The sequence below is a fragment of the Kineococcus lubricus genome, assembly GCF_050871965.1.
Classification (GTDB): Bacteria; Actinomycetota; Actinomycetes; order Actinomycetales; family Kineococcaceae; genus Kineococcus.
This window is the reverse complement of the sequence record NZ_JBJLSK010000004.1, coordinates 115,344-171,643: the sequence shown is the minus strand read 5'-3', so window position 1 is coordinate 171,643 and position 56,300 is coordinate 115,344. Positions and strand designations below refer to the sequence as shown.

Annotated in this window: 55 protein-coding genes (2 of these 55 cut by a window edge); 25 read left to right on the top strand and 30 right to left on the bottom strand. The window is 73.9% G+C overall.

Translation table 11 applies throughout. The annotated features are described in order from the left end of the window. From ACRYRX_RS04575 to ACRYRX_RS04565, 3 genes are all read right to left on the bottom strand, one after another. Positions 1-322 carry the start of a GAF and ANTAR domain-containing protein gene (locus ACRYRX_RS04575; protein WP_432510630.1) on the bottom strand. It extends 368 nt beyond the left edge of the window, so the window shows 322 of its 690 coding nt (coding positions 1-322); the start codon lies at positions 320-322; its stop codon lies off the left edge, out of view. A 227-nt stretch (positions 323-549) separates the two neighbouring features. After that, entirely contained in the window at positions 550-1,572 is a 1,023-nt protein-coding gene (locus ACRYRX_RS04570) for an ABC transporter substrate-binding protein (protein WP_432510629.1), read from the bottom strand. Between the two features lie 43 nt (positions 1,573-1,615). Further along, on the bottom strand, positions 1,616-3,256 hold the full coding sequence (locus ACRYRX_RS04565) for a hypothetical protein (RefSeq protein WP_432510628.1): 1,641 nt from the start codon (positions 3,254-3,256) through the stop codon (positions 1,616-1,618). A 120-nt stretch (positions 3,257-3,376) separates the two neighbouring features. Between ACRYRX_RS04565 and ACRYRX_RS04560 the strand changes: the two genes are divergently transcribed. From ACRYRX_RS04560 to ACRYRX_RS04550, 3 genes are all read left to right on the top strand, one after another. Then, a complete protein-coding gene (locus tag ACRYRX_RS04560; protein ID WP_432510627.1) occupies positions 3,377-4,123 on the top strand; it encodes a FadR/GntR family transcriptional regulator in 747 nt (248 codons plus the stop codon). Between the two features lie 86 nt (positions 4,124-4,209). Further along, positions 4,210-4,509, top strand: a complete 300-nt coding sequence (locus ACRYRX_RS04555; RefSeq protein WP_432510626.1) for a hypothetical protein — start codon at positions 4,210-4,212, stop codon at positions 4,507-4,509. Beyond that, positions 4,506-6,062 (top strand): amidase, encoded by a 1,557-nt coding sequence (locus tag ACRYRX_RS04550; RefSeq protein WP_432510625.1) that lies wholly within the window; start codon positions 4,506-4,508, stop codon positions 6,060-6,062. The genes ACRYRX_RS04555 and ACRYRX_RS04550 overlap by 4 nt, the downstream gene beginning before the upstream one ends. A gap of 115 nt (positions 6,063-6,177) precedes the next feature. On the opposite strand, the gene nrdF is transcribed toward ACRYRX_RS04550, so the two are convergent. The 4 genes from nrdF to nrdH all read right to left on the bottom strand — a co-directional run bounded on the left by nrdF (position 6,178) and on the right by nrdH (position 10,009). Continuing rightward, the gene (gene nrdF, locus ACRYRX_RS04545) at positions 6,178-7,149 is read right to left on the bottom strand and encodes a class 1b ribonucleoside-diphosphate reductase subunit beta (RefSeq protein ID WP_432510624.1); all 972 of its coding nucleotides are present in this window, start codon (positions 7,147-7,149) and stop codon (positions 6,178-6,180) included. 34 nt (positions 7,150-7,183) lie between these two features. Then, on the bottom strand, positions 7,184-9,265 hold the full coding sequence (nrdE, locus tag ACRYRX_RS04540; protein ID WP_432510671.1) for a class 1b ribonucleoside-diphosphate reductase subunit alpha: 2,082 nt from the start codon (positions 9,263-9,265) through the stop codon (positions 7,184-7,186). A 74-nt stretch (positions 9,266-9,339) separates the two neighbouring features. After that, positions 9,340-9,738 carry a class Ib ribonucleoside-diphosphate reductase assembly flavoprotein NrdI gene (gene nrdI / locus ACRYRX_RS04535; protein ID WP_432510623.1) on the bottom strand — a complete coding sequence of 133 codons (399 nt, stop codon included), beginning with the start codon at positions 9,736-9,738 and terminating at the stop codon, positions 9,340-9,342. A gap of 31 nt (positions 9,739-9,769) precedes the next feature. Beyond that, on the bottom strand, positions 9,770-10,009 hold the full coding sequence (gene nrdH / locus ACRYRX_RS04530; RefSeq protein ID WP_179750297.1) for a glutaredoxin-like protein NrdH: 240 nt from the start codon (positions 10,007-10,009) through the stop codon (positions 9,770-9,772). A gap of 701 nt (positions 10,010-10,710) precedes the next feature. Here nrdH and ACRYRX_RS04525 point away from each other — a divergent pair. Then, complete coding sequence (locus tag ACRYRX_RS04525; protein WP_432510622.1) at positions 10,711-14,112, top strand: pyruvate carboxylase; 3,402 nt, start codon at positions 10,711-10,713, stop codon at positions 14,110-14,112. 38 nt (positions 14,113-14,150) lie between these two features. Here ACRYRX_RS04525 and ACRYRX_RS04520 read toward each other — a convergent pair whose 3' ends face one another. Further along, entirely contained in the window at positions 14,151-14,546 is a 396-nt protein-coding gene (locus tag ACRYRX_RS04520; RefSeq protein WP_432510620.1) for a Dabb family protein, read from the bottom strand. Between the two features lie 90 nt (positions 14,547-14,636). Next, complete coding sequence (locus ACRYRX_RS04515) at positions 14,637-15,524, bottom strand: SDR family oxidoreductase (RefSeq protein ID WP_432510619.1); 888 nt, start codon at positions 15,522-15,524, stop codon at positions 14,637-14,639. An 83-nt stretch (positions 15,525-15,607) separates the two neighbouring features. Between ACRYRX_RS04515 and ACRYRX_RS04510 the strand changes: the two genes are divergently transcribed. Next, positions 15,608-16,204 (top strand): TetR/AcrR family transcriptional regulator, encoded by a 597-nt coding sequence (locus tag ACRYRX_RS04510; protein ID WP_432510618.1) that lies wholly within the window; start codon positions 15,608-15,610, stop codon positions 16,202-16,204. 6 nt (positions 16,205-16,210) lie between these two features. Here the strand turns inward: ACRYRX_RS04510 and ACRYRX_RS04505 are convergent, their stop codons facing one another. Together ACRYRX_RS04505 and ACRYRX_RS04500 are read right to left on the bottom strand one after the other, a co-directional pair. Further along, on the bottom strand, positions 16,211-17,212 hold the full coding sequence (locus ACRYRX_RS04505) for a LacI family DNA-binding transcriptional regulator (RefSeq protein ID WP_432510617.1): 1,002 nt from the start codon (positions 17,210-17,212) through the stop codon (positions 16,211-16,213). Between the two features lie 42 nt (positions 17,213-17,254). Beyond that, positions 17,255-17,584, bottom strand: coding sequence for an L-rhamnose mutarotase (locus tag ACRYRX_RS04500; protein ID WP_432510616.1), 330 nt, complete (start codon positions 17,582-17,584; stop codon positions 17,255-17,257). 256 nt (positions 17,585-17,840) lie between these two features. Here ACRYRX_RS04500 and ACRYRX_RS04495 point away from each other — a divergent pair, with 256 nt between their 5' ends. The 3 genes from ACRYRX_RS04495 to ACRYRX_RS04485 all read left to right on the top strand — a co-directional run bounded on the left by ACRYRX_RS04495 (position 17,841) and on the right by ACRYRX_RS04485 (position 20,831). Continuing rightward, positions 17,841-18,770 carry a DHH family phosphoesterase gene (locus ACRYRX_RS04495; protein ID WP_432510615.1) on the top strand — a complete coding sequence of 310 codons (930 nt, stop codon included), beginning with the start codon at positions 17,841-17,843 and terminating at the stop codon, positions 18,768-18,770. A gap of 237 nt (positions 18,771-19,007) precedes the next feature. Continuing rightward, positions 19,008-19,820, top strand: a complete 813-nt coding sequence (locus tag ACRYRX_RS04490; RefSeq protein WP_432510614.1) for an IclR family transcriptional regulator — start codon at positions 19,008-19,010, stop codon at positions 19,818-19,820. Positions 19,821-19,934: 114 nt separating this feature from the next. Next, entirely contained in the window at positions 19,935-20,831 is an 897-nt protein-coding gene (locus ACRYRX_RS04485) for an SDR family oxidoreductase (RefSeq protein ID WP_432510612.1), read from the top strand. A gap of 109 nt (positions 20,832-20,940) precedes the next feature. Here ACRYRX_RS04485 and ACRYRX_RS04480 read toward each other — a convergent pair whose 3' ends face one another. Both ACRYRX_RS04480 and ACRYRX_RS04475 read right to left on the bottom strand, forming a co-directional pair. Then, positions 20,941-22,482, bottom strand: a complete 1,542-nt coding sequence (locus ACRYRX_RS04480; RefSeq protein ID WP_432510611.1) for a phospholipase D family protein — start codon at positions 22,480-22,482, stop codon at positions 20,941-20,943. 251 nt (positions 22,483-22,733) lie between these two features. Continuing rightward, a complete protein-coding gene (locus tag ACRYRX_RS04475) occupies positions 22,734-23,486 on the bottom strand; it encodes an SDR family NAD(P)-dependent oxidoreductase (RefSeq protein ID WP_432510670.1) in 753 nt (250 codons plus the stop codon). A gap of 58 nt (positions 23,487-23,544) precedes the next feature. Between ACRYRX_RS04475 and ACRYRX_RS04470 the strand changes: the two genes are divergently transcribed. Both ACRYRX_RS04470 and ACRYRX_RS04465 read left to right on the top strand, forming a co-directional pair. After that, complete coding sequence (locus ACRYRX_RS04470; protein WP_432510610.1) at positions 23,545-24,252, top strand: SDR family oxidoreductase; 708 nt, start codon at positions 23,545-23,547, stop codon at positions 24,250-24,252. Further along, positions 24,249-24,917: a FadR/GntR family transcriptional regulator gene (locus ACRYRX_RS04465; RefSeq protein WP_432510608.1), complete on the top strand. Its 669-nt coding sequence runs from the start codon at positions 24,249-24,251 to the stop codon at positions 24,915-24,917. Before ACRYRX_RS04470 ends, ACRYRX_RS04465 begins: the two co-directional genes overlap by 4 nt. On the opposite strand, the gene ACRYRX_RS04460 is transcribed toward ACRYRX_RS04465, so the two are convergent. Then, positions 24,878-25,408, bottom strand: coding sequence for a cysteine hydrolase family protein (locus ACRYRX_RS04460; protein WP_432510607.1), 531 nt, complete (start codon positions 25,406-25,408; stop codon positions 24,878-24,880). The genes ACRYRX_RS04465 and ACRYRX_RS04460 overlap by 40 nt on opposite strands. 36 nt (positions 25,409-25,444) lie before the next feature. Between ACRYRX_RS04460 and ACRYRX_RS04455 the strand changes: the two genes are divergently transcribed. Next, on the top strand, positions 25,445-25,834 hold the full coding sequence (locus ACRYRX_RS04455) for a RidA family protein (protein WP_432510605.1): 390 nt from the start codon (positions 25,445-25,447) through the stop codon (positions 25,832-25,834). 14 nt (positions 25,835-25,848) lie between these two features. Here the strand turns inward: ACRYRX_RS04455 and ACRYRX_RS04450 are convergent, their stop codons facing one another. Beyond that, on the bottom strand, positions 25,849-26,115 hold the full coding sequence (locus ACRYRX_RS04450; RefSeq protein WP_432510604.1) for a hypothetical protein: 267 nt from the start codon (positions 26,113-26,115) through the stop codon (positions 25,849-25,851). Between the two features lie 233 nt (positions 26,116-26,348). Between ACRYRX_RS04450 and ACRYRX_RS04445 the strand changes: the two genes are divergently transcribed. From ACRYRX_RS04445 to ACRYRX_RS04430, 4 genes are all read left to right on the top strand, one after another. Continuing rightward, entirely contained in the window at positions 26,349-26,873 is a 525-nt protein-coding gene (locus tag ACRYRX_RS04445; protein ID WP_432510603.1) for a helix-turn-helix domain-containing protein, read from the top strand. A 55-nt stretch (positions 26,874-26,928) separates the two neighbouring features. Continuing rightward, entirely contained in the window at positions 26,929-27,261 is a 333-nt protein-coding gene (locus ACRYRX_RS04440; RefSeq protein WP_432510601.1) for a HepT-like ribonuclease domain-containing protein, read from the top strand. Between the two features lie 169 nt (positions 27,262-27,430). Then, a complete protein-coding gene (locus ACRYRX_RS04435) occupies positions 27,431-27,742 on the top strand; it encodes a hypothetical protein (protein ID WP_432510600.1) in 312 nt (103 codons plus the stop codon). A gap of 878 nt (positions 27,743-28,620) precedes the next feature. Continuing rightward, positions 28,621-28,923: a hypothetical protein gene (locus ACRYRX_RS04430; RefSeq protein ID WP_432510599.1), complete on the top strand. Its 303-nt coding sequence runs from the start codon at positions 28,621-28,623 to the stop codon at positions 28,921-28,923. A 132-nt stretch (positions 28,924-29,055) separates the two neighbouring features. Here the strand turns inward: ACRYRX_RS04430 and ACRYRX_RS04425 are convergent, their stop codons facing one another. Both ACRYRX_RS04425 and ACRYRX_RS04420 read right to left on the bottom strand, forming a co-directional pair. Then, positions 29,056-29,475 (bottom strand): hypothetical protein, encoded by a 420-nt coding sequence (locus ACRYRX_RS04425; protein ID WP_432510598.1) that lies wholly within the window; start codon positions 29,473-29,475, stop codon positions 29,056-29,058. A gap of 478 nt (positions 29,476-29,953) precedes the next feature. Further along, positions 29,954-30,535, bottom strand: a complete 582-nt coding sequence (locus tag ACRYRX_RS04420; protein ID WP_432510597.1) for a TetR/AcrR family transcriptional regulator — start codon at positions 30,533-30,535, stop codon at positions 29,954-29,956. Between the two features lie 120 nt (positions 30,536-30,655). Here ACRYRX_RS04420 and ACRYRX_RS04415 point away from each other — a divergent pair, with 120 nt between their 5' ends. Continuing rightward, positions 30,656-31,381 (top strand): SDR family oxidoreductase, encoded by a 726-nt coding sequence (locus tag ACRYRX_RS04415; protein WP_432510596.1) that lies wholly within the window; start codon positions 30,656-30,658, stop codon positions 31,379-31,381. Positions 31,382-31,530: 149 nt separating this feature from the next. Here the strand turns inward: ACRYRX_RS04415 and ACRYRX_RS04410 are convergent, their stop codons facing one another. Beyond that, positions 31,531-31,701 carry a hypothetical protein gene (locus ACRYRX_RS04410; RefSeq protein ID WP_432510595.1) on the bottom strand — a complete coding sequence of 57 codons (171 nt, stop codon included), beginning with the start codon at positions 31,699-31,701 and terminating at the stop codon, positions 31,531-31,533. Between the two features lie 441 nt (positions 31,702-32,142). Next, positions 32,143-32,748: a TetR/AcrR family transcriptional regulator gene (locus ACRYRX_RS04405; protein WP_432510594.1), complete on the bottom strand. Its 606-nt coding sequence runs from the start codon at positions 32,746-32,748 to the stop codon at positions 32,143-32,145. 45 nt (positions 32,749-32,793) lie between these two features. On the opposite strand from ACRYRX_RS04405, the gene ACRYRX_RS04400 reads away from it, so the two are divergent. After that, positions 32,794-33,996, top strand: a complete 1,203-nt coding sequence (locus ACRYRX_RS04400) for a YbfB/YjiJ family MFS transporter (protein ID WP_432510593.1) — start codon at positions 32,794-32,796, stop codon at positions 33,994-33,996. Positions 33,997-34,013: 17 nt separating this feature from the next. Here ACRYRX_RS04400 and ACRYRX_RS04395 read toward each other — a convergent pair whose 3' ends face one another. Then, positions 34,014-35,255 (bottom strand): PP2C family protein-serine/threonine phosphatase, encoded by a 1,242-nt coding sequence (locus ACRYRX_RS04395; RefSeq protein WP_432510592.1) that lies wholly within the window; start codon positions 35,253-35,255, stop codon positions 34,014-34,016. A 318-nt stretch (positions 35,256-35,573) separates the two neighbouring features. Here ACRYRX_RS04395 and ACRYRX_RS04390 point away from each other — a divergent pair, with 318 nt between their 5' ends. Continuing rightward, entirely contained in the window at positions 35,574-36,965 is a 1,392-nt protein-coding gene (locus tag ACRYRX_RS04390; protein ID WP_432510669.1) for an NAD(P)/FAD-dependent oxidoreductase, read from the top strand. 13 nt (positions 36,966-36,978) lie between these two features. On the opposite strand, the gene ACRYRX_RS04385 is transcribed toward ACRYRX_RS04390, so the two are convergent. From ACRYRX_RS04385 to ACRYRX_RS04365, 5 genes are all read right to left on the bottom strand, one after another. After that, positions 36,979-37,776 carry a universal stress protein gene (locus ACRYRX_RS04385; RefSeq protein WP_432510591.1) on the bottom strand — a complete coding sequence of 266 codons (798 nt, stop codon included), beginning with the start codon at positions 37,774-37,776 and terminating at the stop codon, positions 36,979-36,981. 131 nt (positions 37,777-37,907) lie between these two features. Further along, positions 37,908-39,188, bottom strand: a complete 1,281-nt coding sequence (locus ACRYRX_RS04380) for an NAD(P)/FAD-dependent oxidoreductase (protein ID WP_432510590.1) — start codon at positions 39,186-39,188, stop codon at positions 37,908-37,910. Between the two features lie 65 nt (positions 39,189-39,253). Continuing rightward, complete coding sequence (locus tag ACRYRX_RS04375; RefSeq protein WP_432510589.1) at positions 39,254-39,739, bottom strand: Lrp/AsnC family transcriptional regulator; 486 nt, start codon at positions 39,737-39,739, stop codon at positions 39,254-39,256. Positions 39,740-39,773: 34 nt separating this feature from the next. Then, positions 39,774-41,210, bottom strand: coding sequence for a gamma-aminobutyraldehyde dehydrogenase (locus ACRYRX_RS04370; RefSeq protein ID WP_432510588.1), 1,437 nt, complete (start codon positions 41,208-41,210; stop codon positions 39,774-39,776). Further along, a complete protein-coding gene (locus ACRYRX_RS04365; RefSeq protein ID WP_432510587.1) occupies positions 41,210-43,138 on the bottom strand; it encodes a primary-amine oxidase in 1,929 nt (642 codons plus the stop codon). The genes ACRYRX_RS04370 and ACRYRX_RS04365 overlap by 1 nt, the downstream gene beginning before the upstream one ends. Before the next feature lie 181 nt (positions 43,139-43,319). Between ACRYRX_RS04365 and ACRYRX_RS04360 the strand changes: the two genes are divergently transcribed. Continuing rightward, positions 43,320-44,858 carry an APC family permease gene (locus ACRYRX_RS04360; protein ID WP_432510586.1) on the top strand — a complete coding sequence of 513 codons (1,539 nt, stop codon included), beginning with the start codon at positions 43,320-43,322 and terminating at the stop codon, positions 44,856-44,858. A 43-nt stretch (positions 44,859-44,901) separates the two neighbouring features. Here ACRYRX_RS04360 and nagA read toward each other — a convergent pair whose 3' ends face one another. Both nagA and ACRYRX_RS04350 read right to left on the bottom strand, forming a co-directional pair. Next, complete coding sequence (gene nagA, locus ACRYRX_RS04355) at positions 44,902-45,996, bottom strand: N-acetylglucosamine-6-phosphate deacetylase (protein WP_432510585.1); 1,095 nt, start codon at positions 45,994-45,996, stop codon at positions 44,902-44,904. Beyond that, complete coding sequence (locus ACRYRX_RS04350) at positions 45,993-47,048, bottom strand: SIS domain-containing protein (protein WP_432510584.1); 1,056 nt, start codon at positions 47,046-47,048, stop codon at positions 45,993-45,995. Before ACRYRX_RS04350 ends, nagA begins: the two co-directional genes overlap by 4 nt. Positions 47,049-47,131: 83 nt before the next feature. Between ACRYRX_RS04350 and ACRYRX_RS04345 the strand changes: the two genes are divergently transcribed. After that, complete coding sequence (locus tag ACRYRX_RS04345) at positions 47,132-48,007, top strand: MurR/RpiR family transcriptional regulator (protein WP_432510583.1); 876 nt, start codon at positions 47,132-47,134, stop codon at positions 48,005-48,007. Between the two features lie 12 nt (positions 48,008-48,019). On the opposite strand, the gene map is transcribed toward ACRYRX_RS04345, so the two are convergent. Continuing rightward, a complete protein-coding gene (gene map, locus ACRYRX_RS04340) occupies positions 48,020-48,787 on the bottom strand; it encodes a type I methionyl aminopeptidase (protein WP_432510582.1) in 768 nt (255 codons plus the stop codon). Positions 48,788-48,849: 62 nt separating this feature from the next. Here map and ACRYRX_RS04335 point away from each other — a divergent pair, with 62 nt between their 5' ends. From ACRYRX_RS04335 to argG, 3 genes are all read left to right on the top strand, one after another. Further along, positions 48,850-49,119: a helix-turn-helix domain-containing protein gene (locus tag ACRYRX_RS04335; RefSeq protein WP_432510581.1), complete on the top strand. Its 270-nt coding sequence runs from the start codon at positions 48,850-48,852 to the stop codon at positions 49,117-49,119. Next, positions 49,116-50,459, top strand: coding sequence for an FAD-binding oxidoreductase (locus tag ACRYRX_RS04330; RefSeq protein WP_432510580.1), 1,344 nt, complete (start codon positions 49,116-49,118; stop codon positions 50,457-50,459). The genes ACRYRX_RS04335 and ACRYRX_RS04330 overlap by 4 nt, the downstream gene beginning before the upstream one ends. Before the next feature lie 138 nt (positions 50,460-50,597). Next, positions 50,598-52,010, top strand: a complete 1,413-nt coding sequence (gene argG / locus ACRYRX_RS04325) for an argininosuccinate synthase (protein ID WP_432510579.1) — start codon at positions 50,598-50,600, stop codon at positions 52,008-52,010. Between the two features lie 212 nt (positions 52,011-52,222). Here the strand turns inward: argG and ACRYRX_RS04320 are convergent, their stop codons facing one another. Together ACRYRX_RS04320 and ACRYRX_RS04315 are read right to left on the bottom strand one after the other, a co-directional pair. Then, positions 52,223-53,404 carry a dihydrodipicolinate synthase family protein gene (locus ACRYRX_RS04320; protein WP_432510578.1) on the bottom strand — a complete coding sequence of 394 codons (1,182 nt, stop codon included), beginning with the start codon at positions 53,402-53,404 and terminating at the stop codon, positions 52,223-52,225. Further along, on the bottom strand, positions 53,401-54,549 hold the full coding sequence (locus ACRYRX_RS04315) for a Gfo/Idh/MocA family protein (RefSeq protein ID WP_432510577.1): 1,149 nt from the start codon (positions 54,547-54,549) through the stop codon (positions 53,401-53,403). The genes ACRYRX_RS04320 and ACRYRX_RS04315 overlap by 4 nt, the downstream gene beginning before the upstream one ends. Positions 54,550-54,833: 284 nt before the next feature. On the opposite strand from ACRYRX_RS04315, the gene ACRYRX_RS04310 reads away from it, so the two are divergent. After that, positions 54,834-55,853 (top strand): efflux RND transporter periplasmic adaptor subunit, encoded by a 1,020-nt coding sequence (locus tag ACRYRX_RS04310; RefSeq protein WP_432510576.1) that lies wholly within the window; start codon positions 54,834-54,836, stop codon positions 55,851-55,853. Continuing rightward, on the top strand, positions 55,853-56,300 hold the 5' portion of the coding sequence (locus ACRYRX_RS04305) for an ABC transporter ATP-binding protein (protein ID WP_432510575.1). 290 nt of this gene lie beyond the right edge of the window; the window shows 448 of its 738 coding nt (coding positions 1-448); it begins with the start codon at positions 55,853-55,855; its stop codon lies off the right edge, out of view. The genes ACRYRX_RS04310 and ACRYRX_RS04305 overlap by 1 nt, the downstream gene beginning before the upstream one ends.

The window sequence follows — 56,300 nt, the reverse complement described above, 5'->3', positions numbered from 1 at the left end:
TGCCGTGCGCGGTGGCCTGCTGGGCGAAGGCGGGCCAGCGGCCGGCGAGCTCGGCGGCGGTGGCGACGGAGACGACGGACCCGGTGCGGTAGGCGTCCAGGCAGGGCCCCTGGCCGGAACGGATCTGGAACAGCTCGACGACGCCGACCTCGCCGGGGGTGGCGGCCAGCAGCTGCAGCTCGCGGCGCTCGTCCTCGACGAGCAGCCCGACGGCCGTGGCGGACAGCAGCTCGGCGCAGTGCCCCACGAGCCGGTGCGCCAGGTCCAGCGGCTCACCGTGGCCGGCGAGCACCTGTGCGACGTCGTTGACGGCGGCAGCCACCGCATCAGCGCGCACGTCCACGCAGCCCTCCAACGGACCCGGCTCCTGGCCGGTCTGTCGTCCCCACCACTCCCGTCGGCACGCCCTGGGCTGCACGTGCGGGGACCATTGTGGACGATCACGGCCGTGGGAGACCACCACGACCACCCGTTCGGGCGGCGGCGCGCCGTCCCGGACGCGCCGGGCGCCCCCGGGACGGGTCCCGGGGGCGCCCGGCGGGGCGCGGGTCAGAGGTCGGCGGGCACCGTCGCGGGGTCGCCGTCGGTGGCGGTGACCAGGGAGGGGACGGCCGCGTCGATCGCGAACGGCAGCGACAGCGGGCTGGAGAACCCGAGCGCCCCGGCGAAGTCGCTGCCGAAGGACGGGACGTAGACGGTGCGGTTCTCGGTGACGACCTTCAGCTGGGCGGCCGCGGCGTTCCGGGCGAACTCGGCCTTGCCCAGGCCCAGGACGACGAGCACGTCGGTGTCGAGCTGCACGACCTGCTCCTCGCTGAGGGAGCCGCTGACCGGGTTGGCGTCGAAGCCGAACTGGAGGAAGAAGGCGCCGCGGGGGTCGGTGGCGTCGAGGGCGTAGTACCCCTGGTTGTAGAGGACGACGCTGATGACCTTGCCCTTGAAGCCGGGGTTGGCGTCGACGGCGGCGGTGAACTTCGCCTCGACGTCGTCGGTGAGCGAGCTCGCCTCGTCCTCCTTGCCCAGGGCCCGGCCGATGGCGGCGAGCTCCTCCTGCCAGCTGGCGGCGGCGGTGGTGGAGGCGTCCTGCCCGGCGGGGACGACGTCGGCGATGGTCGGCGCGATCGCGGTGAGCTTGTCGTAGTCGTCCTGCGTCATGTACGAGTACGCGCCGACGATCAGGTCGGGGCCCTGCGCGGCGATCGCCTCGAAGTTCAGCTCGGCCTGGCCGACGGACGGGATGCCGCCGGAGGGCAGCAGGTCCACGGCCCAGGGGCGCTTCGTGGAGTCGTAGTCGCCGATCGGGGTGCGGGTGCCGACGGGGGTGACGCCGAGGGCGAGGACGAAGTCCTGCTCGTTGTAGCCAACGGTGACGACCTTCGCCGGGGCCGCGTCGACGGTGGTGGAGCCGAGCTTGTGCTCGATGGTGACGGGGAACGCCCCGTCGCCGGACCCCGAGGTCGCGGACGTCGAGGACGCGGACCCGCCGGTGGCGGAGTCGTCCCCACCGCAGGCGGCGAGGGTGGTGAGGGCGCCGGAGGCGGCCAGGGCGGCGAGGACGGATCGACGGTGCACGCCCAGAGGTTAGCCTCACCTGCCTCCTCGCTCCGAATCGTCCTCACCCCTGCGAGACCGCGCCCGGGGCGACGGTGAACGTCGCACCGCCGACGACGACGGTCCGGGTGCCCGGGCCGAGGTTGGCGACGAGGACGCGGTCGCCGTCGGGCCCGCGCCCGGCCAGGACGTGGACGCCGGGGGGCAGCGGGCCGTCGGGGTCGAGGCGTTCGCGGCCCGCGAGCGGGGCGAGCAGCCGCACCGCGTCCGCACCGGTGCCCTCCACGTCCCCGAACACCACGGTCGCGACGCCGTCGACGGCGAACGCCGCGGCGCTGGCCACCACCCACGCCGTGAAGGCCGGTGCGCCGGTGCGCGGGTCGGCGGGGGTCCGGTCGCGCCCGGGCCGCCAGGGCGTCGTGGCGACGGCGTTGTAGCGGGCGCGCGCGGTGACGGGCCCGACGTGCACGGGGCGGCCCGCGGCCGACCGCACGGCCTGGACGGCGGTGAGCCGCTGGACGTCGACGGCCTCGACGACCTGGTCGCGGCCGGTGTCGTGCATCTGCGGGGTGCTGGCGAACACGACGCCCGCGGCGTCGGGGGGCAGTTGCGCGAGGGTGCGGTTCAGCTCGGTGAAGTGCGAGCGCGCCCCGGCGACCCGCTCGGCGCCGGAGGTGTCCTCGCACAGCGCGTCCCACAGGCCGGCCGTGGTGACGTGCCGGGTCGCCGAGTGCGCGCCGAGGCGCACGACCGGCACGCCCGCCAGGGCCGGGAGCGCGGCGCGGACCTCGTCGGGGTCGTCGGTGACGAGCCGGACGTCGAGCGGCCGGCCGATGCGGTGGGCGCGGTCCAGGTCGGCTTGCCAGGCGGGGTCGGCCAGGAGCAGCTCGACGAGGAGGGGGCCGTCGAAACCGTCGACGGGGCCGGTGGTCCCCCACTGCGGCAGCGCCGTCCCGGACGCGACGAGCGCGACCGGGCCGGGCTCCGGTGCCGGTTCGGCGGCGGTGGCGGTGGCGCGCACGACGACGCGCTGCCGCACGACGGCCCCGGCGGGCAGCGCCACGGGGAACGGTTCGTCCAGCGGGGTGCTGTACGTCTTGAACGAGGCGTCGGTCCAGTTCCGCTGGTCCTCCATCTCGAACACGTCGCCGGAGAACTCCAGCGCCACGTCGGCCCCCGGCCGCGACCAGGCCAGGGCGGCGATGCCGCGTGCGGGCTGGTGGGGGGCGATGTCGACGGGGAACGCGGTCGTGGTGCTCGTCCCGTCGGGGTGGCGGACGTGCAGTTCCCGGCCGGCGTCGTCGGTGCGATGCAGCACGACGAGCCCGAACCGGTTGCGGGAGAACGCGGTCCGCGTGGTGCCGGTGAAGTCGACGGTGAGGGTGTCCCCGGTGGCGCGCGCGGTGAGGGTCCAGTCGCCGTGGACTGCGTCCTCGCCGCCGTCGTCGTCGAAGGTCCCGGTCAGGAGGAGGTCGGTGCCGCGGACGTCCAGCGTGGAGACGGCGGAGGGGGCGGTGCGCCAGTCGCGGTCGCGGACGACGGCGCGGACGGCGCGCAGGACGTCGACGCCGTCGAACGTGAGGTTCGACAGCGACCCGCCGCGCCGCACCTGCCCCGCCCACCGGCCGAGGGTGAACGGCACGGGGTCCGGTTCCCCGTCGCGCCAGGGATCGTCGCCGGCGGGGGCCGACTGGGGGTTCGTCACGCGTGTCTCCGTCCCGCGGCCGCGGCGTCGCGGCTGCCTCCGCAGATCGTCGGGGCCGCTCCCCCTGTGCGTCAACCGGTTGACCGGTCCGGTTCGCAGGGCATCGGGTACGTTGACCGCGTGCCGGCCTTCCGCAGCGACGACCCCACCCTCGTGCAGATGGAGCTGAAGGCCGTCCCCCGCGGCAGCGCGGTCTCCGAGGTCGTCCGCCAGCTGACGACCCTGCTGTCCTCCGGGCAGTTCGCGCCCGGCTCGCGCCTGCCCCCCGAGCGCCAGCTCGCCGAGACGCTCGGCGTGGGCCGCTCCGCGGTCCGGGAGGCGCTCGCGGCGCTGGACGTGCTCGGGATCGTCACGGTGCGGCCGGGATCGGGGACGTACCTGCGCGACAGCATGTCCGAACTGCTGCCGACGACGCTCAGCTGGGGGCTGATGCTCTCGGCCCGGCACACCTCGCAGCTGTCCGAGGTCCGCAGCGCGCTGGAGGTCCACGCCGCCGCCCTGGCCGCCGAGCGGATCGGGGACGAGGACGTGCGGGCGCTGCGCGAGTCGCTGGCGCAGATGGAGGCCAGCCTCGACGACCTGCCCGCGTTCATCGAGGCCGACGCCCACTTCCACGTCACCCTCGCCCGCACCTCGGGCAACGACGTGCTCGCGGACCTGCTGCAGACCACCCGCAGCCTGCTGCGGTTGTGGGTCGACCGCGGGCTGCGCCGCCGGGAGCAGGCCGAGGTGGCCTGCCGCGAGCACCGGGCCGTCCTCGACGCCGTCGCGGCGCGCGACCCGCAGGCCGCCCAGGCGGCCATGCGGACCCACATGGCCACGGCCGGGGACCGCGTCGAGCACGCCGACGAGACGCCCCCGTCGTAACAATTCGTAACGCGCCGGCCCTTCCGCGTGGTCCCAGGAGTCAGCAGAGTCACAGCTGACCCATCAGCACCACCCTGGGAGAGCACGTGATCGACCCGACCGGTGTGAGCGACGACGCTCTGGACCTCCTCATCACCACCCGCCTGACCCTGGCCGGCGTGGACCTCGACCAGCTGCCCGCGGTGGCCGACCCGGCCACCGGCGTCCCGACCCGCAGCGCCGCGCTGGCGTCCCTGCGCACCTTCCTGCGCACGACCGTCCCGGCGATCAGCGCCTGGGAACCCCCGGCGCCCTCCCCCGAGGCCGCCCAGCAGGCCGCGGCCCCCCTGCTCTACCCCTCGATCGCGACGGCCTGGGCCCCCGGGTCCGAAGGGAGCGCCCGGTGAGCCGCACCCTGAACCGCCGCACCTTCCTCGCCGCCTCCGGCGGGGCGACGTTCGCCGCGACCGCGCCGGCCCGCGCGGCGGTCGCCGCCCCCGACGTCACCGTCCGCTCGGCCGCCGTCGACGACCCGACCGAGGCGACGATCGCGGAGGCGCTGACCCTGCTGCGCGCGGGCCGCCTCACCGCCACCGACCTCGTGCAGGCGCACGTGGACCGGATCGGCGCCTTCGAGTCCGTCTACCAGGCGTTCAACACCGTGACGGCCGACGCGGCGCTGGCGAAGGCCGCCGAGGTCGACGCCCGCGGCGACGTCCACCGCGCGCTGTCCGGGATCCCGTTGTGCATCAAGGACAACTACTGGACGGCCGGGGTCCCGACGACGGCGAACTCGACGATCTTCGCCGACTTCGTCCCCGACACCGACGCCACCGCGGTCGCCCGGCTCACCGCCGCCGGCGGCATCGTCCTGGGCAAGGGCCAGATGGGCCCGCTCGCCACGACCCGCGCGACCACCCCCGCCGGTGTCGTCACCACCGTCAACGCCTGGACCCCGCAGGACCCGTCCGTCGACCCCGGCGGTTCCTCGACCGGCCCGGCGACGGCGGTGGCCGGGCGGCTGGCGACGAGCTCCATCGGCACCCAGACCGGCGGCAGCATCACCGAGCCGTCCCGGCAGCAGAACCTCACCGGCCTCAAACCCACGATGGGCCGCACCTCGATCCACGGGATCATCCCGTTGTCGTTCACCCGCGACCACTCCGGCCCGCTGGCGCGGGACGCGGTGGACGCCGCGATCATGACCTCGGTGCTGGCCGGCCCCGACCCGCTGGACCCGCGCACGCTGGGCCTGCCGGAGGTCCCGGACCTGGTGACCGCCGCGACACCCGTCCACGGCGTCAAGGGGGTGGAGCTGCGGCGGGCCACGGCGATCGGGGTGCCGGCCGACTTCTTCGCCGGCGTCGGCGCCGAGGTCGCCGCCGCCCGGCAGGCCTTCCTCGACCGGATGGCCGCGGTGCCCGGCGTCACGCTCGTGGACGTCCAGTACCCGGCCGACTGGGAACTGCTGACCGGCACGTTCAATGCGATCCGCCTCTCGGAGCGGACCGAGCCGTTCCGGCACTGGCTGCGCGAGGACCTGTCGCTGTTCGGGGTGAGCTCGCTGTCCTGGCTGCAGGGGCTGCTGTTGTCCGGGGACGAGTGGATCACCGGCCAGCGGGCCAAGACGTGGCTGCTGCAGGAACTGTTCGCCGGGCTGTTCACGCGGGTGGACGTGGTCCTGCAGACCTCCCCGGTGCCGTTCGACATCCTCGGGCTGCCCGAGATCGCGTTCCCGATCGGTGAGGCCCCCGCCGCCGAGGGCGGCCCGCTCGCCCCCGTCGGCGTCATCGTCGGCGGCCAGCCCTACGAGGAGGACCGGCTGCTGGAGGTGGCCGCCGCGCACCAGGCGGTGTCCGACTTCCACACCCGGCGGCCCGCGGACCCGTCCGGGGTGCGGACGCTCGGCGCGGGGACGTTGCGGCTGGACGCGGAGACGGTGGCGCAGGCCACGAACTAGCCTCGCCCACCGCCCTCCCCCGCCGAATCCCGGTGATCAAGGAATGACGCCCGGCGATCAAGGACTCACCAGTCCTTGATCGCCGGGCGTCAGTCCTTGATCGCGGGGAGGGAGGTCAGAAGTCCCAGTCCTCGTCCTCGGTGGCCACGGCCTTGCCGATGACGTAGCTCGACCCCGACCCCGAGAAGAAGTCGTGGTTCTCGTCGGCGTTCGGGGACAGCGCCGACAGGATCGAGGGGTCCACCTTCGTCATGTCCGAGGGGAACATGCCCTCGTACCCGAGGTTCATCAGCGCCTTGTTGGCGTTGTAGTGCAGGAACGTCTTGACGTCCTCGGTGAGCCCCACGCCGTCGTACAGGTCGGCGGTGTACTTGCACTCGTTGTCGTACAGCTCGTAGAGCAGGTCGAACGCGTAGTCCTTGATCTCGTCGCGCTTGGCCTGGTCCACCAGTTCCAGACCGCGCTGGAACTTGTACCCGATGTAGTAACCGTGCACGGCCTCGTCGCGGATGATCAGCCGGATCAGGTCCGCGGTGTTCGTCAGCTGAGCCCGCGAGGAGAAGTGCATCGGCAGGAAGAACCCGGAGTAGAACAGGAACGACTCCAGCAGTGTGGAGGCGACCTTCCGCTTCAGCGGGTCGTCACCGTGGTAGTACTCCAGCACGATGGACGCCTTGCGCTGCAACGCCTCGTTCTGCTCCGACCAGCCGAACGCCTCGTCGATCTCGCGGGTCGTGGCGAGGGTGGAGAAGATCGAGGAGTAGCTGCGGGCGTGCACCGACTCCATGAACGCGATGTTCGTGTAGACGGCCTCCTCGTGCGGGGTCAGCGCGTCGGGGATGAGGGAGACCGCCCCCACGGTGCCCTGGATGGTGTCCAGCAGCGTCAGGCCGGTGAACACGCGCATCGTCAGGACGCGCTCCTCCGGGCTGAGGTTCTGCCACGACTGCACGTCGTTGGACAGCGGCACCTTCTCCGGCAGCCAGAAGTTGCTGGTGAGCCGGTTCCAGATCTCCAGGTCCTTCTCGTCCTGCAGCCGGTTCCAGTTGATCGCGTTGACGCGGTCGATGAGCTTCAACTTCTCCACGGTTCCCTCTCCCCTGACAGCTCGCAGCGCACGCTCAGAGCATGCAGCTGACGCAACCCTCGACCTCGGTGCCCTCGAGGGCCATCTGCCGGATCCGGATGTAGTAGATCGTCTTGATGCCCTTGCGCCACGCGTAGATCTGCGCGCGGTTGATGTCGCGCGTGGTGGCGGTGTCCTTGAAGAACAGCGTCAGGGACATGCCCTGGTCCACGTGCTGCGTCGCCGCGGCGTAGACGTCGATGATCTTCTCGGGGCCGATCTCGTAGGCGTCCTCGTAGAACTCCAGGTTGTCGTTCGTCATGAACGGCGCCGGGTAGTAGACGCGGCCGAGCTTGCCTTCCTTGCGGATCTCGATCTTCGACGCGATCGGGTGGATCGAGGAGGTCGAGTTGTTGATGTAGCTGATCGAACCCGTCGGCGGGACGGCCTGCAGGTTCTGGTTGAAGATGCCGTGCTCGACGACGGACGCCTTCAGGTCGGCCCACTCCGCGCGGGTCGGCAGCACGACCCCGGCCCGGGCGAACAGCTCCTCGACGCGGTCGGTCGTGGGCAGGAAGTCGTTCTCGACGTACTTGTCGAAGAACGTCCCGTCGGCGTAGGCGGAGTTCTCGAACCCCTCGAACGTCTCGCCGCGCTCCCGGGCGATGGCGTTGCTGGCGCGCAGGGCGTGGAACAGCACCGCGGCGAAGTAGACGTTGGTGAAGTCGATGCTCTCGGGGCTGCCGTAGTGCACCCGCTCACGGGCCAGGTAGCCGTGCAGGTTCATCTGGCCCAGGCCGATGGCGTGCGACTTCGCGTTCCCGTTCGCCACCGACGGCACGGACTGGATGTCGCTGGCGACCGAGACGGCGGTCAGCGCGCGGATCGCGGTCTCGACGGTCTGGCCGAGGTTCCCGCCGTCCATCGCCAGGGCGATGTTCAGCGAGCCGAGGTTGCAGGAGATGTCCTTGCCGACCTCGGAGTAGGTGAGGTCCTCGGCCAGGGCGCTGGGCGTGTTGACCTGCAGGATCTCCGAGCACAGGTTCGACATGTTGATGCGGCCGGCGATCGGGTTGGCCCGGTTCACCGTGTCCTCGAACACGATGTAGGGGTAACCGGACTCGAACTGCAGCTCGGCGAGGGTCTGGAAGAACTCGCGGGCCGAGATCTGCGTCTTGCGGATCCGGTCGTCGGCCACCATCTCGCGGTAGTGCTCGGAGACTGCGATGTCGCCGAAGGGCTTGCCGTAGACGCGCTCGACGTCGTACGGGGAGAACAGGTGCATCGGCTCGTTGTTCTTGGCGAGCTCGAAGGTGATGTCGGGGATGACGACCCCGAGGCTGAGGGTCTTGATCCGGATCTTCTCGTCGGCGTTCTCGCGCTTGGTGTCGAGGAACCGCAGGATGTCCGGGTGGTGCGCCGAGAGGTACACCGCGCCGGCGCCCTGGCGCGCGCCGAGCTGGTTGGCGTAGGAGAAGGAGTCCTCCAGGAGCTTCATCACGGGGATGACGCCCGAGGACTGGTTCTGGATCTTCTTGATCGGCGCGCCGTACTCGCGGATGTTGCTCAGCAGCAGCGCCACGCCCCCGCCGCGCTTGGACAGCTGCAGGGCGGAGTTGATGCCGCGGCCGATGGACTCCATGTCGTCCTCGATGCGCAGCAGGAAGCAGGAGACGAGCTCCCCGCGCGAGCCCTTGCCGGCGTTGAGGAAGGTCGGGGTCGCGGGCTGGAAGCGGCCGGTGATGATCTCGTCGACGATGGCGGTGGCGAGCGCCTCGTCGCCCACGGCGAGGGTGAGGGCCGTCATGACGGCGCGGTCCTCGAAGTTCTCGAGGTACTCCTTGCCGTCGAAGCTCTTCAGCGCGTAGCTCGTGTAGAACTTGAACGCGCCCAGGAAGGTGGCGAAGCGGAACTTCGCGGCGTGCGCGCGGTCGGTCAGGGTGCGGACGAACTCGCGGGAGTACTGGTCGAGGACGTGGCCCTCGTAGTACCCCTGCTCGACCATGTGCTCCAGGCGGGCCTCGAAGGAGTCGAAGCGGCGGGTGCGCGGGATGACGTGCTGCAGGAAGTACTGCCGCGCGGCCTCGACGTCGGCCCCGAACTGGATCTTGCCGTCCTCGTCCCAGAGGTTCAGCATCGCGTTGAGCGTGTGGTAGCTCGGCGAGCCCGGGGCCGGTACGGCCTGCACGTCGGGGGTGTCGGAGGTGAGGGTCACAGCGAGTCCAATCCATCGCGCACGCGGCGCACGTCGTCGGGGGTCCCGAAGAGTTCGAAGCGGTAGAGGTGGGGCACCCGGCACTTGGCGGCGACGATGTCGCCGGCCACGGCGTAGTGCTCACCGAAGTTGGTGTTGCCCGCCCCGATGACCCCGCGCAGGAGGGCGCGGTTGGCGGGGTCGTTGAGGAAGCGGATGACCTGCTTGGGCACGGCTCCGGCGCCGCCGCCCCCACCGTAGGTGGGGACGACGAGCACGAAGGGCTCGGTGACGACGAGGGGTTCGTCCCGGGCGTGGAGCGGGATGCGCAGGGCGGGGCGGTCCAGCTGGAGCTTGCCGACGAAGCGGTGCGTGTTGCCGGAGACGCTGGAGAAGTAGACGACGCCGGGTGCCACGGGGACTCCTGCTGGTGCTCTCCGGGGTGGGTCAGACGGAGACGGCGGCCTTGGCCAGCGCGTCGATGCGGTCGGGGCGGAAGCCGGACCAGTGGTCCTCGCCGGCGACGACGACGGGGGCCTGGACGTACCCGAGGGAGCGGACCAGCGCGAGCGCGTCGGCGTCGACGGTCACGTCGACGACCTCGTAGGCCAGGCCCTTGCGGTCCAGCGCGCGGTAGGTCGCCTTGCACTGCACGCAGGACGGCGTGCTGTAGACGGTGATGCTCATCGGGTGTTCCTTCTTCCCTCGGGTCCTGTCATCGGGGTCAGCGCGGTCGAGGCGTCGAGGTGAGGCCTGGGCCGGGAGTCCCGTCCTGCTGGAGTGCTTTGAACACTACCCCTAGGGGGCCGTGTGGAAAACCGGCACAACATGGTGTGTGACAAGGATGTGATTCGCCGTGGTCCGGTGGTCCGGTGGACCGGCGCGGGCCGCAAGCCGCTGACCTGCGACGACACGTCGGAACCACCCGTCTGGCGGATACCCATCGTCAGCAGAGGTAAACGCAGCGTGTTCGGCGTGTCGTGCTGCCTCGGCGTGTCCTCCACAGGCGTCCACCGGCCGGTCCCCACGTCGTCCACACACTCCTCCACAACACCTGGGGGTCCGGACCTACTCCCACCCCCACATGTCGCGTCGTCCCGCAACCCGGGGACCGGCCCGCCGTGGCCCCGGAACAACCCGCCGCAACGCTCCGCCGCGTGCACTCCGGGCCGACTTCACCACCGACGGACCCGGCCTGACGTCGAACGGAGCTCCTCACCGCCTTCCCCGGTGAAGATCGGGACTTCTTCACGTCCGAGCCTGTTGCCCGGGCGCCGGGTGTCCGCCAGGGTGGGTCCCGTGGGCAGCGGCGCCCGTCCACACGCGGCCGACGACCTCGACCCCGCGCCCGGGGCGCCGTCCGGCACGACGACGGGAGATCCTCAGCGATGTTCAGCAAGGTTCTGGTGGCCAACCGCGGCGAGATCGCCGTCCGGGCGTTCCGCGCGGCCTACGAGCTCGGGGCCCGCACCGTCGCGGTCTTCGCGCACGAGGACCGCGCCTCGGTCCACCGCCTCAAGGCCGACGAGTCCTACCTCATCGGCGAGCGCGGCCACCCCGTGCGCGCCTACCTCGACGTCGACGAGATCGTCCGCGTCGCCCGGCAGTCCGGCGCCGACGCCGTCTACCCCGGCTACGGGTTCCTCTCCGAGAACCCCGACCTCGCCCGCGCCTGCGCCGCGCACGGCATCACGTTCGTCGGCCCGCCGCCGGCCGTCCTGGAGGTGGCCGGCAACAAGGTCACCGCCCTGGCCGCCGCCCGCGCCGCCGGGATCACCACCAACCCCTCCTCGGCCCCCTCCGCCGACGTCGAGGCCCTGGTCTCGGCCGCCGACCGGATCGGCTTCCCCGTCTTCGTCAAGGCCGTCGCCGGCGGCGGCGGGCGCGGCATGCGCCTGGTCGAGACCGCCGCGGCGCTGCCCGGGGCCCTGTCCGCCGCGATGCGCGAGGCCGACGGCGCCTTCGGCGACCCGACCGTGTTCCTCGAGCGCGCCGTCGTGAAGCCCCGGCACATCGAGGTCCAGGTCCTCGCCGACGCCACCGGCGAGGTCGTCCACCTCTTCGAGCGCGACTGCTCCCTGCAGCGCCGCCACCAGAAGGTCATCGAGCTGGCCCCCGCGCCGGACCTGGCCCCCGGGATCCGCGAGCGCCTGCACGCCGAGGCCGTCGCGTTCGCCCGCGAGATCGGGTACGTCAACGCCGGGACCGTCGAGTTCCTCGTCGCCACCGCCGGGGAGCGGGCCGGGGAGCACGCGTTCATCGAGATGAACCCGCGCATCCAGGTCGAGCACACCGTGACCGAGGAGGTCACCGACGTCGACCTCGTGCAGTCCCAGCTGCGCATCGCGGCCGGGGAGACGCTGGCGGACCTGGGGCTGGCGCAGGACACCCTGCAGGTGCGGGGCGCGGCGATGCAGTGCCGCATCACCACCGAGGACCCGGCGAACGGGTTCCGCCCCGACACCGGCCGCATCTCGGCCTACCGCTCGGCCGGGGGCGCCGGGGTGCGCCTGGACGAGGGCAACGCCGTCGCCGGGGGTGAGGTCAGCGCCCACTTCGACTCGATGCTGGTGAAGCTGACGTGCCGCGGGAGGGACTTCGCGACGGCCGCGGCCCGGGCCCGGCGCGCGCTGGCCGAGTTCCGCATCCGCGGGGTGACGACGAACATCTCCTTCCTGCGGGCGGTGCTGGAGGACCCCGACTTCCTCGCCGGCCGGGTCGACACCGGGTTCATCGCCGAGCGCCCCGACCTGACGGTCGCCAAGACCCCGAACGACCGCGGGACGCGGCTGCTGACGTACCTGGCCGACGTCACCGTCAACCAGCCGCACGGCGCGGCGCCGACGGGCCTGTCCCCGGCCGAGAAGCTCGTGCGGGCCTCCGGCCGGCCGGCCGACGGGTCCAAGCAGCGCCTGGACGCGCTCGGGGCCGAGGGGTTCGCGGCGTGGCTGCGCGCCGAGCAGCGGGTGCACGTCACCGACACCACGTTCCGCGACGCGCACCAGTCGCTGCTGGCGACCCGCGTCCGGTCCAAGGACCTGCTGGCGATCGCGCCCGCGGTCGCGCGGACCCTGCCGGGCCTGCTGTCCCTGGAGTGCTGGGGCGGGGCGACGTACGACGTCGCGCTGCGCTTCCTCGGGGAGGACCCGTGGGACCGGCTGGCCGCGCTGCGCGAGGCGGTGCCGAACGTCGCGCTGCAGATGCTGCTGCGCGGCCGGAACACCGTCGGGTACACGCCGTACCCGGTCCAGGTGACCGACGCGTTCGTCGCCGAGGCCGCCGCGACCGGGGTCGACGTGTTCCGCGTCTTCGACGCCCTCAACGACGTCGAGCAGGTCCGGCCGGCGATCGAGGCGGTCCGGCGCACGCACGCCGTCGCCGAGGCCGCGCTCTGCTACACCGGCGACCTGTCCGACCCCGCCGAGGACCTCTACACCCTCGACTACTACCTGCGGCTGGCCGAGCAGTACGTCGCGGCGGGCGCCCACGTCCTGGCGGTCAAGGACATGGCGGGGTTGCTGCGCCCGGCGGCGGCGGCGAGGCTCGTCACCGCGCTGCGGGCGGAGTTCCCGCTGCCGGTGCACCTGCACACCCACGACACCGCCGGCGGGCAGCTCGCCACCCTCACCGCGGCGATCGCCGCCGGGGTCGACGCCGTCGACGTCGCCAACGCGGCCCTGTCGGGGACGACGAGCCAGCCGTCGATGTCGGCGCTGATCGCCGCGACCGCGCACACCGAGCGGGAGACCCCGCTGGACCTGCGGGCGGCGACGGACCTGGAGCCGTACTTCGAGGCCGTCCGCCGCGTCTACGCGCCCTTCGAGTCCGGGCTGCCCGGTCCCACGGGCCGCGTGTACGACCACGAGATCCCCGGCGGGCAGTTGTCGAACCTGCGCCAGCAGGCCATCGCCCTGGGCCTGGGTGAGCGGTTCGAGCAGATCGAGACGACGTACGCCGCCGCCGACGCCGTCCTGGGCCGGCTGGTGAAGGTCACGCCGAGCTCGAAGGTCGTCGGGGACCTGGCGCTGCAGCTGGTCGCGCAGGGCGTCGACACCCCGGAGGCGTTCGCGAAGTTCGCCGACGACCCCGCCGCGTTCGACGTCCCCGACTCCGTGATCGGTTTCCTCGCCGGTGACCTGGGCACCCCGCCGGGCGGCTGGCCCGAGCCGTTCCGCAGCAGGGCGCTGGCCGGGCGGAACGTGAAACCCGCCACCGCCGAGCTGACCGAGCAGGACGCCGGACTGCTGGCGACCCCGGGCCGGGAGCGGCGGCGGACGCTGAACCGGCTGCTGTTCCCCGGCCCCACGCGCGACTTCGAGACGCACCGCGCCACGTACGGCGACACCTCGGTGCTGGACACCCTGGACGCCCTGTACGGCCTACGGCCCGGGGTCGAGCACGTCGTCCACCTCGAACCCGGGGTGGACCTCATCGCCGGGCTGGAGGCGGTCTCCGACGCCGACGACCACGGGATGCGGACCGTGCTGGCGACGCTGAACGGGCAGCTGCGGCCGATCCAGGTGCGGGACCGGTCGATCACCGTGGACGTGAAGGCCGCCGAGAAGGCCGACCCGGCGAACCCGGCGCACGTCGCCGCCCCGTACGCCGGGACGGTCACGTTGCAGGTCGCCGCGGGTGACGCCGTCGAGGCCGGGCAGGTCGTGGCGACCATCGAGGCCATGAAGATGGAGGCGGCGATCACCGCGCCGCGGGCGGGGGCGGTGGCGCGGCTGGCGCTGGACGGGGTGCAGAACGTCGACGGCGGGGACCTGGTCCTGCAGCTGTCCTGACGGCTGTCCCGCCTGACCCGCCTGACCCGGTGACCGGGTCAGGCGGGGACGGTGACGTCGAAGACGAGGACGTCGGCCAGCAGCGGACCGACGAACTCCTTGAACCGGGCGTGCTCGGGGTCGTGGTGGGCGGGGTCGGGGGCGACGGGGTCCCCGACGTAGTAGTTCCGGTCGCCCTCGGAGGCGAACGTGACGACGATCCCGTGCTCGAACCCGCCGCCGGCGCCCTCGGGGCTGGTCTGCTCCCCCGCCTCCAGGGAGACGACGTACGGTTCGCCGTCGCGCGGGGAGGCGGCGAGGGCGCGGAACCGGGTCAGCACCTCCTGCCGCTGGTCGGGGCCGACCTCGTCGCGGTAGCGGAACAGGACGACGTGCCGGACGAGGCCGGGGCGGTGACCGCGGGCCGTGATCGTGGCGGGGTCGAGGTCGGGCACGTGGGCATGCTGCCAGTGCGGCGCCCGGTCCGCGCGCGCTCCGGCGTCCCCGGGGACCACCCCCGGTGGTCCCCGGAGACGCCGAACCCCTCAGGCCAGGTAGCCGGGGAGGTCCTCGGCCAGGGTCGGCCCGGTCGGGTGCCAGTCGAGCAGCGCCCGGGTCCGGTCGCTGGACGCGGCGGCCGGGAGCCCGAGGAAGAACCCGATCCAGCCGATCTCCTCGGTCGCCCGCGCCGGGTCGACGGACTCGACGGGCAGGCCGAGCCCTTCGCCGATGGCGGTGGCGATGTCCCGGGTGGGGATGCCCTCCTCGGCGACGACGTGCAGCCGGGTCCCGGCGGGGGCGCTCTCCACGGCGAGCCGCACGGCGCGGGCGGCGTCGGTGACGTGCACGGCCGCCCACCGGTTCGTCCCGTCCCCGACGTACCCGGACCGTCCCGCGGCGCGGGCGGCGGCGACGAGGGCGGCGAGGAAACCGTGGTCCCCGGTGCCGTGCACGGTGGGGGCGAAGCGGGCCGCGACGGCCCGCACCCCGCGGTCGGCGTAGTCGAGGGCGAGGCGTTCGGACCCGCCGCGGGGGGAGTCCGGGCCGACGGCGGGGTTGACGACGTCCTCGGTGAGCAGGCGGCCGTCGCCGAGGCCGGCCAGGCCGCTGGCCAGCAGGAACGGGCGGTCGGAACCGGCGAGTTCGTCGGCGATGGTCTGCACCGCAGCCCGCTCGGCCGCGTTGGAGGCGGCGGGGTCGGTGAAGTCGTGCTTGTTGGCGAGGTGGACGGTGCCGTCGGTGGAGCGGGCGCCCTCGCGCAGGGAGGCGAGGTCGTCGAGGTCGCCGCGCAGGACGTGGACCCCGCGGGCGCGCAGGGCGGCGGCCGAGGCGTCCGAGCGCGCGAGGGCGAGGACCTCGTGGCCGGCGGTGAGGAACTCCTGGACCGCGTGGGAACCGATCCAGCCGGATGCGCCGGTGACGAAGACACGCACGGGAACCTCCTGAGATGTGATGTCGTGATGTGACATCACCGTAGACCACGATGTCAGGATCTGTCATCACCTAGGATGGGGCCATGGCGCGATGGGCACCCGGGTCCGGCGAGCGGCTGCAGGCCGCCGCCCTGGAACTGTTCGACGAACAGGGCTACGACCGGACGACCGTCTCCCAGATCGCCCAGCGCGCCGGCGTGACCGACCGCACCTTCTTCCGCCACTTCGCCGACAAGCGCGAAGCCCTCTTCGGCGGCAGCGAGCGCCTCCAGGCGGTGTTCACCGACGCCGTCGCGAACTCCCCCGCCACCGACCCCGCGGGACTGACCGCCGACGCCCTGCGGGCCGCGGCCGGGTTCTTCCCCGAGGACCGCCGGCCCTGGGCGCGCCGCCGGGCGGCCGTCGTCGAGGCCCACCCCGCGCTCGCCGAACGCGAGGAGCTGAAGATGGCCGTGCTGGCGGACGCCGTCGCGGCCGCCCTGCGCGGGCGCGAGGTCCCCGAACCCACCGCGAGCCTGCTGGCCCACTCGACGATCACCGTGTTCCGGGTCGCCTTCGGCACCTGGGTCGCCGAGGAGCCCGGCCGCACCGTGGACGAGATCCAGCGGGCCACCCTCGCCGTCCTGCGCTCAGCCCTCGCCGAGCAGCCCCGGGAGGTCCCGGGCGGCCGGAGGCGCTGAGGGACCTCAGACGCGCGCGCGCCGGCCCGTCGAGCGCCGGACGACGAGTTCGGGCTCGAACACGACCTGCTGCGCGGGGCGGCCCTCGACGTGCGCCAGCAGCAGTTCGACCGCGGTGCGCCCCAGCAGTTCGCGCGGCTGGCGCACCGACGTCAGCGGCACCGACGCCGTCGCGGCGAACCCGATGTCGTCGTAGCCCACCACGGCCAGCTCGTCGGGGACCCGCACCCCCCGCCGGACGCACTCGTTGAGGACGCCCAGGGCCAGCAGGTCGTTCGCGCAGAACACCGCCGTGGGGCGCTCGGCGGGGGCCTGCGACAGGAACCGGGCCGCGGCCTGCGAGCCGGCCCGCACCGACAGGCCCGTCGTGTTGACCACCTGGACGTCCCCGGCCGCGCCCACGGCCTCGCGCACGCCCCGCAGCCGCTCCTCGACCTGCCGCAGCGGCGTCGCGACCCCGACGTAGGCGATGCGGCGGTGCCCGGTCCCCACGAGGTGCTCCCCCGCCAGCCGCCCCCCGAGGACGTCGTCGACGGCCACGGACGACGGCCCGCCGGAGGCCGCGCCCCGGTCCACCAGCACGACCGGGGTCCCGTGGTCGCGCACCTCGGTCAGCGCCGCGCTCGGCGCGTCGTGCACGGGGGTCAGCAGGACGCCGAGGACGCGCTGCTGGTCCAGCCGGCGCAGGTGCCGGGCCTCGCGGTCGGCGGAGTTCGCGCTGTTGCACATGACGACGAGGGCGTCGTGGTCCTCGGCGACGTCCTCGGCCGCGGCGATGACGTCGGTGAAGAACGGGTTGGCGACGTCGAGGACGACCATGGCGATGGTCCGGCTCACCCCGGCCCGCAACTGGCGGGCGGACTCGTTGCGCACGAAGCCGAGCTCGGCGATCGCGTCCTGCACGCGCGTGCGCAGCGCCTCCGAGACCACCTCGGGACGGTTCAGCACGTTGCTCACCGTGCCCAGCGACACCCCGGCCCGCTGGGCCACCTCCTTGACGGTCGCCATGACCCCAATGTCCCAGACCGGTCCGCGCCGCAGGCCGTCCCGTCAGTCCAGGTGGAAGTACTCGACGAGCTGCTCGCGCGGCCGGTCCCCGGCGGCCCCGGCCGGGGCGGGCTGGAAGAAGCGCGACATCGTCGCCTCCCAGCGCGCCGAGACGTCCTCGGCCGCCATCGCGGCCGTCGTGGCGGCGAAGTCGTCGGTCTCGCAGTACCCGACCACGAGGCCGTCCTCGGCGCGCAGGAACAGCGAGTAGTTCCGCCAGCCGGTGCGGGTGAGGGCTTCGAGCATCTCGGGCCAGACGTCCGCGTGGACCCGCAGGTACTCGGGGACCAGCTCCGGCCGCAGGTGCAGCAGGAAGCACGCCCGTTCCGTCATCGACGATCCTCCTCGACCGAGGCGCTCTGAGACGATTCAAAGCGCGGGTCGAGTCTGGCCCGCGGGTCCGGACGCGTCAAGCTCCCCGACGGGGGGGCCGGACGGTGCGGGGGTTCGGATCGTCGGCCCCTCGCTGTCGGTGATCGGCAGCGGAGGGCCAACGATCCGAACCCCCGCCCGCCCGGCGACACCCGTCCGGGCGACAAGACCCCCTCGGTCGATCAAGCTCGGTGCCGTGGCCGCCGATCAGCCGGGTGTGAGTGAGACCTTCCGCCTCGTGACCCGCAGCGACTTCGACGGGCTGGTCTGCGCCGTCCTCCTGCGCCAGCTCGAGCTCGTCGACGAGATCACCTTCGTGCACCCCAAGGACGTGCAGGACGGGGCGGTGGAGATCACCGGCCGGGACATCCTGACCAACCTGCCCTACGACCCGCGTGCGCACCTGGTGTTCGACCACCACCACTCCGAGACGCTGCGCAACGCCGGGGCCGACAACCACGTCATCGACGCCGACGCCCCGTCGGCGGCCCGCGTCGTCTACGACCACTACGGCGGCGCGGCGCGCTTCCCGAAGATCTCCGACGAGCTGATGCGCGCGGTGGACCAGGCCGACTCCGCCCAGTACTCCGTCGAGGAGATCCTGGAACCGACCGGCTGGACCCTGCTGAACTTCCTCATGGACTCGCGCACCGGCCTGGGCCGCTTCCGCGACTTCCGCATCTCCAACTACCAGCTGATGATGCAGCTCATCGACGCCTGCATCGACTACCAGGACGTCGAGGAGATCCTGGCGCTGCCCGACGTCGCCGAGCGCGTCGAGCTGTTCCGCGCCCAGGCCGCGCTGTTCGAGGCCCAGCTGCGGCGGGTCACGACGCTGCACGGCGACGTGGCCGTGCTGGACCTGCGCGAGGAGGAGACGATCCACGCCGGCAACCGGTTCTTCGTGTACGCCCTGTTCCCGCAGGCCCGCGTCTCGATGCACGTGATGTGGGGGCGGGCCAAGCAGAACACCGTGTTCGCCGTGGGGAAGTCGATCGTCGACCGCACCTCCCCCGTCGACGTCGGTGCGGTGTGCCTAGAGTACGGCGGCGGCGGTCACGTGGCGGCCGGGACCTGCCAGGTGCCCCACGAGGACTCCGAGCGGGTCCTGGGCGAGCTCGTCGCGAAGCTGCGGGCCCGCGACTGAGGGGCCCGTGCCCCCCCGCTGACCTGCGGCAGGTTTGCGGTGATCGCGATCGCGGTACTGCGGGGGGTGCGGTGGGGTCGGGCGCCTGGAGGGGCGAGCGGAGTGGTGCACACCGCCACGGTGGGGATCCGGGGTGACACTCGATCCACCGGAACGCGCACCCGGCCCCACCGTCCCCCTCGCCGTCCACACCCGTGAACACGTCCAGCGACGTGGAGAGTGTCTAGACTCCCGGCCATGACCACCCGCGAGGACGTGCAGGAGGCCGACGGCGGCCGCGGCCCGGTGAAGTCGGCCGAGCGCACCGTGCGGATCCTGCAGGCGCTGGCCCAGCCGCCGTACGTCCTGACCGTCGCGCAGCTGCAGGAACGGACCGGCTACCCGCGCTCCAGCCTGCACGCGCTGCTGCGCACGCTCGTCGACCTGCGCTGGATCGAGCCGCCCGCCGCGACCGGCCCCGGCGCCGGCGGGTACGGCATCGGCTCCCAGGCCCTGCTCACCGGCACCGCCTACCTCGACCGCGACGCGGCGCTGCCGCTGGCGCTGGCCACCGTGGAGGCCGTGCGCGACGAGACGCGCCGCACCACGCACGTCGCCCGCCTCGACGGCGCGAACGTCGTCTACCTCGCGACCCGCGACGCCCCCGACGCGCACCGCAACCTCTCCCGCGTGGGCCGGTACCTGCCCGCCTACGCCACCTCGCTGGGCAAGGCGCTGCTGGCCGAGCGGACCGCCGCCGAGCTCGACGCGCTGCTGCCGGACGGGCCGTTCCCCGCGCTCACCCCCGACACGGTGCCCGACCGGGCGGCGCTGGAGGCCGAGCTGGTCGAGGTCCGCGCCCGCGGCTGGGCGCTCGAACGCGGGCAGAACCTGGCCGGCACCGTCTGCGTGGGCGTGCGCGTGGAGTACCGCATCCCCGCCAGCGACGCCCTCAGCTGCAGCATGCCCGCCGAGGAGGCCACCGACGCCGAGGTCGAGCGCGTCGCCGGGATCCTCACCCGGCACGCGGCGCGGCTGGCGGGGGAACTGCGGGCCGCGGGCATCCGCTGACCTCCCCCGGCGGCGGTGCCGGCGGACCCGGTGGCGAAAATCCCCGGGTCCGGGGCGTGAGCCGGCGCCTGACGGGGTAGGCCACCGGTGAGACACCCGACGACGGAGGTAGCCATGTCCCAGGACCAGACCGAACCCCAGGACCCGCAGGAGCAGTTCTCCCAGCCGGACTCCGAGGGCGAGCAGATCCCCCACCCCGGGCGCACGCAGGAGATGGGCGACGAGCCCGACCACGGGGAGGACTCCTACCGGGGCAGCAACCGCCTGGAGGGCAAGAAGGCGATCATCACCGGCGGGGACTCCGGCATCGGGCGCGCGGTCGCGATCGCGTTCGCCCGCGAGGGCGCCGACGTCCTCATCGCCTACCTGCCCGAGGAGGAGGAGGACGCGCGCACGACGATCGGTCACGTCGAGCGGGCCGGGCGCAAGGGCGTCGCGGTGCCCGTGGACCTGCGCGAGGAGGACGCCTGCCAGCAGGTCGTCGACCGCGCCGTCGCGGAGTTCGGGCGCATCGACGTGCTGGTGAACAACGCCGCCTACCAGATGGCGCAGCCGGGCGGCATCGAGGACATCACCACCGAGCAGTTCGACCGGGTGCTCAAGACGAACCTGTACGCCATGTTCTGGTTGTGCAAGAAGGCCGTTCCGCACATGCGGCCCGGGTCCACCATCATCAACACCTCCTCCATCCAGGCCTACCAGCCCTCCCCGCCGCTGCTGGACTACGCCACCACCAAGGCCGGCATCGTGAACTTCACCAAGGGTTTGGGCCAGATGCTGGCCGAGAAGGGGATCCGGGTGAACTCGGTGGCTCCCGGCCCGATCTGGACGCCGCTGATCCCGGCGACGATGCCGGAGGAGAAGGTGGAGACCTTCGGCGAGGACGTCCCGCTGGGGCGGGCGGGGCAGCCGGCCGAACTCGCGCCGGCGTACGTGTTCTTCGCCTCGCAGGAGTCGAGCTACATCACCGCCGAGGTCCTCGGCGTGACCGGCGGCTCGCCCCTGGCGTGAACCCGACCGCGTGACCGGCGCGGGGCCCCGCCCCGCGCCGGTCGCCGGCCACGCCGTGGCGTGGGGCGCGGTGACGGCGGGCGGACGCAGGTCCTCCTCGCCGTGCACGTCACCCCGCGGGGTCGATCAGGTAGCGGTGCACCGGGCGGGCCAGCAACCGCTGCAGCAGGTTCAGCCGCACGTCGCGGTGCCGCCGCAGGTGCCCGGGAGGGCGAGGGCCCCGCCGGCCGCTGCGGTACCAGGCGTCGAGGGCGTCGGCGCTGCGGCGCAACGCGTCAGCCGCGACCACGGGATCAGCCAGCTCCCCCGCCACCGCCGAGTCCGCCAGTCCCAGGTGCTCGCGCACCAGGCTCAGCCGCAGGTCGCGCGCGAAGCGCCGCGCCCCCTCACCCAGCCCACCCGGGTCCAGGGGCTCCCGGGCGTCGAGCTCCCCGTCCAGCACCGCCGCGGACAGTTCGGAGTCGTGGGTCCAGGAACGTCGGCACAGGTTGTCGCTGCGCACGCACGCCCACACGTCGTCGATGACGCAGACCGTGGAGTGGACGTACACGGGCCGGCCCCGGTCGTTCTCCACGTCGTAGACCTCCACCCGGTCCCCACCGGCGGCCCGCAGCACGCGCAGCGCGTCGACCTGACCGATCTGCTGCGCGGGCGCGGTCAGCCAGGAGTTCGCCTTCGGGGCCCGGGGCACCACCAGCACCAGGCGCAGCGCGGGGTCGGCGCGCAACGCCCGCGCGAACGGACGGGCCGCCAGGGCGGAGTACAGGAACTGGTCCTCGACGTAGACCAGCCGCCTCGCCCGCTGCAGCGCCTTGGCGTGGCCCGCGGCGACGCTGAACTCCCCTCGCGGGGCGAAGGGGTAGGGCGGTCGGCGGAGCGGGTAGGTGCGCAGCAGCTGCACGGTGCACGTGCCCGCCACCGGCGGGGGCGGGGTCTGCGCAGGCAGTTCCCGCCGTCGGCGCAGAACCCCCAGGACCTTCCGGTCGAGGACGTCGGACCACCGCTGCCAGGGCAGGTTCGACAGGGGCGCGGGATCCTCCCACCGTTCCCGGAAGACGGTCTCCACGTCGTGAACCGCCGGGCCGCGGATCTCCGAGTGCACGTCGTGCCACGGCGCTCGCCGCCCGTAGGGACGCGAGAGCGGCAGCGCCTGGGGGTCGGAGCGGTGCCGCGGGTCGTCCCGGCGACCGTGGGCGACGTCGATGCCGCCGACGAAGGCGACGTCCTCGTGCGGGCGTCCCGCGTACCGCACGACGAAGAACTTCTGGTGGTGGCTGCCGAGGACGCGCACCCGCTGGTCGAGGAGCACCTCGGCGTGCCGGCCCCGCACCCGCCGCGCCAGACGGCGGTTGCGCTGCAGGGAGAAGCGGTGGACGTCGCGCGGGGTGCGCCAGACCAGGCCCTTGACCACGACCCCGCGCCGGGCCGCGGCGGTGAGGACCCGGGCGAGGGTGGGGCCGTCCTCGCGCAGGCGCTGCCCGGGATCCGACATCCACTGCGCGAAGAGGACGACGTCACCGCGCCCGGCGGCCTCCACCGCGCCGGCGAGGGCGTCGAAGAAGCGGGCGCCGTCGACCAGGGGCCGCACCGCGTTGCCCTCGCGGAAGGCGGGCAGTCGCGTGGCCGGGTTCCCCCGCTCGGGTCCGCTCAACAGCCACCGCTCGTGGAGGGCCGACGCCCGGTCCGCCCCCGGCAGGACCGGTCGGGAGTGCGCTGCTGACCGCGGGTCAGCCGGGCTGCGTGAGCCGGCGGGGGGCTGGGGGCGGGACATGCCCCGAGCATCTCCCGCCCGGGCGGCCACCGCCTGCGCGGACCTCCGGCCGCCGGGTCCGCCCGCGCACGGGTGCGCGCCCTGCGGGCCCTTCCCGGCCCGTCCGCTGCCGGGTGGGGACGCCGCCACCGTCACCGGTGGGCGCGGCGGGGGATCTGCGTGGCGAGCTTGCCGCCGGAGACGTCCAGCAGGGCCCCGGTGATGTAGCCCGCGGCGTCGCTGGCGAGGAAAACCAGGAGGTCGGCGATGTCGTCGGCGCTCCCCCACCGCCGCAGCGACAGGGTGTCGAGCAGTTCGTCGGCCTGCTCGGCGGGCAGGTCGGCGAAACCGTTCATGGCGGTCGGGACCATGCCGGGCGCGTAGGCGTTCACGGTGATGTCGTGCGGGCCGAGCTCGGAGGCCAGGACGCGGGTGAACTGCACGACGGCGGCCTTGGAGGCGGCGTAGGCGGCGCTGCCGACGCTGGGGACGATCGCGGCGAACGAGGCGGCGTTGAGGATGCGGCCGCGACGGCGGGGCTTCATCACCTCGGCGACGGCCTGGCTGACGAGGAACACCCCGCCGACGTTGACGTCGAGGCACTGCCGGAACCGTTCCCAGGTGAGGTCCGCGACCCGGCCCTCGACGTTGATCCCGGCGTTGTTGACGAGGACGTCGACGGTCCCGAACTCGGTGACCGTGCGGTCGACGGCGGCCTGGACGGAGGCGGGGTCGGTGACGTCGCAGCCGACCTGGAGGACCCCCGGTTCCGCGGGGGCCTCGAAGGCGCGGTCGAACCCGGCGACGCGGGCACCCTCGGCGACGAAGCGACGGGCGAGGGTGCGGCCGATCCCGCGGCCCGATCCGGTGACGACGACGACGCGGTCGGACAGGTCGAGGTGCACGAGTTCCCCTCCAATGAGCATATTATTGGAACCCGAACCTACGACCCGAGGAGCCGACGTGCAACGAGTGCTGTGGATCACCGGGGCCGGGTCGGGGATGGGGCAGGCCGTCGCCCGGTCCGCGTCCCACGCCGGGTGGACCGTCGTCCTGTCCGGCCGGCGGCCCGGAGCGTTGCGGGACACCGCCTCCTCCCTGCCCGGCCCGGTGCTCGAACTGCCCCTCGACGTCCGCGACGGCGACGCCGTCCGCGCCGCCCGCGCCCGCGTCGTCGCCGAGTTCGGCCGCATCGACGCCCTCGTCCTCGCCGCCGGCCGCAACACCCCGCGCCGGCAGTGGGACGACCAGGACGTCGAGGAGTTCCACGACGTCGTCGCCGTCAACCTCGGCGCCGTCGTCACCGTCCTCGACGCCGCCCTGCCGGACCTGCGCGCCCGCTCCGGCGTCGCCGTCGTCATCTCCTCCTACGCCGGGTGGGCGTTCCACCCCAGCGCCGGGGTCGCCTACTCCGCCAGCAAGAGCGCCCTGTCCTCGGTGGTGCGGACCCTGAACGCCGGCGAGGCCGCGCACGGCGTCCGCGCCACCCACCTGTGCCCCGGCGACGTCGACACCGACTTCCTCGCCCAGCGACCGCAGGTCCCCGACGCCACCGCCCGCGGGCGCATGCTCACCGCCGACGACGTCGCCCGCACCGTGCAGTTCGTCCTGGACTCCCCCGCGCACGTCCGCATCGACGAACTCGTGGTCTCGCCGGTCTCCCCGCGGTGAGGAGCCCCGCGTTCCGCCGCGTCCTCGACGAGATCGGCTCGGCCGTCGTCGGCGGCGAGTTCGCCGAGGGGTCCCGGACGTCGGTGGACGCGCTCGTCGACCGGACGCTGGCCTCCCGCAGCATCGTCCGGGAGGCCACCCGCGTCCTGGCCGCGCTGGGCCTGCTGTCGGCGTCCCCGCGCGTCGGGCTCGTCGTGCAGCCGGCGGGCGCGTGGAACCTGCTGGACCCCCAGGTGGTCCGCTGGCGGCTCGCCGGTCCGGCCCGCGAGCGGCAGCTGCGGGAACTGCGGGAACTGCGGGCCGCGCTCGAACCCGCCGCCGCGCGGGCCGCCGCCGCCCACGCCACCCCGGCGGCGCGGACCCGGCTGCGGGAACTGGCGCACCGGCTCGCCCCGACCGCGGACTTCCCCCGCCTCGACGCCGAACTGCACGACCTGGTCCTGCGGTCCTCCGGGAACGCCCTGTTCGTGCACCTCGCGAACGTCGTCGGGCTCGCCGTCCACGACCGCGCCGGCGTCGACCCCGACCCGCACGACGTCGTGCTGCACGCCGCCCTGGCCCGCGCCGTCGCCGACGCCGACGCCGACGCCGCGGACGCGGCGGTCCGGGAGATCGTCGCGCGGACTCAGCCCAGCGAGTCGACCACCGTGATCAGCGGCGCGTAGAGCCGCATCGCGTCCAGCGCCCGGGCGTGCTCGACGTCACCGGCCCCCGCGCACGCGTCGGCCACGACCGTGACGGCGACCCCGGCGTCCGCGGCCGCCAGCGCCGTCGACAGCACGCAGCAGTCGGTCGAGACCCCACCCAGGACGATCGGGGTCCCACCGGTGAGGGCGGCCAGCTCCGGCCCCCACTTGCCGAACGTCGGCGCCGTCACGACCGGCCGGCCCGGCGCGGCGAACCCGTCGACGAGCGCGTACAGCGGGTCGCCGTCCGGGACCCGGGCGAAGGCGAACTCCTCGTAGTACGGCACCCACGCCCCCCACGGCCGCTCCGGTGCCACGAAACGGGTGAGGACGACGTTCGGCGCGAACCGCTCCACCAGCCGCGCGCACCCGGCGGCCGCGGCCTCGAACCGCGGGGCCGCCCACGGGCTGTCGGGCGAGGCGAAGATGCGCTGCAGGTCGATCAGGACGAGCCACGGCGTCTGGGTCACGGCCGCGACGCTACCGGGGTGCGGCAGAGTCCTCCCGTGAGCACTCGACACCAGATCTCCAGCGGCGCGGCCTGGGAGGACGTCGTGGGGTACTCCCGCGCCGTCCGCGTCGGCGACCACGTCAGCGTGGCGGGGACCACCGCCGCCGGACCGGACGGGCCGGTCGGCGGCGACGACGTCGCCGAGCAGACCCGCGCCTGCCTGGTGAGGATCCGCGCGGCGCTGCTGGAGGCCGGCGCCACCCTGGAGGACGTCGTGCGCACGCGGATGTTCGTCACCGACATCTCCCGCTGGGAGGAGGTGGGCCGCGTGCACGGGGAGTTCTTCGGGCACGTGCGCCCCGCCGCGACGATGGTCGAGGTGAGCCGCCTCATCGAACCCGGCCTGCTCGTCGAGATCGAGGCCGACGCGGTCGTCGCGCGCTGACCCCACCCGCCGGGCTACCCGCCCGCCGGGCGCAGGTGCTCGGCGTCCACCCACGCCTCCACCAGGACGGGGTCGTCGCCCGGCACGACGTACACCACCCGCCCCCGCCACCCGTGGGGGCCGCGGACCCACGCCACGACGACCCCCGGCCACGGGTCGCCGCCGTCGGTGGCCCGGACCCAGCAGTGCCGCACCGCGGGCCGCTCGCCGCGGGCCTGCCGCTCGCGGAGCACGTCGTACAGCGGGCGCTGCCCGTCCCTGCGCAGCTGGCCACCGGACACCGTTCGAGGATGCCACGGATTCGAACGCCCGTTCGACCGGGCCGCGCGGGGCCGTGGCCGGCTCGTGCGGTGTCCCAGGACATCGGTGACGCTCCTCGTGGTGCTTCCCCGGTCGCCCGCTCCGGGCGAGGGACGTGCCTGACGTTCGGCGGGTCGGCTTCGACTTCGCGGTCATGTCGATTTCCGGGTGTTCTCGTCAGAGCGCCTCATCGACGATCCGCTATGTTGACAGTGTGGCCGTCATCGAGTCCGCCGAGGTGCTGCTGAAGGACGCGCGCCTGCGTGCGGGATTGACGCAGGCTCAGCTGGGCCAGCGCGCCGGCGTGACCCAGAGCGTGATCAGCGCCTACGAGTCCGGGCAGCGCCAGCCCTCCCTGCCCACCCTGCTGCACCTGCTGCGCGCCAGCGGTCACCTGCTCGACGTCTCGCTGATCCCCACCGGCTCCCCACCCACCGCTCCGCTGTCCGGGCCCCTGGGACAGCGCCTGCGCCGACACCGGCGCAGGGTCAAGACGATCGCCGCCGCTCACGGCGTGCACCACGTCCGCGTCTTCGGCAGTACCGCCCGCGGTACTGAACGCGCCGACTCCGACGTCGACCTGCTCGTGGACCTGCCCGCCGGGACGGGGCTGTTCACCCTGGGACGCCTGCGCCGGGACCTGGAAGATCTCCTCGAGGCCCCCGTCGACCTGGTTCCCGAGGACGGGCTCAAACCCGAGGTGCGCGCGAACGTCGAAGCGGACCTGGTGCCCCTGTGAACTCCACGACGGGGATGACGACGGAGATGGCGACGGGGAGAACGGTGGTGTTCACGTGAGCCGGCGCGCCTGCCAGCGACTGCTGGACGTGCGAGCGGCCTTGGACGCCATCGGCGCCCACACCCGCCGCGGGGACCTCTCCGACGGTCTCGTCTTCGATGCGGTCCGGGTTCGCCTGATCGAGATCGGCGAAGCCGTCAAGGCCCTCCCCGACGAGGTGCTGGCCGGCGAGCCGAGCCTGCCGTGGTCGGAGATCGCCCGCATGCGCGACCACCTCGCCCACCGCTACTTCGACACCACCCATTCCATCGTCGCCGCCACCGTCAGCCAGGACCTCCCCGAGCTTCGACGCGCCATCGACCGTCTGCTGGAGACGACCTGGGACTGACGCTGCAGAACGCGCGGTCATCCCGCGTTGTGCGCGTTGTTCAGACCGGCAGAGCTGAACGGCGCAGCACTTCGCTCCGGGTGGTGGTGCCTGCAGCCTTGATCAGCAGACCCGGTGAAGATCACGGGTGAACGGCTCGGCCTTCTCCGTCACCGGCCATGCTGCCGACGTGGAGTCCTTCCTAGCCCTGCTCATCCTGGCCCTCCTGGCAGCAGCAGGCATCACCGTCCTGTTCGCCATCGTGGCGGCCCTGGCCACGCCCCCACGTCGAGCGGCGGCGACACTCCTGGCTCTGGCCGCCGGCGGGCTCACCGCCGTTTGGGTCGTGCTCAGCTACCGAGGCGGCGTCCGCGCCGATGAAACCGGAACCAGCGGCAACATCCTCGACGACGTCGCCTGGCTGGTGGCTGCCCTCGCCCTCAGCCTCAGCTCCCTGCTCCTGGGCGCCCGGCACCGCCGGCACCAGTCCTCGCCCTGCTGACCTCCTGGTTCCTCGCCGCCTTCACCGACCGCGCGGTCATCCCGCGATCTGTGCGCGGTTGCCGGCGGCCGAGACGTCACGGTCCTGCCGATGTCGGGAACCTTGGTCATGCCTGCTGGCAGCTGTCCAAGTTCTCCAGTGCAGCGACGTCGGCACAGCGCACGTGGTGCCATTCCCCGGGTCCGAAGGAGTCCGCGGTGGCGTCGGTGAAGACCTCCAAGCCCCCACCGGGTAACGCCCGGTAGTACGTCTTGATCGGGTCCCCCTCCGTGGTCGGACGCGTCACGACGACCTCAGCTCCATCGCGCTGCGCGTCGGAGCTGAGCAGACAGTCCTTCAAATCCGCCGGAACGGACTCCCCCTGGAAGACGGTGATCGCAGTGCACTGCGGTAGGGCAGAGCGTTCCCGGAACGCCGCCGGAGCTCGCTCAGAATCGGGGGCCTCGACCACGGCGCTCTGCTCTGAAGTCGTCGCTGCCGAGCTCGTGCTGGTCGGCGCAGTCGGTGGCGGCGCATCGCTAGAACAGCCCGAACCTGTCAGGAGCCCCACGGCGGCCATGAGCGCCAGACAGCCAGATCGCACGGTAGCCATACAGCCAGTGAAGCAGCGGCAGGCTCTCGAGGGCGGGGTTCGGTAACCAGCAAGGACGCGGGCGACGTCACGGTCATCCCGCGGTGCGCGGGCGACCATGGCTGTGTACTCTCCTTCGGCTTCAAGACCGGCTGCCTAGCCTGGGGCGCACTCGCCAGATTGGAAAGGAGCGTGAGGTCACGTGGAGCTCTTCAGCCGACTTAGAGCTCAGCTGCGCTCTCGCCAACAGCCCGACGACGACGCCCGCTCTCCTGCCCGCGGGTCCTACCCCGGTGACCGAGCCGTCTTGATCGACCTGCTGCTGCACCGTGACACCTTCATCGTTGCCGCCACCGCCGCTCAGGTCCTGCGCTACCGCGATACCGCCGCTGTGGGACTGGTGCTGGAAGCACTGAGCGATCCATGCTGCGATGACGAGCTCGAGGATTGGCTGCTCGACGCCTTCCTGGGCACCTATGTCGGTGCCGACTGGGACTTCCAGCCGCTGCATCAGCTGGCCGAGCAAGCCTGCGCGCAGTCGCCGCAGACCCGCTCGACAGGCATGACCCGTCTCAGTGACTGGCTCGCCAACGCAGACGGCGGCGCTTAGGAACCGCCCGGTCATCCCCTCGTCCGGGCGGCCGGAGACGTCACGGTCATCCCGCGTTGTGCGCGCCGTCGCCGGCGACCAGCGACGGCGCGGTCCTGCCGATGGGCGCTAAGTCTGAGACCACGTGCTCGGCTACGCCGGATGACGCGTCCACTGCTCCACCCGGAGCACTGCCGCGCCCGCCACGTGACCGGCCAGCAACTTCGTGAAGTACACCGGCGCGAACCACGGCGCACCGGGCGAGGCCCCCAGCACCCGCCACAACACCACCCCACCCGCCGTCGCCAGCACACCCACGACCCGACGGGTGCGCGGATCCCTGACGCCCTCGATCGCGGTAGCCGACACCAGCACGTAGCCGTACTCCGCGACCGCGCGCCTCCACCGCCACCGCCCCGCCGGCGCACCGTCCAGCCACGCGAGGACGAAGGGGTGCAGGTGAGCAGCGCAGAAGAGCAGGCGCTGACGTGGTCCCTGTCCCGGGCGGTGGTACCAGCGCGCCGCAGCAGGAGTGTTGTTGCACCACGCCCCACCCCACAGGTCCAGCGCCATGATCCGCACCAGTGCGTCTCTCGCGGCGCTGCCCCTGAGCCGGCGGACGCCGGGAACGGCCAGCCGTGGAGCGAGCACGGCTCCGGCCAGACCGAGCCCGATGCTGCCGGCGTTCTCCAGCGGTCCAGCCCCGGGGCCTGCGATGTGGTCCCACCAGCGGTGGACACGTCTCAACGCTCGCACCCGGCGAGCCTAGGGACGGGATGCACGCTCGGTCACCAGTGCCGAGGAAACGCACGGTCATCCCGCGTTGTCTGCGCTGCCGCGGGCGGCCGACGCCGACTCAGCTCTACGACTGTCACCGATGTCTTGACACATCGACTGTCACCGACGCCCTGATGCAGAACCGTCACCGATGTCCTGAGACATCACAGCCTGGCCGGGCTGCTGCCGTGAAGGAAGTGAACAAGCAGTCGATTCGCGGAGGGCGAACCAGAGGTCACGTCAGGCCCCACCGGAACACTCAGGAGGACTCAGCTCAGGCGAGGATCCCCGCCGTCGCCATGCCCACCCGGCGGCGGGTGGCCACCTCGTCGTCCTTGAACCGGTCCACGGCCCACGACAGCGCCAGGACCAGTTCGTAGACCTCCTCGGCGCTGATCGTGTCGGGGGTCTCATCGGAAACGCCCGCCCGGGCCAGGAGGTCCCCCGTCCGCTCCAGCAGGGGGTCGCACGCCGACTGCACCGGTGAGGTGGTGTCCTCGTGGGCGGTGGCCAGGCAGTAGGGCAGGTCGTGCCAGATGCGCAGCCGCCACGTCAGCAGCACCAGCCACTCCCGCAGCGCCGCGCGCGGGGTGAGCGTGCGGGAGAGCTCGTCCGCCTCAGCCAGGGCTTCGGTGATGCTGTCCTGCATGACCGCGGCCAGCAGGTCGTCGCGGGTGGGGAAGTTGCGGTAGAGGGTCGCGTTGCCGACTCCGGCGCCGGCTGCGATGCCGTCCAGAGGGGTCAGCACGCCCTCGACCTCGAAGGCCTCGCGTGCCGCGCGCAGGATCGCCTCGCGGTTGCGCCGGGCGTCAGCGCGCAGCGGACGCGACGTGCCGATGCTGTCGGTACTGGGCAACTGCCCTCTCGTCCCCTCGGCCTTGCCGGGCACAGTCATCGATTCCCTCCTCGACTAAGTGGGGATCCTCCCCGCATAGTCCACACCTGGGGATAGTCCCCACTTCATTGAGGAGTCTAGATGGACCACCCCCTCACCGGCCGCACCGTCCTCGTCACCGGCGCCAACGGCGGACTCGGCGAGCAGTTCGTGCACCAGGCCCTGCAGCGCGGCGCAGCGAAGGTCTACGCCGCTGCCCGCACCCCCCGGACCTGGGACGACCCCCGCATCACCCCGTTGAGGCTCGACCTCACCGACCCCGACGACGCCACCCGCGCCGCCGCGGACGCCCGCGACGTCGACGTGCTCGTCAACAACGCCGGCATCGCCCCCGCCGGGGACTCCATCGCCGGTCCGGAAGATCAACTCCGGCAGATCTTCGAGACGAACTTCTTCGGCACGCTGCGCGTGGCCAACGCCTTCGCCCCCGTCCTCGCCACCCACGGCGGGGGCAGCCTGCTCAACGTCCTCTCCGCCGCGGCCTGGATCAACATCCCCACCGGCTACGCCGCCTCCAAGGCCGCGATGTGGTCAGCGACCAACGCCCTGAGGGTGCAGCTGCGCGCTCAGGGAACTCACGTCATCGGCCTGCTCGTCGGCATGATCGACACCCCCATGGCCGCCAGCTGGGACGTGCCCAAGGTCAGCCCCGCCAGCGTCGTCGCCCAGGCCTACGACGCCATCGCCGACGGCTCCCTCGAGGTCCTGGCCGACGACACGACGCGCTACCTGAAGTCGCGACTGAACGCACCCGGCGAGGAGCTCTACCCGTGGCTCGACCAGCAGCTCACCTCCCTCGTGCCCTGAGTGCCGGCTCGCGGGACGGGTGGTCCCGGGACAGCAGACCGGATCACCCGTTCTCGCGAAGTCACCGCCAAGCGCGAGGTGTGGCGACCTCACGGTCATCCCGCTCATGTGCGCGCGGGCGTCGGCGTCCGACGACCACGATCATCTGATCAGGCCGCCGACGGCGTTGACGTCGGGCAGCCGCTGCCGTAGGCGTGCAGAGGATCATCGGCCGCAGGGCCGGCCATCCACGGCACCCCGTCGACCAGCACCTGCGCGTCCCCAGAGGGCAAGGGGATGACCAGCTGCATCGGGACCATGGTGTACGTCGTCTCGGTCACGGCCCCTTCGTGCTGGACGTCCACGCGCACGGTGGAGCCAGGCGGGTGCTCCGGGGACTCCCCGACGCACATGACCACCTGCGCGGTGCTCTCGACCGTGCCGTCCGGTGTCGAGCTGGCCGTGGGCGACGACGTCGGGCTCGCTGCCGTGGTTGGACCCGTGTCCGGCGCGGAGGAGCTGGAGCAGGCCGCTGAGCCCATCACCAGCAGGCAGCTCAGCACCGCGACCTGGCCCTTGAGTCGCGCAGTGATCACCGCTCGAGCCAAGCAGCCCGAAGCGCCGCTGTCCGCGCTTCGGCCAGGTAGCTGCACCACGGCTCGACGTCGCGGTCATCCCGCGTCGTGAGCGTTGTCGAGGGCGGCCGACCCGACTCAGCTCCACGACCGTCACCGACGTCCTGAGACACCACAGCCGCCGACCGTCGCCGTGCCGCGGGGCGCTCAGGACCCCGGGCGCACGGGGAGGTGCCGCGCGACGGCGGCCGCGGCGAGGTCCCGCACCGGTGGCGGCGTGGTCGCGGCGCTCGTGAGGGCGCGGCGGGCGCGGCCGGCGAGGGCGCCGTCGTAGAGCAGGAGCAGTTCGGCGGCCAGCGCGTCGGGGTCGGCGGCGCCGGCGTCGACGGCCAGGGACCGCAGCCGGCCGGTGAGCAGTTCGGTGTCGGCGACCAGCCAGGGGTGCGCCGGGTGCCGGGGGTCGGCCACCTCGACCGCGGCGGCCAGGAAGGCGCAGCCGCGTCCGGCGTCCTGGACGCCCTGCAGGTCCTCGAGCGCCTCGAAGACCGACAGCAGGCGGGCCAGGGGGTCCTCGCCGGCGCGTCGCAGCGCCGCGTCCCAGGTGCACACCCACCGTTCGTGGCGTCGCTGCAGGTAGGCGGCCACGAGGTGGTCCTTGCCGGGGAAGTGGGCGTACAGCGTCGCCGGGGCGACGTGCGCGCGGCGCAGGACGGCGTCGACGCCGGTGGCGGCGATCCCGTGCTCGTAGAAGAGCTCCTCGGCGGCGTCGAGCAGCCGTGTCCTCGCCGGTGCTCTCGCGCTCGGGGTGCCCACCGGCCTACTGTAACGACCACTATGGAGAAACGATCGTTACAGTCGATGGCGCGCGGGCGCCCGCGCTCAGCGGCCCGGGGCTCGCGCGGGGTGGTCGCGGCCGGGGCCGGGCTCATCGCCCTGACCTACGGCGTGGTCCGCTTCGGGTACGGGCTGCAGCTGCCGCAGCTGACGGCCGAGTTCTCCCTGTCCCCCTCGGTGTCGGGGCTGATCGCCTCGGGCAGCTTCGCCGCCTACTGCGTGACCGCGCTGGCCGCCCGGGACCTGGTCGGACGCCGAGGTGCCCGGGTGGTCCTGTGGCTGGCGGCGCTGCTGGGCGCGACCGGCGCCCTGGTGGTCGCGGTGTCCGGGTCCGCGGGGGTGCTGGCCCTGGGGGTGCTGGTCGCGGGCAGCGCGGCCGGGGCGGCCTCCCCGGCGCTGGTCGTCGCCGTCGCCTCGACGGTGCCGCAACGCTCGGCGGCTCGCGACCAGGCGGTGGTGAACGCCGGCACCGGGGGCGGGGTCGCCGTCGCCGGGATCGCAGCCCTCCTGGCCCCCTCGGCGTGGCGCCCGGTGTGGGGCCTGGCCGCGGTGGCGGTCGTGCTGGTGGCCGTGGTGGTCGACCGGCGCACCTGCTGGCCACCACGACCGGTGGCGGCGGGGCGCGGGCAGGACGCCCCGCGCGACCACGCGGACCGGGGCGCGGGGAAGGCGCTGCGGCGCCCGGTCACCGCCGCCGCGCTCGCCGGTGCGGGCAGCGCAGCCGTCTGGACGTTCGGGCGCGACCTGCTCACCGGCACCGCGGGACTGCCCGAGAGGACCACCGCGGCGCTGTGGGTGCTGCTCGGGGTCGCGGCGGTCCTGGGCGCGTCCAGCGGTGACGTCGTGCGCGTCCTCGGGCTGCGCCGCGCGTGGGCGCTGACCGCGCTCGCCTCGGCGGCGGGCACCGCGGTGCTCGCGCTGGCCGCCCCGCACGTCCTGGCCGTCGGGGTGGCCGCCGCCCTCTTCGGCGGCTCCTACACCGCGCTCAGCGGGGTGCTGATCGCCTGGGCCGGTGAGCTGCGCCCCCACCTCGCCGGTGCCACCACCGCCACCCTGTTCGTCGCCCTGACCGCCGGCCAGGCGGTGGGGTCGAGCGCCACCGGCGCCCTCGCCGCGAGCACCGGCCCCGTCGCCGCGTTCCTGGTCTGCGCCGCGCTCCTGGCGGCCGCCGCCACCGTCCTGCCCCACCGCGCGGCCGGCACCGCCGGAGCGGCCGGCGACCGGTGAACGGGGTGGCCGCCCGCTCAGCCCCGCGACCGCTCCCCCGGCGCCCCGGTCGTCCCGTGCCAGTGCAGGCACAGCGCGGTGGCGTCGTCGACCAGTTCCGGCGTCGCGTCCTGCACCGCGGTCGTCAGCACCTGCATCAGCTGGCGCGGGTGCGCGTCGGCGTGCGCGGCGATCAGGCCGGGCAGGTCCACCTCGCGCGCGCCGTGCTCCAGCATGCCGTCGGTGAGCAGCACCAGCCGGTCCCCCGGGTCCAGCTGGAAGCGCTGCACCCGGTAGGTGGCGTCGGGCAGCACCCCCAGCGGCAGGTCGGGCGTGAGTTCCACCGGCTGCACCCGCCCGCCGCGGGCCAGCAGCGGGGCCGGGTGCCCGGCGTTGACCACCTGCACCTGACCGGTGGACAGTTCCACGCTCAGCAGCAACCCGGTGACGAAACCCAGCCCGCCGCGGTGCTCGTCGATGGCCGCGCCGGCGGTGGCGGCCATCGACGCCAGGTCCCCCCCGGCGCGGCGGCTGTTGCGCAGGCTGCCGACCGCCAGGCTGGCCAGCAGCGCGGCGTCCACGTCGTGGCCCATCGCGTCGGTCATCGACACGTACAGCCGTTCGGCGTCCAGGGCGTAGTCGAAGGTGTCCCCGCCCACGGTGCTGGCCGGTTCCAGCCAGCCGGCCAGGGTGAACTGCCCCGCCTCGCAGGTGAAGGAGTCCGGCAGCAGCCGGCGCTGGATCTCCGCGGCCAGCGAGACCGGCCGGGAACGCTGACCCCACTCGTACAGGTCCGTGTGCCGGCGCTCGGTGGTGACGACGTACGCCAGCTCGTGCGCGGCCTCGGCCAGCAGGCCGACGGTGCCCTCGTCGGGCCGTGCGGGCAGCACCAGTTCCAGCACCCCGATCGCGTCCCCGCGCGCGCTGACCGGCGCCAGCACGCGCGTGGGCCCGGCCGCGTCGCCGCCGAGGGGAACCAGCTGCACCTGCTGCTCGACCACGACGCGCCCGTGCGGCAGGGTCTCGTCGTCCAGCCGCACCAGCTCGGGGTCCTCCCCGTCGTGCCCGCCCCGCTGGTCCTCCTGCCCGCGCGGGCCCTGGGCACCGGACTGGGTGAGGCGCACCAGCGAGCGGCCGGCGAAGTCGGCGATGAGGAAGCTGACCTGCTCGGCGCCGAACCGCTCGCCGAGGTGGTCGGCGAAGACCTGCACCGCGGCCGTCGGCGCGCTCCCCTCGACGGCGTGCAGCAGAGCGCCGAAGCGTCCTTCGTCCCCTCGCACCCGTCCACCCTACGAGGGGCACCGACGGAAGACCTGTCGTGCGAGGCGGTCCCGGAACACGGGCGACCGCACCTGCCCGCCCCCCTTGTCACCCCGGTGGTGAAGGGCGTTCACTACGGCTGACGCGATCCCGGACCACCCAGCGGAACCCGGAGGGACGACCGGTGCCTGGCCCTTCACGCGCGATCGACGGACCGACCCCCGGCGTCCGCCTGCCCGCGGGGCCGCCCGGGGGTGAGTGAGGTGGCCGGGACGCACCCGCCGGCCGGGTGGTTCGCCACGCCCCGGCGCGCGGACACCCCCGCCTACGACTGGGCGCTGCGCGGCGACCGGGCGCACCTGCTGGACTCCCTGGCCGGTGCCCGGCCGCGGTCGTTCTGGCTGGACACCCCCGACCGGCCCGCGGCCCTGCCCGCGCTGCAGGACGACCTCGACACCGACCTCCTCGTCGTCGGCGGCGGCTACTGCGGCCTGTGGACCGCGCTGCAGGCCAAGGAGCAGGACCCCGACCGCGACGTCGTCCTCCTGGAGGGCCGCACCACCGGCTGGGCCGCCAGCGGACGCAACGGCGGGTTCCTGGAGGCCTCCCTCACCCACGGCCCCGACAACGGCCAGCGCCACTTCCCCACCGAGCTCGACGTCCTGGAACGGCTGGCGCAGCGGAACTTCGACGCCCTCACCGCCACCCTGGACCGCTACGGCATCGACGCCGAGCTCGAGGACGCCGGGGAACTCGTGGTCGCCACCACCGCCGAGCAGGAACGGGCGCTGCGCGCCGCGGCGGGCCCGCACGCGCGGTTCCTGGACTCCCGCGCGCTGACGGCGTACGTGGACTCGCCCCTGCTGCGCGCCGGGCTGCTGCAGACCCGCGGCGTGGCCCTGGTGAACCCCGCGAAACTGGTCTGGGGCCTGCGGAGGGCCTGCCTGCGCCTGGGGGTGCGGATCTTCGAGCACACGAGCGTCACCGGCCTGGCCGACCCCGGCACCCACGTCGTCGCCCACACCGGCGAGGGCGTCGTCCGGGCCCGCCGCGTCGCCGTGGCCACCAACGGGTTCCCGTCCCTGCTGCGGCGCACCCGGTCCCTGACCCTGCCGGTGTACGACTACGTGCTGATGACCGAACCCCTCACCCCGGACCAGCTCGCCGCCGTCGGCTGGACCGGCCGGCACGGCATCACCGACTGCTCCCGGCAGTTCCACTACTACCGCAAGACCGCCGACGACCGGGTCCTGTGGGGCGGGTACGACGTCGTGTACCACCGCGGCGGCGGCGTCGACCCCGCCCACGACCGCAGCGAGGAGACGTTCCTGCGCCTGGCCGACCACTTCTTCGCCACGTTCCCCCGACTGGCCGGGACCCGGTTCACCCACGCCTGGGGCGGGATGATCGACATGTCGTCCCGGCTCGTCGCCCACCACGGGGTGGCCATGGGCGGCAAGGTCGCCCACAGCGCCGGGTTCACCGGCCTCGGCCTGGCCGCCACCCGTTTCGCCGGCACCGTCATGCTCGACCTGCTCGCCGGCCGCGACACCGAACTGACCCGGCTGTCGGTCGTCACCCGGCGGCCGCTGCCGATCCCGCCCGAACCGCTGCGGTTCCCCGCCGTGCAGGTCATGCGCCGCGCCATCGCCCGCTCGGACCGCAACGGCGGCCGGGACGGGCTGCTCATCAAGGTCGCCGACCGGATCGGTTTCTCGTTCGACTCCTGACCCGCCCCGGGGACTACCGCCCGGCCGCGACGGTGGCGCGCTCGCGCAGGTCGACGACGTGCTCGCGCCCGGGGCGCCCGCCGGGCGGGACGACCACGACGGGCGCGCGCAGGGTCCCCACCGGCAGTTCGGCCTCCGAACCCCCGGCCACGACGACGAGGTCGCCGACGACGAGCCGCTGCGGCACGACGTCACCCGCGGCGCCCTCCACGACGTCGGCGTGGACGGGGCGGTGACCGGCCGACGACAGGCGGGCCCGGGCGAGGTGGTGGCGGCCGGCGGCCTCGAGGTGGGCGTGGCGGCGGTCCGCGCCGCCCGGGCCGGGCGCCTGCCACGTCGTCAGCAGCCGCAGCGGCAGGTCGGGGCCGCGCTCGACGGCCCAGTCGGCCACGGCCTGCTCCGCGGAGGACAGCACCAGCACCCGGCGGGTCGCGGTGAGCACCGCCCGGGGCCCCACGAGGACGACCGGCACGGGGCAGCGGGCCAGCACGGCGGCGAGGACCTCCCCCGTGCCCGGGCCGGCGGCGGTGAGCCCGTGGCCGCACCCGAGCACGAGGAGGTCGCTGCGCGCGGCGGCGGCCAGCAGGGCGTGCGCGGCGTCGTCGGTGGTGACGGTGACGTCGACCCGGGGTTCGCGGCCGGGGACCCGCAGCAGCTCCTCGGCGAGCACGGCGTCGAGGTCGGTGTGACCGGCCCCGGGGCCGAGCAGCACGTGCAGCGGGCGGTCCGCCGCGGCGCAGTCCTGGACGGCCCACCGCAACGCCCGCCGCGAGGCACCCGAACCGGAGAATCCCACCGTCGTCGCGTGCACGCCGCCTCCTCGCGGGTCCGGGGCCGGGGTGCTCGGACCCGGCGCCCCCCGATCCTCTCCCCGCGACGTCCTCAGCACAACGCGTGACGACGGGCTCACGAGTGGCCGCTCACCCGTTCGGGTCAACCCGGTCAGTGGCCGGTGAGCCGCCCCAGCAGGCCCGACAGCGGGGTGCGGCGCCCCAGCACGGACTCCGCGGTGTCGGCCGCCCCGGCCAGCCGCAGGCCCGCGGTGACCGCCGCCCAGCGCAGCGGCTCCGGTTCCCAGCGCGGGGGCACGTGCCCGAACCACGGCAGCCGCAGCAGTTCGGAGTCCGTGCCGGTGATCGCGTCGGCCAGCGTCCGGCCCGCGAGGTTCGAGGCCCCCACCCCGTCGCCGACGTACCCGCCGGCGCTGCCCAGGCCCGTCGCCGGGTCGTACCGGACGGCGGCGTGCCAGTCGCGCGCGATGCCCAGCGGACCGCCCCAGGCGTGGGTGAACCGTGCCCCGGCCAGCAGGGGGAACATGTCCCGCACCGTCTCCCGCAGCGCCCGGAACACCCGTTCCTCCCGGTCGAACTCCGGCCGGACCGCGGACCCGAGGTGGTACGGGGCGCCGCGACCGCCGAACACCAGCCGGTCGTCGGCGGTCCGCTGGCCGTAGACGACGACGTGCCGGTGGTCGGAGAACGTCTCGGCGCGGGCCAGGCCGGCGTGCGCCCAGAACGCGGCGGGCAGCGGTTCGGTCGCCACCACGAGGGAGTAGACGGGGACGACCTCCCGGCGGGAGAACCGCTCGGTCCACGCCTCGGTGGCCCGCACGACGTGGCGGGCGCGGACGCGGCCGCGGTCGGTGTCGACCCGCCGGGGCCGCAGGCCCAGGGCCCGGGTGCCCTCGACGACCCGCCCGCCGCGGCGCTCGACGGCCCGGGCCAGGCCGCGCACCAGCCGCAGCGGGTGCACGCGGGCGCAGTCGGGGGTGTACGTCGCGCCCAGCGCCCGCGTCACGCCCACGACCTCCCGGGTCCGCTGCGCGTCCAGCAGCCGCAGCCGCTCGGGGCCGCCGGCCCGCTCGTCGGCGGCGACCTCGGCCGTCGCCCGGGCCAGTTGCGCGGGGTTGCGCGCGACGACGACGGTGCCCCCGCGGGCGAAGTGGCAGTCGACGTCCTCGGCCCGCACGAACCGCTCGACCTCGTCGAGGGTCCCGCGCATCGCGGCCCGCAGCGCCCGCGCGGCCGCGGGGCCGTGCTCGGCCGTCAGGGCGGCGGCGCTCTGCGGCAGCAGGGTGGAGCACCAGCCGCCGTTGCGGCCGCTGGCGCCGAAACCCACCCGTTCGGCCTCGACGACGAGGACGCTCAGCGCGGGGTCGCGCTCCAGGAGGTGGTACGCCGTCCACAACCCGGTGTACCCGGCCCCCACGACGCAGACGTCCACGTCGACGTCCCCGTCGAGGGGTTCGCGGGCCGGTTCGGGCGGGGCCGTGTCCGCCCACAGCGACGTCAGCGCGTCCCCCAGTTGTAGAGCTGCTTGCGCAGCTTGAGGTAGACGAACGTCTCGGTGGCGACGACGCCGGGGATGGACCGGATCTTGTCGTTGATGAGTTCCAGCAGGCCGTCGTCGTCCTCGCAGACGACCTCGACGAGGACGTCGAAGGAACCGGCGGTCACGACGACGTAGTCGATCTCGGGGAGTTCGACCAGCCGGTCGGCGACGACGCGGGTGTCGCCCTCGGCGCGGATCCCGACCATGGCCTGCCGGGAGAAACCCACCTGCAACGGGTCGGTCACCGCGACGATCTGCATGACGCCGCCGTCCAGCAGCCGCTGGACGCGCTGCCGGACGGCGGCCTCGGACAACCCGACGGCCTTGCCGATGGCCGCGTACGACCTCCGGCCGTCCTCCTGCAGGACCTCGATGATCCGCTTGGAGACGTCGTCGAGGGCGGGGGCGGGGTGGCGGTTCGGCACCCGCAGGATCCTAGTCACCGCCCCACCCCCACCGTCGTCGAGGAAACCCGGCTCAGGAGTCGAGGTTGGCCATGACGTGCTTGACCCGGGTGTAGTCCTCGAACCCGTACATCGACAGGTCCTTGCCGTACCCCGACTGCTTGAAACCCCCGTGCGGCATCTCCGCCACCAGCGGGATGTGCGTGTTGATCCACACGCAGCCGAAGTCCAGCGCCGCCGACACCCGCATCGCCCGGCCGAAGTCCTTCGTCCACACGCTGGAGGCCAGGCCGTACCTCGTCCCGTTCGCCCAGCGCAGCGCCTCGTCCTCGTCGGTGAACCGCTGCACCGTGATGACCGGCCCGAAGATCTCGTCCTGCACGGCCTCGTCGTCCTGCTGCAGCCCCGACACCACGGTGGGCTGGTAGTAGAACCCGTTCGCCAGTTCCCCGGTGCCGCGCGAACCCCCGGCGCCCAGGACCGCGTGGTCGGGCAGCCGGTCCACGAAACCGGAGACGTGGGCGAGCTGGTTGGCGTTGTTCACCGGGCCCAGCGCGGCGTCGGCGTCGTCGGGCAGGCCGAGCCGGGTGTTCCGGGCCTGCTCGGACAGCGCGGCGACGAAGTCGTCGTGCACCCGCGGCGCGGCCAGGACCCGGGTCGCCGCGGTGCAGTCCTGCCCGGCGTTGAAGTACCCGGCCGCGGCGATCGCCTCGGCGGCCGCGGCGACGTCGGCGTCGTCGAACACCACGACCGGCGCCTTGCCGCCCAGTTCGAGGTGGACCCGCTTGACGTCCTTGGAGGCCGACTCCGCGACCTGCATCCCGGCCCGGATCGACCCGGTGATCGCGACCAGCCCCGGGGTCGGGTGCTCCACTAGCGCCCGGCCGGTGTCCCGGTCGCCGCACACGACGTTCAGGACACCGGGCGGCAGGATCTCGTTGGCGACGCGCCCCAGCAGCACCGTTGAGGCCGGCGTGGTGTCCGACGGCTTCAGCACCACCGTGTTGCCCGCCGCCAGCGCCGGGCCGATCTTCCAGATCGCCATCATCAACGGGTAGTTCCACGGCGTGACCTGGCCGACGACCCCGATGGGCTCGCGCCGCACCCAGGAGGTGTGACCGGCCAGGTACTCCCCGGCCGAGCGGCCCTCCAGGACGCGGGCGGCGCCGGCGAAGAACCGCAGCTGGTCGACCGCGGGCGGGATCTCGTCGCTGCGGGTCAGCGCGACGGGCTTGCCGGTGTTCTTCACCTCCGCCGCGATGAACTCCTCGGCGCGGTCCTCGATCGCGTCGGCGAGGTCGAGCAGGAACTTCTGCCGCTCGGCGGGGGTGGTGCGCCCCCACGACGTGAACGCCGACGACGCCGCGGCGTAGGCGGACTGGACGTCCTCGGGGGACGACAGCGGGGCCGTGGCGTACACGGACCCGGTCGAGGGGTCGACGACGTCGCTGGTGCGGCCGTCGGAGGCCGGGACGGACTTGCCGTCCACGACGTTGAGGAGCGTCTCCATCAGTTCTTCTTCCCTCCGGTGGGTGGTCGGTGGCAGTGCGCCGGCGGTGGTTCCGGCAGGTCGAGGGCGGGGTTGCGGTCGAAGAACCCCGCGGGGGCGAGCCGGAACCGGACGGCGTCGGACGGCATGACGGGCCAGTCCTCCGGTCGCGGCACGTGGTGGATCCCGAAGACGTGCCACAGCACGACGTCGGTGTCCTCCAGCGGTTCGTCGTCGGCGATCCACCGGGTCATGCCGAGGTCCTGCTCGCTCTGCGTGGGGTGGTCCCCGGCGGGCCACAGCTCGTCGTCGTGGTGGCGCGTCACCCACACGTCGTGCCCGATGACGGGGGCCCGCAGGAACTGCGGGGCGTCGGGGGCGAACAGGTGCGGGATCGCGTCGGGCGTCAGGAGCTTGTACGCGGTGGGGGTGCCCCAGGCGTTCGTGCGGCGGGTGCTGGTGACCTTCCAGACGCGCTGCTTCTGCCGGTCGACGTCGCGGCCGGCCTCCCGCTCGGAGCGGATCGGGGTCGACGTCGTCGCCACCGCGAGGCCGTGCGGGTTGTCCGGCCCGGTGGGCACGACGTGGCTGTCGACCTCGTGGACGGTGCCGTGCGGGCCGTCGACGTCGAGGTCGAGGCGGGCCACCAGGAAGTGCTGGTGGATCGGGGCGTAGGTGCGCTCGTCGACGAGGGTCCCGGTGGCCGGGGTCGGGTCGCCCGCGGCGATCGGGGTCGTCACCATGATCCCGGTGGCGCGGACCTCGCACTCGACCGTGCCGTCGAGGTACAGCCGCCAGTACACGAGGTACTCGTAGTTCGCGACGGTGGCGTGGAAGGAGACGACCATCCGGCGGGACCGGCGGACCTGCGCCCCGGACCGCTCGTCGACGTGCTTCCACAGGACGGCGTCGTCCTCCTCGTGCAGGCAGATCGCCTGCGGCACCGTGTACGGCTCACCGCGGGAGTCGGTGAGGACGGCGTCGAGGTAGCGGATCTCCCCCAGGCAGTCGCACCCCAGTTCCAGGGAGGTGGTCATGTACCCCAGCCCCCACTCGCCGATGTCGTAGGCGGTGCGGCGGCGGTGGTCGAAGGACGGGTCGCGGTAGGGCACGACCATCTCGGCGAACGAGAGGCGGTAGCCGATCTCGCGGCGCTCGGAGCCGTCCACCCAGGCGAGCTGGTGCAGGACCAGGCCCTCGCGGTGGGTGAAGCCGAGCCGCACCGACCAGTTCGCCCAGCGCAGCTCGCCGTCGTCGCCGATCGTGAAGGACGGGCCCTCGGGCTGGGTGATCTCCAGCGGCCGCAGGTCGTCGCGGGGTTCGAGGTCCAGCAGCGACGGCAGGTACTCCCCCCGCGTGGCGGCGTCGGGCACGGCCGGCCCCTCCTCGACGTCGAGGAGCTCGAAGGTGTTCACGTCGACGACGAACTTCAGCCCGCTCACGGGGTGGGCGTAGGGGTTGCCGTCGGGGGTCCCGCGCCGCCACACGTCGACCCAGCCGAGCCGGCGGTCGCGCCACTGCGGCGGCATGACGGCGGCGCCGTAGGTCCAGGTGTCGAGCAGGACGAGGTCGAGGTCGGTGATCCCGCGCGCGGCCAGCGCCGCGACGACCCGCGGCTCGGCCTTCAGGGCCTGCTCGACCTCGTGGAACTCGTCGAGGGTGAAGTTGGGGGTGACGCCGGGCAGGTGGTCGAACCGCTCGACCGTCCCGGCGACGAGGTCGACGACGCTCTCGGAGGTCCGGTTGTCGGCGCGGTCCCACAGGATCGAGCGCGCCCGCCGCGGGACCGCCTCCCCCGGGCGCCACTCCCGCACCCGCGCCTTGGGGGGCTCGTCCAGCGCCACGCCGGCGAAGCGGGTCGTGGGGGTCAGCCGCCCGGCGGCCCGCAGGACCTCGAGGTTGCGGCGGAACTCCTGCGCCTCCAGCGGGGCCAGGGGGTGCGCGGGCACGGTGGACCTCTTCCGTCGTCGGGGGGCGTGCGCGGCCAGTCTGACGGCAAGTTCGGCCGTCAGCAAGAGTGAGCCACGATTTCCGTCGCGAAAGAGGGTTTCAACGACGGATTCCGTGATCTCACATCGTCCGCTGGTAGTGTCCTCGGGTTCCGAACCGCCCTGACCCGCAGGAGATCCGATGGCACGTACCGACCACCCTCCCGACACCGCCCCCGTCCCGTCCGCCGGCAAGGGCCTGGAGAACGGCGCCCTGGGCCTGTGGGGCAACACCGTGATCGGCCTGGGCGCCACCGCGCCCGTCTACAGCCTCGCCGCGACCCTCGGGTACGTCGTGCTGGCGGTGCACGACAAGGCACCGGCGATGTTCCTCGTCGCGTTCGTCCCCATGCTCCTCGTCGCGATCGCCTACCGGGAGCTCAACCGCGCCGCCCCCGACTGCGGCACCACGTTCACCTGGGGCACCAAGGCGTTCGGGCCGTGGGTCGGCTGGATGGGCGGCTGGGGCGTGGCCGTCTCGGCCATCATCGTGCTCGCCAACGTCGCGGAGATCTCCGCGGTCTACACCCTGCGCTTCCTCGGCCTCGACGGCGCGGCCGAGAACCTCCTGCTCCGCACGGCCCTCGGCCTGGTGTTCATCGTGGGCATGACCTGGGTCAGCTACCGCGGGATCATCATCTCCGAGCGCCTGCAGAACGTGCTCATCATCGTGCAGTTCGCGGTCCTGGCGGTCGTCTCCGTCGGCGCCCTGTACCTCGTCTACACCGGCGGCGCCGGTGAGCAGGCCGTGCGGCCGACGTGGGACTGGTTCTCCCCGGCCGGGGTGAGCGGTTCGGCGATGGCCGAGGCCGTCATCCTCTGCATCTTCATCTACTGGGGCTGGGACGCCTGCCTGGCCGTCAGCGAGGAGACGAAGGACGCCGACCGGACCCCCGGGCGCGCCGCGCTGCTGGCCACCGTGATCCTCGTCGTGACGTACGTCCTCGTGGCCGTCGCCGTGCAGGCCTACGCCGGTTTCGGGACGACGGGCATCGGGCTGAACAACCCCGACAACGCCGACGACGTCCTGTCCACCCTGGGTGCCCCGGTCGGCGGTGCGGTGCTGTCCGGGCTGCTGCTGGTGACGGTCGCGATCTCCGCGGCGTCCTCGACGCAGACCACGATCCTGCCCACGGCCCGCGGGACCCTGTCGATGGCGGTCTACGGCGCGCTGCCGCAGCGGTTCGCGAAGGTCCACCCGAGGTTCAAGACGCCGTCCTTCGGGACGCTCGTGATGGGCGCGGCCGCCGTGGCCTTCTACGTCGTCCTGAGCCTGGTCAGCCAGAACGCGCTGCAGGACTCGATCGCCTCCCTCGGCCTGGCCGTCGCGTTCTACTACGGCATCACGGCGTTCTCCTGCATCTGGTACTTCCGGCGCACGCTGACCCGCTCGGCCCGCGACTTCCTGCTGCGCGGCCTGCTGCCCGCCCTCGGCGGGCTCGGGATGCTGTGGGCGTTCGTCCAGAGCAGCGTCGACATGCTCGAACCCGACTACGGGTTCACCACGTTCGGGCCGCTCGGCGGGGTGTTCGTCATCGGCGTCGGCATGATCGTGCTGGGGATCCCGCTGATGCTGCTGTGCGCGGTGCGCCTCAAGGCGTTCTTCCGGGGCGAGACCCTCGACGCGGACACGCCGATCCTCGTGCCGGAGACGGGCGAGCCGCCCATCGGCGGCCTGTGACGGACCGCGGGGCCCGGACCACCGGTCCGGGCCCCGCGCTCGTTCAGGCCAGGACGCGGCGCACGGTCAGGTCGTCGGTGAGGACGACCGCCCCGCCGCGGGCGCCGGGCTCGAGGTGCCCCACGTCGGCGCGGCCCAGCAGCCGCGCGGGTGCCGCGGTGAGCGCCGCGAGCGCGTCGTCGAGGTCGACACCGGCTCCCACGGCGACCCGCAGGGCCTGGTCCTGCGTGAGGGTGCTGCCGGCGATCGTCGACGACCCGGTCAGCCGCGCCACCCCGTCCTCGACGTCGACGTCGAGGCCGCCGAGCCGGTAGCGGCCGTCGTCGGCACCGGTCGCGGCCATCGCGTCGGTGACGAGCGCGACCCGGCCCCGGCCGGCCCGGCGGGCGGCCAGGGCCACCACGAGGGGGTGCAGGTGGACGCCGTCGGCGATGAGCTCGACGGTGACGCGGTCGTCGTCGAGCAGGGCCGCGACGGGCCCGGGGTCGCGGTGGTGCAGGGGCGGCATGGCGTTGAACAGGTGGGTGGCCGCGCGGGCACCGGCGTCGACGGCGCGGCGGGCGAGGTCGGCGTCGGCGTCGGTGTGGCCGACGGCGGCGACCGCCCCGGCCGCGGTGATCCGCTGCACCGCGGCGAGCCCGCCGGGCAGTTCGGGGGCGATGGTAACGACGCGCACGAGCCCGGTGCCCAGCAGCCGGTCGAGGTCGGCGGGGTCGGGCTCGCGCAGCAGGGCGGGGTCGTGGGCGCCGTGGTGGGCGGGGCTGAGCCAGGGACCCTCGAGGTGGACGCCGGCCAGGACGCCGTCGGTGACGAGGTCGCGGTAGGCGTCCAGGGTCGCGGCGAGCTCGTCCAGCGGCCGGGTGACGAGGCTGGCGACGAGGGTGGTCGTCCCGTGCGCGCGGTGGGTGCGGGCGACGGTGAGGGCGTCCTCGACGGAGCCGCCGAAGCTCGCCCCGCCCCCGCCGTGGCAGTGGACGTCGACGAACCCGGGGACGACGTGGGCGCCCTCGACGGTCTCGTCGGCGGCGGGGGCGGGCCCGGTCCCCACCTGCACGACGTCGGCCCCGCGCAGCAGCGCCCAGCCGTCGGGCAGGACGCGGCGGCCGGTGCGGACGGTGCCGCGGGCCAGGACGCTCACCGGGTCTCCGTGACCTTGCGCAGCCCGCGGGGGGCGTCGGGGTCGAGGCCGCGGGCGACGGCCATCTCCAGCGCGAGCCGCTGGAGGGGGACGATCTGCACGACGGGGGCGAGGTCCTCGGGCATGCCGGCCGGCAGGTCCAGCCGGACGGTGGCGCCGGGGGCGAGCCCGGCGGGGGCGACGGCGCAGACGTCGGCGCCGCGGTCGTGCAGGGCCTGCAGGACGGGGGCCACGGCCTCGCCGCCGGGTCCTTCGGGGACGACGGCGATGACGGGCCGGTCGGCGTCGACCATGGCGAGGGGGCCGTGCATGAGGTCGGCGGCGGAGAACGCCTGGGCCGACAGGTACGACGTCTCCATGAGCTTGAGCGCCGCCTCGCGGGCCGTGGGGTAGGAGTAGCCGCGGGCGGTGAGGACGAGGCGGTCGACGAACCGGTAGCGGGCGGCGACGTCGGGGACGTCGTCGGCGTGGACGGCCTGGTCGAGGAACCGGGGGACGTCCTTCGCGGGGGTGAGGTCGCCGCCGCGCCAGGTGGTGACGAGCAGCCACAGGGTGAGCAGCTGCGCGGTGTAGCTCTTGGTGGCGGCGACGGCGAGCTCGGGGCCGGCGTGGACGTCGAGGTGGTGCTCGGCGGCCCGGGCCAGCGGGGAGGACGGGTTGTTGGTCACCGCGAGCGTGATCGCGCCGGCGCGGCGGGCGGCGGCGGTGGACTCGACGAGGTCGGGTGACCCGCCGGACTGGCTGATGCTGATCCACAGCACGCCGCGCAGGTCGGGGGTGGCGCCGTAGACGGTGAGGGTGGAGGTGGAGGTGAGGCCGCAGGGCAGCCCGAGGCCGATCTCCAGCAGGTACTTGGCGTAGAGGGCGGCGTGGTCGCTGGTGCCGCGGGCGGTCAGCAGCACGGTGCGGGGTGCGGCCTCGCGCAGGAGGGCCGCGACGCGGGCGAGCTCGCCGCCGGCGGCGGTGAGGACCCGGTCGGCGACGGCGGGTTGCTCGGCGATCTCGGAACGGACGAGGTGACCACGGGGGGCGTTCACGGGGACTCCTGGCATCGGTGCGGCGGGCCTGAAGGAAGTTGACACGACCGTACCCGCGCGTGAAAGTTCTCGCCAGACCCTCGTCGGACGGAGTTCCCGTGCCCACCCCCGACCCCGCGTCCCTGCGCGCGCACCTGCTCGCCGCCCTCCCGGCGGCGACGGCCTCGGGCGCCCGCGTCCTGACCGCTCTGCTGGAGGACCCCGCCGCGGCCGCCCAGCTGACCGTCACCGACCTCGCGGCCCGCACCGGCACCAGCGAGGCGACCGTCGTGCGCACCGCCCGCTCGCTGGGTTTCCCCGGGTACCCGCAACTGCGGCTGGCGCTGGCCGCCGCGGGCCCGGCCCCCGAACCGGCGGCGCTGCTCACCGGGTCGCTGGAGGACCCCGCCGACCTCGCCGACGTCGTCACGACCCTGGCGGCCCTGGAGAGCGAAGCGGTCACCGCGACCGCCCGGACCCTCGACCTGACCGCGCTGGCCGGGGCGGCGGACAGCCTGCACCGGGCCCGCGTCGTCGACTGCTACGGCCTGGGGGTCTCGGCGTCGCTGGCCGCCGACTTCGACCACAAGGCCGTCCGGGTCGGGGTGCTCACCCGCCTGCGCACCGAGGGGCACGCGGCCCTGGTGAGTTCGGAGACCCTGCGGGCCGGCGACGCCGCCGTCGTGGTCAGCCACTCCGGGACGACCCCGGACGTCGTCGCGGCGGCCCGGCGCGCCCGCGCCCGCGGGGCCGCGGTCGTCGCGGTGACGAGCTCGCCCGGTTCCCCGCTGGCCTCCGGCGCCGACCACCTCCTGCTCGCCACCGGTCGCGAGACCGCCTACCGCGCAGGGGCGCTGGCCAGCCGCGCCGGGACCGCCCTGGCGCTGGACTGCCTGTACGTGGCGCTGGTGCAGCGGTTGGGGGGTGCGGCCAGCGACACCCTGCGGCGCACCCTGGAGGCCGTCGAGGAACCCCGCTCCGGCCGCCGCCGCTGACCGCACCGGCCCTCAGGGCAGGGTGAGGACCACCGGCCCGTCGGCGGTGACCGCGACGGTGTGCTCCTCGTGGGCGCCCTGGCTGCCGTCGACGCTGCGCATCGTCCAGCCGTCGTCGTCGGTGCGGTAGCCGGGGTTCCCGCCGGCGGTGAACCAGGGTTCGACGGCGATGACGAGGCCGGGCTTGAGCACCATCCCGCGCCCGGCGCGGCCGTCGTTGGGCACCGAGGGGTCCTCGTGCATGGTGCGGCCGACGCCGTGGCCGCCGAACTCGGTGTTCACCCCGCACCCGTGCCGGCGGCCGACGGCGCCGATGGCGGCCGAGACGTCGCCGATGCGGTGGCCGGGGACGGCGGCGGCGATCCCGGCCGCGAGGGCCTCCTTGGTGGCGGCGACGAACTCGGGGTCGCCGGGGCGCGGGGTGCCGACGCTGAACGTCGTGGCGGCGTCGCCGGCCCAGCCGTCGAGGACGGCTCCGCAGTCGACGCTCAGCAGGTCGCCGTCGCGCAGCTCGTACGGCCCGGGGATGCCGTGCAGGACGGCGTCGTTGACGGAGGCGCAGATGACGCCGGGGAACGGGGTGTCGGCGAAGCCGGGCTGGTAGTCCAGGAACGGCGACGTGGCGCCCGCGCCGAAGATCACCTCGCGGGCGACGGCGTCGAGCTCGTCGAGCCGGACGCCGGGGGCGGCGTGCGCGCGGACCGCGGCGAGGGCCTGCCCCACGACGCGGCCGGCTGCGCGCATGGCCTCGATCTCGCTGGGCGTCTTGAGTTCCACCACGGTGCTCCTCCAGGTCGGTATTCTTCTACCGGTATAACTGTACCGGTATTAGTATCACCCCCATGGTCCGGCCACCGCTGCCCGAAGAGGTCCGCGCCCGAGGACGACGCCTGGGCGAACTGCTGCGCACCGCCCGCGGGAACCTCACCGTCCCCCAGGTCTCCGCCCGCTCCGGCGTACCCGCCGAGACGCTGCGCAAGATCGAGGCCGGTCGCGTCCCCACCCCGGCGTTCTTCACCGTGGTCGCCCTCGCCGAGGCCCTGGACCTGCCGCTGGCCGACGTCGTCGAGCACTGCACCCCACCGGTCCCCGCCGCCGAGGGAGCCGCGTGAACCCGCCCCCCGGCACGCTGACCGGCCTGCTCACCGACCCCGCCTCCCGCGCGGCCGTCGCGACCGACCGGTCCGGGCACGTCCCGGCCACCCCGCCCGACGGCGTCGTGCGGGCCCGGGACGTCGAGGACGTCGTGCGGACCCTGCGCTGGGCCACCGAGCACCGCACGCCCGTCGTCACCCGCGGCGCCGGGACGGGCCTGGCGGCCGGGGCCAGCGCGCACGCCGGGGAGGTCGTCCTGGACATGTCCGGGATGGACCGCATCCTGCAGATCCGTCCCGACGACCAGGTCGCGGTCGTCGAACCGGGCGTCCTGACGGCCGACCTCGACGCCGCCGCCGGGGAGCACGGCCTGTTCTACGCCCCCGACCCCGCCAGCGCCGCGATCTCCACCATCGGCGGGAACATCGCGACGAACGCCGGCGGCCTGCGCTGCGCCAAGTACGGCGTGACGCGCGAGGCCGTCCTGGGCCTGGACCTCGTGCTGGCCGACGGCCGCCGCGTCCGGACCGGGCGGCAGACGGTCAAGGGGGTCGCCGGGTACGACCTGACCGGCCTGGTCGTCGGGTCCGAGGGGACGCTCGCCGTCGTCGTCGGCGCGACCGTGCGCCTGCGCCCGCGCCCCGCCGAGGTCGCCACCCTCGCCGCGCACTTCGACGACGTCGTGACCGCCGCCGCGGCCGCCTCGGCCATCACGGCGGCGCGGCTGCAGCCGTCGGTGCTGGAACTGGTCGACTCGGTGACGCTGGAGGCCGTCGACGCCGCCCGCGGGTCGTCGCTGCGGTCGCTGGGCGGGGCGGTGCTGGTGGTGCAGTGCGACGGCCGGGGCGCGGGCGCCGAGATCGACGCCGTCGGCGCGGTCGTCGGCCGGTCCGCCACGACGTGGCGCTCGACGACGGACCCCGCCGAGGCCGACGACCTGCTCGCCACCCGGCGGGCGGCGCTGCCGGCCCTGGAGGCGACCGGGGACGTGTTCATCGAGGACATCTCCGTGCCGCGCTCGCGACTGGCCGACGCCGTGCGGGGGGTGCAGGCGATCTCGGCGCGGACCGGGGTGCGGATCGCGACGGTCGCGCACGCCGGCGACGGCAACCTGCACCCCGTCGTCGTGGTCGAGCGCGGCGGCACGGTGACCGAGGGGCCCGCCTGGGACGCCGCGTGCGCGGTGTTCGAGCTGGCGCTGGAGCTGGGCGGGACGCTGACGGGCGAGCACGGGGTCGGGCTGCTGAAGCGGACGTGGTTGCGGGCCGAGCTGGGTCAGGACTGCCTGGATCTTCAGCACGACCTCAAGCGCGTCTTCGACCCGCTGGGGATCCTCAACCCCGGCAAGGGGATCTGACCGCGGCGGTCGAGGACACCTCACCGCGATCAAGGACACCTCACCGCGATCAAGGACACAGGTGTCCTTGATCGCAGGGGCGTCGGCCACCGGATGGGTGCTTTGCATGTTCATGCAGGGGTGTGCATACTGTTCCGCATGTCCAAGGTGCTCACCTCCCTGCCCGCCGGCGAGCGCGTCGGCATCGCCTTCTCCGGTGGTCTCGACACCTCCGTCGCCGTCGCCTGGATGCGGGAGAAGGGGTCGGTGCCCTGCACCTACACCGCCGACATCGGCCAGTACGACGAACCCGACATCGCCTCGGTGCCCGGCCGCGCGCAGGCCTACGGCGCCGAGCTGGCCCGCCTCGTCGACTGCCGTTCCGCCCTCGTGGAGGAGGGCCTGGCCGCCCTGACGTGCGGGGCGTTCCACATCCGCTCCGGCGGCCGCAGCTACTTCAACACCACCCCCCTGGGCCGCGCCGTGACCGGCACGCTGCTGGTGCGCGCGATGCTGGAGGACGACGTCCAGATCTGGGGCGACGGGTCCACCTACAAGGGCAACGACATCGAGCGGTTCTACCGCTACGGGCTGCTGGCCAACCCCGCGCTGCGCATCTACAAGCCGTGGCTGGACGCGGAGTTCGTCACCGAGCTCGGCGGCCGCAAGGAGATGTCGGAGTGGCTGCAGGCGCGCGACCTGCCCTACCGCGCGAGCACCGAGAAGGCGTACTCGACCGACGCGAACATCTGGGGCGCCACCCACGAGGCGAAGCGGCTCGAGCACCTCGACGTCGGCGTGGAACTCGTCGAGCCCATCATGGGCGTCCGGTTCTGGGACCCCGCCGTCGAGATCGCCCCCGAGGACGTGACGATCGGTTTCGAGCAGGGCCGCCCCGTCTCCATCAACGGGGCCACCTTCGAGGACGCGGTGGACCTGGTGCTGGAGGCCAACGCGATCGGCGGCCGGCACGGCCTGGGCATGTCCGACCAGATCGAGAACCGCATCATCGAGGCGAAGTCCCGCGGGATCTACGAGGCGCCGGGCATGGCCCTGCTGCACGCGGCGTACGAGCGGCTCGTCAACGCGATCCACAACGAGGACACCGTCGCCAGCTACCACAACGAGGGCCGCCGCCTGGGCCGCCTCATGTACGAGGGCCGCTGGCTGGACCCGCAGTCGCTCATGCTGCGCGAGTCCCTGCAGCGCTGGGTCGGCAACGCCGTCACCGGGTCGGTCACGCTGCGGCTGCGCCGCGGGGAGGACTACTCGATCCTCGACACGCAGGGCCCGGCGTTCAGCTACCACCCGGACAAGCTGTCGATGGAGCGCACCGAGGACTCCGCGTTCGGCCCGGTCGACCGCATCGGCCAGCTGACCATGCGCAACCTCGACATCGCCGACTCCCGCGCCAAGCTGGAGCAGTACGCCGGGCTCGGCATGGTCGGCAGCTCCCAGGTCAGCCTCATCGGCGCCCTGGAGGCCGGGGGCGCCGAGGCCATCGCCTCGCGGGGCGAGACGAGCGAGGACGAGCTGCTCGACCGCGCGGCCATGGAGGCCGGCACCGACTGACCCGGCCCTCCCCCGACGGCCCGCCGGCCCCCGCCGCCCCGGGGGGGCCGGGGGGCGGGGGGCGGCGGGGGGGGGGGGGGCGGGGGGGCGGGGGGGGGGGGGGGGGGGGGGGGGGGGGGGGGGGGGCGGGGGGGGGGGGGGGGGGGGGGGGCGGGGGGGGGGGGCGGGGGCGCCCCGCCCCCCCCCCCCCCCCCCCCCCCGGAGCCGGTCCCTCAGAACCCGTGGACGGCGAGGTAGCGGCTCATCCGGTCGGCCGCGCCGGCGGGGTCGGTGAGGACGCCGGCCTCGTCGGCGAGGGCGAACGTGCGGGCCTGGTGCACGGCGCTGCGCGCGGAGTGCAGGCCGCCGACCATGGCGTACCCGGGCTGGCGGCCGTCGAGCCAGTTGAGGAACGCGATGCCCGCCTTGTAGTACGGGGTGGGAGCCCCGAAGACGTGCCGGGCCAGCGGCACGGTGGGGTCCAGCGCGGCGCGGAACCCGGCGGTGTCGCCGGCGTCGAGGCGGACGAGGGCGGCCGCGGCGACGTTCGCGATCCCGGCGAAGATCCCGAGCAGGGCGTCGGAGTGGTGCTGCCCGTCGCCCTCGACGAGCTCGGGGTAGTTGAAGTCGTCGCCGGTGTAGAGCCGGACCCCGGCGGGCAGCCGCCGCCGCAGGTCCTCCTCGTGGCCGGCGTCCAGCAGCGAGACCTTCACGCCGTCGACGTTCGCGGCGTTGGCGGTGACGAGGTCGACGAAGACGTCGGTGGCGGTGGCGACGTCGGGCGCGCCCCAGTACCCGGCCAGGGCGGGGTCGAAGACCTCCCCGAGCCAGTGCAGGACGGCGGGGCGGCGGACCTGGGACAGCAGCCCGGAGTAGAGCCGCAGGTAGTCGTCGGGTCCGGTGGCCGAGGCCGCGAGGTGCCGGGAGGCCATGAGGATCGGCTGGGCGCCGGCGTCCTCGACGATCTGCAGCTGCTCCTCGTAGGCGGCGCGGACGGCGTCGAGCCGGTGGGCGCCGGGGGCCAGCTGGTCGGTCCCCACGCCCGCGGCGATCCGGCCGCCGACGGCCGCGGCCTCGCGGCTGCTGCGGCGCACGAGCTCGGTGGTGGCGGTGAAGTCGAGCCCCATGCCGCGCTGGGCGGTGTCCATGGCCTCGGCGACGCCGAGGCCGAGGGACCACAGCCGGTGCCGGAACGCCAGGGTGGAGTCCCAGTCGAGGTCGGCCGGGGCGCCGGGGACGTTCTCGGCGCCGGCGCGGGGGACGACGTGGGCGGCGGCGAAGACGGTGCGGGTGCGGGCCGGTCCGGCCGGGACCTCCCAGGCGACGGGTTCGCGGACGGCGTGCTCGACGAACCCGTCGGCCGTGGGCAGCCGCAGGGTCCGGCCGGTGAGGGGCCGGTCGAGGGTGACGGTCACAGCGAGATCTCCGGGAGTTCGACGCGGCGGCCCTGCGCGGAGGAGGCCAGCCCGGCCTCGGCGAGCCGCACTCCCCGTGCGCCGGAGAGGAAGTCGTACGGGTTGGGGGTGTCGGCGACGACGTGGCGGACGAACTGCTCCCACTGCACCTTGAACCCGTTCTCCAGCACGGCGTTGTCCGGGACCTCCAGCCAGTCGTCGCGGTAGCGGTGCTGCTCGGGCAGGTCGGGGTTCCAGACGGCCTTGGGGGTGGCGGCGCGGGGCTGGACGCGGCAGCCGAACAACCCGGCGACGGCGCTGCCGAGGGTTCCGTCGACCTGGAACTCGACGAGTTCGTCGCGGTCGACGCGCACGGCCCAGGAGGAGTTCAGCTGGGCGATGATGCCGCCCTCGAGCTCGAAGATGGCGTAGGCGGCGTCGTCGGCGGTGGCCTTGTACGCCTCGCCCTTCTCGTCGTGGCGCACGGGGACGTGCGTGACGGCCTTGGCGGTGACGGCCTCGACGGGGGCGATGGTCTGCTCGAGGACGTAGTTCCAGTGGCAGAACATGTCGGCGACGATCCCGCCGCCGTCCTCGGCGCGGTAGTTCCAGCTGGGCCGCTGGGCGCTCTGCCAGTCGCCCTCGAACACCCAGTAGCCGAACTCGCCGCGCACGGAGAGGATCTCGCCGAAGAACCCGGAGTCGACGAGGCGCTTGAGCTTGACCAGGCCGGGCAGGAACAGCTTGTCGTGGACGACGCCGTTCTTCACGCCGGCGCGGGTGGCGGCGCGGGCGAGCTCGACGGCCCCCTCGAGGGTCTCGGCGGTGGGTTTCTCGGTGTAGACGTGCCGGCCGGCGGCCATGGCCTTGTGCAGCGAGGCCTCGCGGACGGCGGTGAGCTGGGCGTCGAAGTAGAGCGGGTAGTCGTCGTCGGCCAGGGCCGCGTCGAGGTCGGTGGTGTAGTGCTCGAGGTCGTGCCGGCGCGCGATGTCGCGCAGCTTCTCGGCCGAGCGGCCGACGAGCAGGGGTTCGAGCTGCACCCGCGACCCGTCGGGCAGTTCGACCCCGCCCTGTTCGCGGATCGCCAGGACGGACCGCAGCAGGTGCTGCCGGTACCCCATCCGACCCGTCACGCCGTTCATGACCACACCGAGGCGTTGCACCATCGCTGCCTCCTCCAGTCTCAGGTTTGGGAATGCGCTTTCCAGAGGCTAGAGCCCCACCCCCGTCCGGGGCAAGGACCCCGGAGCACCGATCCCCCGCGCCGGTGCGGGAGGGAACCGTGGTGCGGGAGTGGTTGAGCAGCCGATCACCGACGCGGTCCGTGGAGGTTCCGCGACCTCCCTCGCCGCGCGCTCAGGCGCTGCTAGGTTCCGGCACAGTCGCTCGGGGGGACGACAGCTTGCACCGTGCACCAGCGACCCCCGGCCGCTGGACCGGAGGTGTCGCAGTGGGTGTCGTACGCACCATCGTCTTCCCCGCCCTCAGGCTGGTCGTCTGGGCGCTCATCGCGGTCGCGCTGCTGTGGATCGCGTTCGTCCGCACCGGGCAGGACGACGCCGACGCCGCGGCCAGCCCCTACGCGGTCGTCGACCCGCCCGCCGCGACCGTGACGCGCGGCGACGTCGTCAACACCGTCAACCTCCAGGGCACCATCGAGGCCGACCCCGCGACCACGGTCAAGTCCACCGCCGCCGGGCAGGTCGGCCGGGTCCGGGCCGAGGTCGGCCAGGACGTCGACAAGGGCACCCCGCTGTTCACCGTGGTGGTGACCGTCGACCCGCCCGCCCCCACCGACCCAGCCGCACCGCCGGCCCCGCCCACCACGAAGACCGTGACGGTCACCTCCACCGTCGCGGGCACCCTCGCCACGCTCGACGTCCTCGCCGGCCAGGACGTCACCATCGGGGCAGCCGTCGCGACCGTCAGCCCCGGCACCCTCACGGTGTCCGCGCCGCTGACCCAGGCCCAGCAGTTCCGGCTGCTGGCCCCGCCGACCACGGCGCAGGTCACCGTCCCCGGCGGCCCCGGGACGTTCGAGTGCACCGGCCTGCGCACCGGGAACCCGACCTCCACGCAGGAGACGCCGCCCCCGGGCGGCGGGTTCGTCGACCCCTACGCCGACCCCTCCTCGTCCATGACCGGCGCCACCGTCACCTGCGCAGTGCCCGACGGCGTGCAGGTCTTCGCCGGGCTGACCGCCACCGTCGACGTCACCGCCGGGCAGTCCACCGGCGTCCTGCTGGCCCCCGTCACCGCCGTCCGCGGCAGCGTCGGCACCGGCACGGTGTGGACCGTCGGCGACGACGGCTCCCGGACCGAGACCCAGGTGACCCTCGGGCTGACCGACGGGCAGAACGTCGAGATCCGGGACGGCCTCACTGAGGGCCAGCAGATCCTGCAGTTCGTCCCGAACACCGACACCCCGGCCGACCAGTTCGGCGGCGGGATGTACGGGATGGGCTACTGATGGCCCCGGCGGACCACGTCGTCTCCCTCAGCGCCGTCAGCCGCAGCGTGCGGCTGCCCGACGGCAACGACCTGCACATCCTCACCGGCGTCGACCTGCACGTCGACCGCGGCGAGCACGTCGCCGTCGTCGGCCGCTCGGGGTCGGGCAAGTCGACGCTGCTGAACATCATCGGCCTGCTCGACGCCCCCACCAGCGGGCGGTACCTGCTCGACGGCGAGCCCGTGCAGGCCCGGTCCAACCGGCGGACGGCCAAGCTGCGCGGGCAGACGTTCGGTTTCGTGTTCCAGCAGTTCAACCTGCTGCCCGGCCGCACCGCCACCGAGAACGTCGCGAACCCGCTGCTGTACGGCAGCAGCCGGGAGTTCCTGCACCGCAGGAAGATCGCCCGCCAGATGCTCGAACGGGTCGGGCTCGGCCACCGGCTCGACACCATGCCCGAGAAGC

Excerpts from the sequence above, each read along its gene's own strand:
- nrdE (WP_432510671.1), bottom strand. The coding sequence starts at position 9,265 with ATGCTGAACCTCTGGGACGAGGACGGCAAGATCCAGTTCGGGGCCGAC.
- nrdH (WP_179750297.1), bottom strand. The coding sequence starts at position 10,009 with ATGAGCATCACCGTCTACAGCACGCCGTCCTGCGTGCAGTGCAAGGCG.
- ACRYRX_RS04525 (WP_432510622.1), top strand. The coding sequence starts at position 10,711 with ATGTTCAGCAAGGTTCTGGTGGCCAACCGCGGCGAGATCGCCGTCCGG.
- ACRYRX_RS04510 (WP_432510618.1), top strand. The coding sequence starts at position 15,608 with ATGGCGCGATGGGCACCCGGGTCCGGCGAGCGGCTGCAGGCCGCCGCC.
- ACRYRX_RS04505 (WP_432510617.1), bottom strand. The coding sequence starts at position 17,212 with ATGGCGACCGTCAAGGAGGTGGCCCAGCGGGCCGGGGTGTCGCTGGGC.
- ACRYRX_RS04500 (WP_432510616.1), bottom strand. The coding sequence starts at position 17,584 with ATGACGGAACGGGCGTGCTTCCTGCTGCACCTGCGGCCGGAGCTGGTC.
- ACRYRX_RS04490 (WP_432510614.1), top strand. The coding sequence starts at position 19,008 with ATGACCACCCGCGAGGACGTGCAGGAGGCCGACGGCGGCCGCGGCCCG.
- ACRYRX_RS04485 (WP_432510612.1), top strand. The coding sequence starts at position 19,935 with ATGTCCCAGGACCAGACCGAACCCCAGGACCCGCAGGAGCAGTTCTCC.
- ACRYRX_RS04425 (WP_432510598.1), bottom strand. The coding sequence starts at position 29,475 with ATGGCGCTGGACCTGTGGGGTGGGGCGTGGTGCAACAACACTCCTGCT.
- ACRYRX_RS04415 (WP_432510596.1), top strand. The coding sequence starts at position 30,656 with ATGGACCACCCCCTCACCGGCCGCACCGTCCTCGTCACCGGCGCCAAC.
- ACRYRX_RS04400 (WP_432510593.1), top strand. The coding sequence starts at position 32,794 with ATGGCGCGCGGGCGCCCGCGCTCAGCGGCCCGGGGCTCGCGCGGGGTG.
- ACRYRX_RS04370 (WP_432510588.1), bottom strand. The coding sequence starts at position 41,210 with ATGGAGACGCTCCTCAACGTCGTGGACGGCAAGTCCGTCCCGGCCTCC.
- ACRYRX_RS04360 (WP_432510586.1), top strand. The coding sequence starts at position 43,320 with ATGGCACGTACCGACCACCCTCCCGACACCGCCCCCGTCCCGTCCGCC.
- ACRYRX_RS04350 (WP_432510584.1), bottom strand. The coding sequence starts at position 47,048 with ATGCCAGGAGTCCCCGTGAACGCCCCCCGTGGTCACCTCGTCCGTTCC.
- ACRYRX_RS04335 (WP_432510581.1), top strand. The coding sequence starts at position 48,850 with ATGGTCCGGCCACCGCTGCCCGAAGAGGTCCGCGCCCGAGGACGACGC.
- argG (WP_432510579.1), top strand. The coding sequence starts at position 50,598 with ATGTCCAAGGTGCTCACCTCCCTGCCCGCCGGCGAGCGCGTCGGCATC.
- ACRYRX_RS04315 (WP_432510577.1), bottom strand. The coding sequence starts at position 54,549 with ATGGTGCAACGCCTCGGTGTGGTCATGAACGGCGTGACGGGTCGGATG.